At 35.6% G+C, this 57,671-nt stretch carries 61 protein-coding genes, 1 other RNA gene and 1 other annotated feature (2 of these 63 only partly in view); of the genes, 27 read left to right on the top strand and 35 right to left on the bottom strand.

Annotated elements, in window-relative coordinates; genetic code table 11:
• On the top strand, window positions 1-159 hold the 3' portion of the coding sequence (locus C9J31_RS02050) for a response regulator (protein WP_107948424.1). Its footprint begins 969 nt before the window's first position; 159 of the gene's 1,128 nt are visible here — the last part of the coding sequence; its start codon lies beyond the left edge, outside the window; its stop codon occupies window positions 157-159.
• 47 nt (window positions 160-206) lie between these two features.
• On the opposite strand, the gene C9J31_RS02045 is transcribed toward C9J31_RS02050, so the two are convergent.
• Window positions 207-1,244 carry a GGDEF domain-containing protein gene (locus tag C9J31_RS02045; RefSeq protein WP_107948426.1) on the bottom strand — a complete coding sequence of 346 codons (1,038 nt, stop codon included), beginning with the start codon at window positions 1,242-1,244 and terminating at the stop codon, window positions 207-209.
• A gap of 272 nt (window positions 1,245-1,516) precedes the next feature.
• Here C9J31_RS02045 and C9J31_RS02040 point away from each other — a divergent pair, with 272 nt between their 5' ends.
• The 5 genes from C9J31_RS02040 to C9J31_RS02020 all read left to right on the top strand — a co-directional run bounded on the left by C9J31_RS02040 (window position 1,517) and on the right by C9J31_RS02020 (window position 9,149).
• Window positions 1,517-4,564 carry a hybrid sensor histidine kinase/response regulator gene (locus tag C9J31_RS02040; protein ID WP_107948428.1) on the top strand — a complete coding sequence of 1,016 codons (3,048 nt, stop codon included), beginning with the start codon at window positions 1,517-1,519 and terminating at the stop codon, window positions 4,562-4,564.
• A gap of 203 nt (window positions 4,565-4,767) precedes the next feature.
• A complete protein-coding gene (locus C9J31_RS02035) occupies window positions 4,768-5,412 on the top strand; it encodes a response regulator transcription factor (RefSeq protein ID WP_107948429.1) in 645 nt (214 codons plus the stop codon).
• Window positions 5,413-5,453: 41 nt separating this feature from the next.
• Window positions 5,454-6,446, top strand: coding sequence for a sensor histidine kinase (locus tag C9J31_RS02030; protein ID WP_107948431.1), 993 nt, complete (start codon window positions 5,454-5,456; stop codon window positions 6,444-6,446).
• Window positions 6,447-6,559: 113 nt separating this feature from the next.
• Entirely contained in the window at window positions 6,560-7,321 is a 762-nt protein-coding gene (locus C9J31_RS02025; RefSeq protein ID WP_107948433.1) for an ABC transporter ATP-binding protein, read from the top strand.
• Window positions 7,311-9,149: an FtsX-like permease family protein gene (locus C9J31_RS02020; RefSeq protein ID WP_107948435.1), complete on the top strand. Its 1,839-nt coding sequence runs from the start codon at window positions 7,311-7,313 to the stop codon at window positions 9,147-9,149. Before C9J31_RS02025 ends, C9J31_RS02020 begins: the two co-directional genes overlap by 11 nt.
• 164 nt (window positions 9,150-9,313) lie before the next feature.
• Here the strand turns inward: C9J31_RS02020 and C9J31_RS02015 are convergent, their stop codons facing one another.
• From C9J31_RS02015 to C9J31_RS01985, 8 genes are all read right to left on the bottom strand, one after another.
• Entirely contained in the window at window positions 9,314-9,754 is a 441-nt protein-coding gene (locus tag C9J31_RS02015; protein WP_107948437.1) for a hypothetical protein, read from the bottom strand.
• A 233-nt stretch (window positions 9,755-9,987) separates the two neighbouring features.
• Window positions 9,988-11,799, bottom strand: a complete 1,812-nt coding sequence (locus tag C9J31_RS02010) for an ABC transporter ATP-binding protein (protein WP_107948439.1) — start codon at window positions 11,797-11,799, stop codon at window positions 9,988-9,990.
• 77 nt (window positions 11,800-11,876) lie between these two features.
• Window positions 11,877-12,035, bottom strand: coding sequence for a hypothetical protein (locus C9J31_RS02005; protein WP_158497911.1), 159 nt, complete (start codon window positions 12,033-12,035; stop codon window positions 11,877-11,879).
• Between the two features lie 40 nt (window positions 12,036-12,075).
• Complete coding sequence (locus tag C9J31_RS02000) at window positions 12,076-12,468, bottom strand: hypothetical protein (RefSeq protein WP_107948441.1); 393 nt, start codon at window positions 12,466-12,468, stop codon at window positions 12,076-12,078.
• Window positions 12,459-12,938 carry a hypothetical protein gene (locus C9J31_RS01995; RefSeq protein ID WP_107948442.1) on the bottom strand — a complete coding sequence of 160 codons (480 nt, stop codon included), beginning with the start codon at window positions 12,936-12,938 and terminating at the stop codon, window positions 12,459-12,461. Before C9J31_RS01995 ends, C9J31_RS02000 begins: the two co-directional genes overlap by 10 nt.
• On the bottom strand, window positions 12,935-13,435 hold the full coding sequence (locus C9J31_RS24185) for a MauE/DoxX family redox-associated membrane protein (protein ID WP_354471936.1): 501 nt from the start codon (window positions 13,433-13,435) through the stop codon (window positions 12,935-12,937). The genes C9J31_RS01995 and C9J31_RS24185 overlap by 4 nt, the downstream gene beginning before the upstream one ends.
• A gap of 21 nt (window positions 13,436-13,456) precedes the next feature.
• Window positions 13,457-13,876, bottom strand: coding sequence for a peroxiredoxin family protein (locus tag C9J31_RS01990; protein WP_107948445.1), 420 nt, complete (start codon window positions 13,874-13,876; stop codon window positions 13,457-13,459).
• A 2-nt stretch (window positions 13,877-13,878) separates the two neighbouring features.
• Window positions 13,879-14,343: a peroxiredoxin family protein gene (locus tag C9J31_RS01985; protein WP_107948447.1), complete on the bottom strand. Its 465-nt coding sequence runs from the start codon at window positions 14,341-14,343 to the stop codon at window positions 13,879-13,881.
• 793 nt (window positions 14,344-15,136) lie between these two features.
• Between C9J31_RS01985 and C9J31_RS01980 the strand changes: the two genes are divergently transcribed.
• The gene (locus C9J31_RS01980; protein WP_107948449.1) at window positions 15,137-15,778 is read left to right on the top strand and encodes a YfbR-like 5'-deoxynucleotidase; all 642 of its coding nucleotides are present in this window, start codon (window positions 15,137-15,139) and stop codon (window positions 15,776-15,778) included.
• Window positions 15,779-15,877: 99 nt separating this feature from the next.
• A complete protein-coding gene (locus C9J31_RS01975) occupies window positions 15,878-16,399 on the top strand; it encodes a zf-HC2 domain-containing protein (RefSeq protein ID WP_107948451.1) in 522 nt (173 codons plus the stop codon).
• Window positions 16,400-16,738: 339 nt separating this feature from the next.
• Here C9J31_RS01975 and C9J31_RS01970 read toward each other — a convergent pair whose 3' ends face one another.
• On the bottom strand, window positions 16,739-17,077 hold the full coding sequence (locus C9J31_RS01970) for a zinc ribbon domain-containing protein YjdM (RefSeq protein WP_107925016.1): 339 nt from the start codon (window positions 17,075-17,077) through the stop codon (window positions 16,739-16,741).
• Between the two features lie 246 nt (window positions 17,078-17,323).
• Between C9J31_RS01970 and ssrS the strand changes: the two genes are divergently transcribed.
• Window positions 17,324-17,516, top strand: a non-coding RNA gene (ssrS, locus tag C9J31_RS01965) — 6S RNA.
• Window positions 17,517-17,683: 167 nt separating this feature from the next.
• On the opposite strand, the gene C9J31_RS01960 is transcribed toward ssrS, so the two are convergent.
• Window positions 17,684-18,115, bottom strand: coding sequence for a DUF1259 domain-containing protein (locus tag C9J31_RS01960; RefSeq protein WP_238602062.1), 432 nt, complete (start codon window positions 18,113-18,115; stop codon window positions 17,684-17,686).
• Between the two features lie 324 nt (window positions 18,116-18,439).
• On the opposite strand from C9J31_RS01960, the gene C9J31_RS01955 reads away from it, so the two are divergent.
• From C9J31_RS01955 to C9J31_RS01945, 3 genes are all read left to right on the top strand, one after another.
• A complete protein-coding gene (locus tag C9J31_RS01955; RefSeq protein WP_238602055.1) occupies window positions 18,440-19,072 on the top strand; it encodes an exosporium glycoprotein BclB-related protein in 633 nt (210 codons plus the stop codon).
• Window positions 19,073-19,392: 320 nt separating this feature from the next.
• On the top strand, window positions 19,393-20,589 hold the full coding sequence (locus C9J31_RS01950) for a Ger(x)C family spore germination protein (RefSeq protein ID WP_238602054.1): 1,197 nt from the start codon (window positions 19,393-19,395) through the stop codon (window positions 20,587-20,589).
• Between the two features lie 317 nt (window positions 20,590-20,906).
• Window positions 20,907-21,362 (top strand): hypothetical protein, encoded by a 456-nt coding sequence (locus C9J31_RS01945; RefSeq protein WP_107925012.1) that lies wholly within the window; start codon window positions 20,907-20,909, stop codon window positions 21,360-21,362.
• A 133-nt stretch (window positions 21,363-21,495) separates the two neighbouring features.
• On the opposite strand, the gene ytxJ is transcribed toward C9J31_RS01945, so the two are convergent.
• The 7 genes from ytxJ to C9J31_RS01910 form a co-directional block, all read right to left on the bottom strand.
• A complete protein-coding gene (ytxJ, locus tag C9J31_RS01940) occupies window positions 21,496-21,825 on the bottom strand; it encodes a bacillithiol system redox-active protein YtxJ (RefSeq protein WP_054767946.1) in 330 nt (109 codons plus the stop codon).
• A gap of 111 nt (window positions 21,826-21,936) precedes the next feature.
• The gene (locus C9J31_RS01935; RefSeq protein ID WP_107948456.1) at window positions 21,937-22,350 is read right to left on the bottom strand and encodes a VOC family protein; all 414 of its coding nucleotides are present in this window, start codon (window positions 22,348-22,350) and stop codon (window positions 21,937-21,939) included.
• A 151-nt stretch (window positions 22,351-22,501) separates the two neighbouring features.
• Window positions 22,502-23,128, bottom strand: coding sequence for a kinase (locus C9J31_RS01930; RefSeq protein WP_107948458.1), 627 nt, complete (start codon window positions 23,126-23,128; stop codon window positions 22,502-22,504).
• Between the two features lie 86 nt (window positions 23,129-23,214).
• Complete coding sequence (locus C9J31_RS01925; protein WP_107948460.1) at window positions 23,215-24,465, bottom strand: MFS transporter; 1,251 nt, start codon at window positions 24,463-24,465, stop codon at window positions 23,215-23,217.
• A gap of 70 nt (window positions 24,466-24,535) precedes the next feature.
• Window positions 24,536-24,784 (bottom strand) — a binding site (T-box leader).
• 191 nt (window positions 24,785-24,975) lie between these two features.
• Window positions 24,976-25,617 carry a 3-oxoacid CoA-transferase subunit B gene (locus C9J31_RS01920; protein WP_193767023.1) on the bottom strand — a complete coding sequence of 214 codons (642 nt, stop codon included), beginning with the start codon at window positions 25,615-25,617 and terminating at the stop codon, window positions 24,976-24,978.
• Complete coding sequence (locus C9J31_RS01915) at window positions 25,617-26,324, bottom strand: CoA transferase subunit A (RefSeq protein WP_107948462.1); 708 nt, start codon at window positions 26,322-26,324, stop codon at window positions 25,617-25,619. Before C9J31_RS01915 ends, C9J31_RS01920 begins: the two co-directional genes overlap by 1 nt.
• 118 nt (window positions 26,325-26,442) lie before the next feature.
• The gene (locus tag C9J31_RS01910) at window positions 26,443-27,324 is read right to left on the bottom strand and encodes a LysR family transcriptional regulator (protein ID WP_107948463.1); all 882 of its coding nucleotides are present in this window, start codon (window positions 27,322-27,324) and stop codon (window positions 26,443-26,445) included.
• A gap of 306 nt (window positions 27,325-27,630) precedes the next feature.
• Here C9J31_RS01910 and C9J31_RS01905 point away from each other — a divergent pair, with 306 nt between their 5' ends.
• A complete protein-coding gene (locus C9J31_RS01905) occupies window positions 27,631-28,944 on the top strand; it encodes a short-chain fatty acid transporter (RefSeq protein ID WP_107948465.1) in 1,314 nt (437 codons plus the stop codon).
• A gap of 437 nt (window positions 28,945-29,381) precedes the next feature.
• Here the strand turns inward: C9J31_RS01905 and C9J31_RS01900 are convergent, their stop codons facing one another.
• A complete protein-coding gene (locus C9J31_RS01900; RefSeq protein ID WP_107948467.1) occupies window positions 29,382-30,020 on the bottom strand; it encodes a LysE family translocator in 639 nt (212 codons plus the stop codon).
• Window positions 30,021-30,199: 179 nt separating this feature from the next.
• Between C9J31_RS01900 and C9J31_RS01895 the strand changes: the two genes are divergently transcribed.
• Window positions 30,200-30,625, top strand: coding sequence for an SRPBCC family protein (locus C9J31_RS01895; protein WP_107948468.1), 426 nt, complete (start codon window positions 30,200-30,202; stop codon window positions 30,623-30,625).
• Window positions 30,622-30,942: an ArsR/SmtB family transcription factor gene (locus C9J31_RS01890; protein ID WP_107925002.1), complete on the top strand. Its 321-nt coding sequence runs from the start codon at window positions 30,622-30,624 to the stop codon at window positions 30,940-30,942. Before C9J31_RS01895 ends, C9J31_RS01890 begins: the two co-directional genes overlap by 4 nt.
• Before the next feature lie 45 nt (window positions 30,943-30,987).
• On the opposite strand, the gene C9J31_RS01885 is transcribed toward C9J31_RS01890, so the two are convergent.
• The 7 genes from C9J31_RS01885 to C9J31_RS01855 all read right to left on the bottom strand — a co-directional run bounded on the left by C9J31_RS01885 (window position 30,988) and on the right by C9J31_RS01855 (window position 38,636).
• The gene (locus tag C9J31_RS01885) at window positions 30,988-31,767 is read right to left on the bottom strand and encodes a YqhG family protein (RefSeq protein WP_107948470.1); all 780 of its coding nucleotides are present in this window, start codon (window positions 31,765-31,767) and stop codon (window positions 30,988-30,990) included.
• A gap of 19 nt (window positions 31,768-31,786) precedes the next feature.
• A complete protein-coding gene (locus C9J31_RS01880) occupies window positions 31,787-33,298 on the bottom strand; it encodes a DEAD/DEAH box helicase (RefSeq protein WP_107948472.1) in 1,512 nt (503 codons plus the stop codon).
• Between the two features lie 465 nt (window positions 33,299-33,763).
• A complete protein-coding gene (locus tag C9J31_RS01875; protein ID WP_107948474.1) occupies window positions 33,764-34,444 on the bottom strand; it encodes a cyclase family protein in 681 nt (226 codons plus the stop codon).
• Window positions 34,445-35,509 carry a zinc-dependent alcohol dehydrogenase gene (locus C9J31_RS01870; protein ID WP_193767022.1) on the bottom strand — a complete coding sequence of 355 codons (1,065 nt, stop codon included), beginning with the start codon at window positions 35,507-35,509 and terminating at the stop codon, window positions 34,445-34,447.
• Between the two features lie 54 nt (window positions 35,510-35,563).
• The gene (locus C9J31_RS01865; RefSeq protein WP_167395972.1) at window positions 35,564-36,427 is read right to left on the bottom strand and encodes a 3-hydroxyacyl-CoA dehydrogenase NAD-binding domain-containing protein; all 864 of its coding nucleotides are present in this window, start codon (window positions 36,425-36,427) and stop codon (window positions 35,564-35,566) included.
• 16 nt (window positions 36,428-36,443) lie between these two features.
• Entirely contained in the window at window positions 36,444-37,073 is a 630-nt protein-coding gene (locus C9J31_RS01860) for a carboxymuconolactone decarboxylase family protein (RefSeq protein WP_107948478.1), read from the bottom strand.
• A 231-nt stretch (window positions 37,074-37,304) separates the two neighbouring features.
• Window positions 37,305-38,636 (bottom strand): short-chain fatty acid transporter, encoded by a 1,332-nt coding sequence (locus C9J31_RS01855; protein WP_107948479.1) that lies wholly within the window; start codon window positions 38,634-38,636, stop codon window positions 37,305-37,307.
• Window positions 38,637-38,745: 109 nt separating this feature from the next.
• On the opposite strand from C9J31_RS01855, the gene C9J31_RS01850 reads away from it, so the two are divergent.
• The gene (locus C9J31_RS01850) at window positions 38,746-39,072 is read left to right on the top strand and encodes a DUF3870 domain-containing protein (protein ID WP_107924990.1); all 327 of its coding nucleotides are present in this window, start codon (window positions 38,746-38,748) and stop codon (window positions 39,070-39,072) included.
• A 35-nt stretch (window positions 39,073-39,107) separates the two neighbouring features.
• Here C9J31_RS01850 and C9J31_RS01845 read toward each other — a convergent pair whose 3' ends face one another.
• The 5 genes from C9J31_RS01845 to C9J31_RS01825 all read right to left on the bottom strand — a co-directional run bounded on the left by C9J31_RS01845 (window position 39,108) and on the right by C9J31_RS01825 (window position 43,396).
• Entirely contained in the window at window positions 39,108-40,301 is a 1,194-nt protein-coding gene (locus C9J31_RS01845; protein ID WP_107948481.1) for a thiolase family protein, read from the bottom strand.
• 12 nt (window positions 40,302-40,313) lie between these two features.
• Entirely contained in the window at window positions 40,314-40,949 is a 636-nt protein-coding gene (locus C9J31_RS01840) for a 3-oxoacid CoA-transferase subunit B (RefSeq protein ID WP_107924988.1), read from the bottom strand.
• A complete protein-coding gene (locus C9J31_RS01835) occupies window positions 40,942-41,628 on the bottom strand; it encodes a CoA transferase subunit A (protein WP_107948483.1) in 687 nt (228 codons plus the stop codon). The genes C9J31_RS01840 and C9J31_RS01835 overlap by 8 nt, the downstream gene beginning before the upstream one ends.
• A 13-nt stretch (window positions 41,629-41,641) precedes the next feature.
• Window positions 41,642-42,358, bottom strand: a complete 717-nt coding sequence (locus tag C9J31_RS01830) for a carboxymuconolactone decarboxylase family protein (RefSeq protein ID WP_107948484.1) — start codon at window positions 42,356-42,358, stop codon at window positions 41,642-41,644.
• A 204-nt stretch (window positions 42,359-42,562) separates the two neighbouring features.
• On the bottom strand, window positions 42,563-43,396 hold the full coding sequence (locus C9J31_RS01825; RefSeq protein ID WP_107924983.1) for an alpha/beta fold hydrolase: 834 nt from the start codon (window positions 43,394-43,396) through the stop codon (window positions 42,563-42,565).
• Window positions 43,397-43,879: 483 nt separating this feature from the next.
• On the opposite strand from C9J31_RS01825, the gene C9J31_RS01820 reads away from it, so the two are divergent.
• From C9J31_RS01820 to C9J31_RS01805, 4 genes are all read left to right on the top strand, one after another.
• A complete protein-coding gene (locus C9J31_RS01820) occupies window positions 43,880-44,452 on the top strand; it encodes a dienelactone hydrolase family protein (RefSeq protein ID WP_107948486.1) in 573 nt (190 codons plus the stop codon).
• 27 nt (window positions 44,453-44,479) lie between these two features.
• Entirely contained in the window at window positions 44,480-45,436 is a 957-nt protein-coding gene (locus C9J31_RS01815; RefSeq protein WP_107948488.1) for a LytTR family transcriptional regulator DNA-binding domain-containing protein, read from the top strand.
• Window positions 45,437-45,581: 145 nt separating this feature from the next.
• Window positions 45,582-46,430 (top strand): ABC transporter ATP-binding protein, encoded by an 849-nt coding sequence (locus tag C9J31_RS01810; protein ID WP_107948490.1) that lies wholly within the window; start codon window positions 45,582-45,584, stop codon window positions 46,428-46,430.
• Window positions 46,427-47,134, top strand: coding sequence for an ABC transporter permease (locus tag C9J31_RS01805; protein ID WP_107948492.1), 708 nt, complete (start codon window positions 46,427-46,429; stop codon window positions 47,132-47,134). The genes C9J31_RS01810 and C9J31_RS01805 overlap by 4 nt, the downstream gene beginning before the upstream one ends.
• A 14-nt stretch (window positions 47,135-47,148) precedes the next feature.
• Here C9J31_RS01805 and ldmS read toward each other — a convergent pair whose 3' ends face one another.
• Complete coding sequence (gene ldmS, locus C9J31_RS01800; protein WP_107948581.1) at window positions 47,149-48,306, bottom strand: L-aspartate--L-methionine ligase LdmS; 1,158 nt, start codon at window positions 48,304-48,306, stop codon at window positions 47,149-47,151.
• 130 nt (window positions 48,307-48,436) lie between these two features.
• Complete coding sequence (locus C9J31_RS01795) at window positions 48,437-49,018, bottom strand: GNAT family N-acetyltransferase (protein WP_054767933.1); 582 nt, start codon at window positions 49,016-49,018, stop codon at window positions 48,437-48,439.
• Between the two features lie 95 nt (window positions 49,019-49,113).
• On the opposite strand from C9J31_RS01795, the gene pdxR reads away from it, so the two are divergent.
• From pdxR to C9J31_RS01780, 3 genes are all read left to right on the top strand, one after another.
• Window positions 49,114-50,475 carry a MocR-like pyridoxine biosynthesis transcription factor PdxR gene (gene pdxR, locus C9J31_RS01790; protein WP_107948494.1) on the top strand — a complete coding sequence of 454 codons (1,362 nt, stop codon included), beginning with the start codon at window positions 49,114-49,116 and terminating at the stop codon, window positions 50,473-50,475.
• Window positions 50,476-50,627: 152 nt separating this feature from the next.
• Entirely contained in the window at window positions 50,628-51,437 is an 810-nt protein-coding gene (locus C9J31_RS01785; protein ID WP_107948496.1) for an EcsC family protein, read from the top strand.
• 119 nt (window positions 51,438-51,556) lie between these two features.
• Window positions 51,557-52,831, top strand: a complete 1,275-nt coding sequence (locus C9J31_RS01780) for a hypothetical protein (RefSeq protein WP_107948498.1) — start codon at window positions 51,557-51,559, stop codon at window positions 52,829-52,831.
• A gap of 322 nt (window positions 52,832-53,153) precedes the next feature.
• Here C9J31_RS01780 and C9J31_RS23485 read toward each other — a convergent pair whose 3' ends face one another.
• Entirely contained in the window at window positions 53,154-53,309 is a 156-nt protein-coding gene (locus C9J31_RS23485; protein WP_235616315.1) for a zinc-binding dehydrogenase, read from the bottom strand.
• 76 nt (window positions 53,310-53,385) lie between these two features.
• Window positions 53,386-53,706, bottom strand: coding sequence for an alcohol dehydrogenase catalytic domain-containing protein (locus tag C9J31_RS23480; RefSeq protein ID WP_238602052.1), 321 nt, complete (start codon window positions 53,704-53,706; stop codon window positions 53,386-53,388).
• Window positions 53,707-53,794: 88 nt separating this feature from the next.
• On the opposite strand from C9J31_RS23480, the gene C9J31_RS01770 reads away from it, so the two are divergent.
• From C9J31_RS01770 to C9J31_RS01755, 4 genes are all read left to right on the top strand, one after another.
• Window positions 53,795-54,415, top strand: coding sequence for a hypothetical protein (locus C9J31_RS01770; protein WP_107948500.1), 621 nt, complete (start codon window positions 53,795-53,797; stop codon window positions 54,413-54,415).
• Between the two features lie 180 nt (window positions 54,416-54,595).
• Window positions 54,596-55,588: a LacI family DNA-binding transcriptional regulator gene (locus C9J31_RS01765; protein ID WP_107924971.1), complete on the top strand. Its 993-nt coding sequence runs from the start codon at window positions 54,596-54,598 to the stop codon at window positions 55,586-55,588.
• Window positions 55,589-55,811: 223 nt separating this feature from the next.
• Window positions 55,812-57,194, top strand: a complete 1,383-nt coding sequence (locus tag C9J31_RS01760; protein ID WP_107948502.1) for a hypothetical protein — start codon at window positions 55,812-55,814, stop codon at window positions 57,192-57,194.
• Window positions 57,195-57,212: 18 nt separating this feature from the next.
• A protein-coding gene (locus C9J31_RS01755) for an aldehyde dehydrogenase family protein (protein ID WP_107948504.1) crosses the window boundary here: on the top strand, window positions 57,213-57,671 show its beginning. The gene runs 963 nt beyond the window's last position; 459 of the gene's 1,422 nt are visible here — the first part of the coding sequence; it begins with the start codon at window positions 57,213-57,215; its stop codon lies off the right edge, out of view.

Here is a 57,671-nt window from a genome sequence, read left to right as displayed (position 1 = left end):
ATCATTCAACAGCTTATTCAGCATTATATAGAAGTAGATAATCGCGCAAATGCAATAACAATATACAATACTTTTAGAAACAACTTGTTAACAGAACTCGGCATTCTCCCTAACCTAGATACCATTGAACTATTTAATACTATTTCGAAAAATAAATAATAAGAAGTAGCTGTCTTTTAAATGGTGTTATCCATAGACAGCTACTGCTAAGGTTGTCTTCTTGCAATTGTCGCACCTGAAAATTCCTCAACCACACAAATACAATTCCGGCCAGATTTTTTAGCCTCATATAAAGCCTGATCAGCTATAGCAATCAACTGCTTAGGGGTTTTTATGGCAGTTGAAAATGCAGTAATTCCCGCTGACAAGGTAACTGGATGCCCAAAAAGATTCTCTGCCAAAGCTTGTTTAACACGTAAATTCTCTGCTACCTCCACCGCTTCCTCTATCGTAGTAGATGGTAAAATAATCATAAACTCTTCTCCACCATAGCGAAAACAAACTCCATGTTGATTGACGCTCTCTTGCATGATCTTTGCAAAAGCTTTTAATACTTCATCACCCGCTGTATGACCATATGTATCGTTTACATTTTTAAAATTATCTAAATCTATCAGAACAATCGCATGCGGTACTTTATTTGTAAATAATTCATTTAACACTTGATCCATACTCCTGCGATTTGGAATACCTGTTAATGAATCTAGCCTTAATTGCTTAGTTAAATCAGCTATCCTATTTCTCGACTCTGTTAACGTATTCAATACTGCATTTTTTAAGTGATACGCTTCCAAATACCAGCCATCAATTTCCTCTAAATTTTGTATTCCCCCCCCTCCCTCTATACCCGTTGCAAGACCTTTTAGAGGTCGAATAATTTTTACAGCGATCCATAATGTTAATACAAACAACACTAATAAAGTTAGCGCTAAAGGAAATATTATTTTTTTAAAAAGGGCATTAAATGGCACGGTATTTTCTTCGAGAAAACGGTTAGCCGCTTGCTCAAATGCCGCATGTGATGCTATACCATTATCGGAATCTTGCATTTCCAGTTGCCCATAATCATTGGTTATATTGGAAATTTCCTTTCTATACACCTCTTTCAAATCACGTTTATTTTCTATAAGTATTTCGTTAAAACTTTGATAGCTGCCCCAAATACTTATAGTAGATGTAGCGAGTATGCTAACCATCACAATACTAACGATTAAAAAAGATAATTTGAATTTGAATTTACACACAATAGATCTATTCTCCCATTGAGACGATTTTTTTGCGAAACCCTTTATACTTGTTTCAACTCATATATAATTTTATATATACAATACAACATCATACGCTATAGCTCTTAAAAAAAACTTAACAAGTGATAGAATTACCTCTTTTCAATAAAGTATAACTAGATCGAAAAGAACTACAGACTCACAGTAAATCAGCCAAAATAGTATTTTTAGAGTATTTTTTAAGAAAATTCTTATTTTCTTTTTTTATCAATTATTTTCAGGAGGCTTTTATGTTAGCGCTAAAAGAAACAACAAAACGACACCTACTTATTATTGTCTTGATTTTTATCGTCCTTTCTACCCTCCGAATACTTTGGCTAGCCTATTTCTTACCTTCTAATGATCAGCCATCTGCTAAGGATGGCATTTTCGATATGCAAAATCAAATGTGGTCAGATGACAATGTCTTCTATTTAAACGGCGAGTGGCTCTATTACCCTGGATTATTATTAGCTACAACCAATAGCAATCATAGCATGGCCACTTTCCCGTTAGAAAAAAGCGTCCTATCGATTCCACAGCGTGATAGCAAAGCAAAGACACAACAATTTGGCACATACCGCTTAAAAATCTTACTGGACGATAATGATTCATCAGATAATCAGTATGCTATCCGGATACCTGCTATTCCTACTGCTTCAGAGCTATACGTCAATGGCAAACTTGTAGGAAAATCTGGGACAGTAGCCACAGACGCTAACATACATAAAGGACAAGCCGCACCTTATACCGTCTACTTTACGGAAAAGGAGTCTGAAATCGACATACTTTTACAGGTATCCAATTTCGATACCCCAGCTAATACTGTTATTAACAAAAGAATTTCCTTTACTTCCGCATCTGCCATGACACATTACCAGACGATTACTGAGCTATCCCTAGCTACTATCTCGGTGATCATCATTATGTATGCACTTTTTAGCATTCTAGTTTATCTATTTATTTACCGCAAAAAGATTGTTTTACTGTTCACAGTTGGCTTTCTTTTGCCTTTAACAGATGAATTAATAACTTATGATCGTTCGTTCCTGGATTGGCTACATCTCGATTATGTTTGGTCTTTAAAATTGTCCAATATTATTTATCTCGGTGCTTCTTTTTTCTTTGTACAATTTATGCGTGTTTTACTTGTCAAATACCAACATGCTAAGTGCTTTCGGTGGTTCTCTACTTTATATGCTCTAGGAACTCTGTTAATCGTTTTGTTACCTATTCAATGGTTGTATGCAGTAAATATTTTATTCTTTATTCTTTATATTGTTTCTTTTTTATATGTTGTCGTACTAGCTTTAAGGGAGTACGTTGCAAACCAAACGACTTCCGCCTTTCTTGCATTCACAGCCCTCGCTACAACAAACGGAATTATTTGGGGGCTTATAAAAACAACCTACGTTTTAGATATTCCCTTTTATCCTTTTGACTATTTAATGATTGTTCTTGGATTTACGGGGTATTGGTTTAAACGTTTTTATATCAATACACAGCAAATCAACAGGCTAGTAGCTGATTTACAAAAAGATGATGAACAAAAAGATGAATTTTTAGCTAGCAGCGCACAAAAGTTATGGAGTCCGATGAATAAAATGATTACCCTTGGACAATCCATTTATGAAAATCCAAACAATTTGCTTATCAGTGAAGATAAACATAATTTAAAATATTTAATTGATATTGGTAGGAGTATGTCTTTTACACTTAATGACATTCTTGATTTTACTCGGCTAAAAGAAGGAACTCTATATCTGCATACAAAAAATGTGAATATCCTAGGGACTGTTTCAGGGGTATTTGATATGCTTCGATTTATTACGGAGGGAAAACAAATACAGATGACTTCAAGTATTTCCAGGTCCTTCCCTCATGTAGTAGCTGATGAAAACCGTCTGATTCAAATTTTATTTAATCTTTTACATAATGCTATTAAATATACGGGTGCTGGCTTTATAGAAATTAGTGCACGCACAGAAAAAAATATGGCTATTATTCATATACGCGATACTGGTTTAGGTATGGATGGTGATTTGCAAAATCGTCTATTCTCTCCTTACGAGCAAGGAAATGTGGCTGATGAGGGTATTGGTATCGGTTTATTCGTCTGTAAACAACTAATTGAGTTACATGGTGGGACATTGCAAATTCAATCTATCCCACACAAAGGATCAGACGTGATGTTCACCTTACCTCTTGCTGAAGAAAGTACTGTTGCAGACGAAGCTCTGTGTGCTTATCAAGCAGCTGATTCATTACCATCTGAAAGTTTGCATGCAGAAGTACCTTCTACAGCCCATCACTTTAAAATTTTAATGGTCGATGATGATCCCGTTAATTTGCGAATTATGAGAAGTTTATTTGTCTCTACAGAATACGATGTCACTACTGTTACAACCAGTGAAAAAGCGATGGAATTACTACCGCGGCATAATTGGGATTTGATTATTATTGATGCAATGCTACCGTATATATCAGGTTATGCCTTAATTGAGTTCATCCGAGAGCATTATTCAGTACTTGAATTACCCATTTTATTATTAACTGCTCGTAATTATCCTGAAGATGTTTATACAGGCTTTGCTCATGGGGCAAATGATTATGTATCAAAACCCATCAATTCACTGGAATTAAAAGTTCGAGCAAGAGCTTTAATTGATTTAAAGTATAGTATTCATCAACGCTTACAGTTAGAAACTGCATGGCTTCAAGCCCAAATACAGCCACATTTTTTGTTTAATACACTCAATACAATCGCATCTTTAAGTACGATTGACACAGATCGAATGATTGACTTAATGCATCACTTTGGGGAATATTTACGCGCGAGTTTTGATGTCAAGAATCTTCAGCGAGTTGTTCCACTTCAAGATGAACTAGAGCTTGTCCGCTCCTATCTTTTTATTAAACAACAGCGCTTTGAGGGACTTTTAAAAATCGAATGGGACATTGACGACAATATTCACATTAAAATCCCCCCTATCTCTTTACAAACTTTAGTAGAAAATGCTATTCGCCACGGTATTTTAAAACAAGAAGGTGGTGGAACTGTGTGCATCCATATTAAAGATTTTCCGGATTACGTAGCCATCAGTGTGATAGACGATGGGGTTGGTATAGATCCAAGTACATTAGCTGATTTGCAATCTGGTAACAATCCTACAACTTTTGGTGTTGGGATACGGAATACAGATCTTCGTCTTAAAAGGATTTATGGTCAAAGATTGCAAATTAAAAGTATACCGAATGAAGGAACGACTATTACTTTCCATATACCAAAAAATGATTGACACGAGAACTTATTATTTTTTCAACATTTTTAACATCTTACTGTAACTTGAAGAGCCATTAACTTCTCGATGAGTAGGTAATGGCTCTTTTTTATAAATTCACAGTAAAATGCTTACTATAAGTAAAATAAATATTTTAATGGAATACAAAAAATTAGGGTACATTAATTATAAATGTACGTAAAAAAGAAAGGTCGATTGATGTGTACAAAATATACATAATAGAAGACGATGCAAATATTTCAAAGCTTATTGTAGAACATTTATCGAAATATCAATATGCATGCCATACGGTACAACAATTTAATCACATTGTAGAAGAATTCCAAGAAATTCAACCTCACCTTGTTGTTATGGATATTAATCTACCAACCTATGATGGTTACTTTTGGTCGCGGAAAATCCGCCAATTATCAAAATGTCCCATTATTATTGTATCGGCGCGCGTCAATGATATTGATCAAGTGTACGGTATTGAAAATGGTGCGGACGATTTTATAACAAAGCCATTCTCTCTAGATGTATTTATGGCAAAAGTGAACGGCCTCATACGTCGAACATATGGTGAGTATGCTTCCACAGATTCACATACACTAAAGATTAAAAATACTACATTAAACCCTGATACAGTTCGACTTCACACAGAGGAGCACGAAAGCTTGTTAACATTAAAAGAGATGCAACTTAGTAAATTACTATTTGAAGCTTATCCGAATGTTGTTCCTCGTCAAAAACTGCTAAGTGCCATTTGGGATGACGAAGACTTTGTAGAAGAAAATACTTTATCTGTTAATATTGGCCGACTCCGCAAAAAATTCGAATCCATACAATCTCAATTAGAAATCTAAACGATACGTGGGCTCGGCTACCAACTAGTGGAGGCTCCAAAATGAAACTCTTCTTTCGCGATCACGCAAGTGTCATCATTCTATACGGCATAAGTTTTTTATTGTTACCTTGGTTATTCCAATCACTTGATGATTTATCTACGCATTATGATTATTTTATATTTCTCGTTAGTTTCTTTTTTATGATTTGGCTTATTGGTCGTTATTATCGACGAAGAAAGTTCTATGCTCATTTACAACAGGCCACATTGACTAAAAACGATTTACATTTATATGAACCACAAGCAATGATAGAAAAAGCCTATAGCCACAAACTCAGACAAATGCAGTACCTTTATTTGTCACAGCAGCAACTACTTGAAGAACAAGCGGAAGAAAAGCAACTGGTATTATCACATTTCGCCCATCAAATGAAAACGCCATTATCTGTTATTCAACTAATTATTCAATCTAGAACATGTGAAACAACTGGGCAATCAGATGACTGGCAAACAATTCATAATGAATGCGAGAAATTAACTTTTACGCTGAATCAACTACTAACTTATGAGCGTACATCTAACCTAGTAGCTGATTTAAAAATAGAGCCTATTGTAATCAAAGGACTCGTTCAAGAGGTCATCAATGATTTAAAAGATTATTTTATCGCAAAAGAAGTATTTCCGAAATTGACTGTTGCTGAAAGTGATGTAATTTATTCCGATCGAAAATGGTTAAAGATTGTTTTTTATCAAATCATCAATAACGCGATTAAATATAGTGAGTCTGAAACTTCGATACAAATAACTTATGATCATGCTTCCGTACAAATTATAAACAGTGGCAATACCATTTTAGATAGTGAAATTTCACGTGTCTTTGACCTATTTTATACAGGGGTAAAAGGAAGAACAAACGGCGAAGCATCAGGTATTGGCTTGTATCTAGTTAAAAAGATTTTGACAACATTAGAGCATCCCTTTTCTCTACAATCACAGAACCAAGTAACTACCTTTGCTATCGACTTTTCAAATAGTGCGAAAGCATATTCGTAAATAACCTTCTCAAATGACAACTTTGTCATGTTCATGTCATATAGCGAAATAGGTAAAAATCGGCTCCTTTTTTATACTTAAACTATTCAATAGATGTAAGGGAGTTGTTCGAGATGAAAAATTCAATATTGCAAGTGACGAATCTACACAAAGAATATATCGGAGAAATTACGTATAAAGCTTTAAACGGAATAGATTTCCACCTTGGGAATCATGAATTTGTAGCAGTGATGGGGCCATCGGGTAGCGGCAAAACAACATTTTTAAATAGTGTATCAACAATCGATCGACCAACAGCGGGAGAAATTTTTATTAATGACAGAAACCCTTATGCACTAGATGACGAAGAACTCGCAAAATTTCGTCGCTCAGAATTAGGTTTTGTATTCCAGGATTTTAATCTTGTACACACTTTAACGGTAAAAGAAAACATTTTACTGCCACTAACTTTAGATAGCCTTCCTGCCCCAAAAATGCGTCAACGTTTAAAAAACGTTTCACAATTTTTAGGTATTGAGGATCTTCTAGCAAAGCGTATCTATGAGATTTCAGGCGGACAAAAGCAGCGCGTGGCAATTGCTCGTGCCGTCATTCATGAGCCTAGTTTATTGTTAGCGGATGAACCAACTGGTAACCTTGATTCGAAGGCAGTTAATGATGTCATGAGTTTATTTAGTTCTATTAATACCGACTTAAAAACGGCGATTTTAATGGTGACGCATGATCCGTATGTCGCAAGTTTCGCTAACCGAATTATTTTCATGAAAGATGGTAAATTATATAACGAAATTCATCGAGGGCATAATCGTAAGCAATTTTATCAAGAGATTATGGATACATTGGCGTTTTTAGGTGGTGGCCAACATGAGCTTTAATCATATCGTATTGCAAAATATTTTACGTGACAAATGGACATATGTATCTTATTTCCTAAGCAGCATGTTCTCGATACTCATTTTTTTCTTATTTACAGTGATTGTGTTTCATCCAAGCCTAAAAAGCTTAGATCCTGACTCAACACTTGGTATTACATTATTATTAGCAAGCATGCTCGTATACTTATTCTCATTTATCTATATTACTTATTCTATAATGGCTTTTTTAAAGAAGAAAACAAGGACTTTAGGTATTTTCATGATTACGGGTGCTTCCATGAAGCAAATTCGTACTTTAGTATTCCGTGAGAATATTCTTATTGGCATAGTGGCGATTATAGCAACCATTATCTTCGGTCTTGTCATCACACCCCTTTTCTTAATGGCTACGAAGGTGGTGTTAAAAGCCGAAACTTTCGGTATGTATATACCCGTTAAAGCAATAGTAATAACGGTTGGTTTATTTCTATTATTATTTATAGTTATTTCAAAAATAGTAACACGATTTATTAATAAGGAAGCTTCCATTCAGTTATTAAAAAGTGACGCAGTTATTGAAAAGCCTATCAAGTCACATTTACTATCCCTTCTTAGCAGTGTCCTTATTTCCATTACGTTGACATATTTATTAAAAATAGATCATGGAATCGTAGGAAGCCTTGGCCTATTTTATTACACATTATTTTTTATAAGCATTTTATTGTCCATGTATCTAATGATTTCCCAAGGTATGCGTGTTCTGCTAGAAGTCTTCGAGAAATCACCCACATATATTAGAAAAACAAATATGTTACTGATCTCCAATATGAATGCGAAAATGAAATCTCATGCAAATATGCTTTTTTTAATCACAATTTTATTGAGTGGCGTATTTTTATGTACAAGCATTTTATTTAGCTCCTATTACAATGTTGCCAATGACAGTGAAGCGAATTATCCATACAGTTTTCAATACATCGCTGACCCTAAAGCTGATGACAGTATGGTAAAAGCAGACATTGCATTTTTAGAAAAACAATTGGCTTCGGTTGATTCAAAAAAATATGCTGTAGCCTTTAAATCAGATAAAGCATCTCGTATTGGCTACATGTCAGCATCTGATTATAATTTGTTACAAAAACAAGAGATTAATCTAGACAAAAATGACTTTATTGCTGTTGCAGGAAATCGAGGTATACCGCCAATAACGAATATAGCAGATGAAAATCTAAATCATTTAAACCTGGCATATACTAATGAACAAAACTTATTAACAACAGGATTCCAATATACGTATTTCATTGTTTCTGACACTATTTATAGTAGTATGGACTATCCTGTCTACAAAACCTATTTATTTGAGCTAGAACATTGGACACACCATATAGACCTAGCCCATAAAATTACTAAAAGTCTTCCAACAATCATAGACAAACGGTATGTAGCATCAAAAATCACCTTGTATGATTCGGAAATGTTTGTTAAAAGTGTGATGTTCTTCATCGGCTTTATGTTAAGTTTAATATTCTTAAGTGCCGCCATGAGTATACTTTATTTCTATCTACAAACGACACTCATTCAAGAAAAAGAAAAATATATAGGAATACGTAAGCTTGGCTTATCCAAAAAAGAATTATCGACCGTCGTATCGAAAGAATTAGCCATTCTCATATTTGTACCATTTTCAATAGCAACTGTCATGTTGTTTACGACACTATTTATTATGCGAACAATGCTCTCAATAGCATTTTTACAAGTTTCAATGGTTAGTTCTCTATGCTTCTTTGCTCTTTTCTTAGTTAGTTACCTATTTATTCGCAATAGCTATATTAAACGTCTGCTAGTTTAAAAAATAAAGTTGGTTAGTTAGCTTTAGCATTAAAAAAATCCCGCTCACTCCTGCCGGAATAGCATGGCCTCACAGATGCTCAGGCATCCTCGAAGTCTCGCTTATTTCGCCTTCCTACAGGAGTGTCGGAATTTTTTTATAGTGAAGATAGACTGTCGTGGTCTTTACCAAAGTATTGGCTTTGCGACCATTAACCACAGCATAATAAGCAATAATACAATATACATCCATGCCTTTCGATGTAACAACGACGCAAATTGTTGCTGATTGTATGACGGTGTATTAAATGTTCTAATAGTTGGTTTAAATGCGCGTGCCAAAAACACTATTGAGCCCAGCATCACAAGAAATGTTAACACTACCCATGAAGTTGTCCACGGATAACCGCCTCGCCACAGTAACAAAATGCCAGATGCAACTAGCACATGTCCCGCGTGTTTGACAATAGTAATGGCAGCTTGAAATGTCTCAATATACGGTGGCATTTCTATATGCTGTGCTTGACGCATCCTTTTGACAATTGCTAAAACAACAAACAATGGCCCAATCGAAAGTATGGCACTTAAAATATGTATATAGAGAAGAAGTGAATAAATCGATAACATGGTGCATACTCCCCCTTTTATGACTCATCTTAATTATAGCATCCGATCTTACACGTTCTAAAAATATTTGTGAATCCTTTGTAAACGCAAAGTTTTGTTAAATTGTTTGAAATGAGCCCAAAAAAGAAGCACCAACAAAAAGGTAGTTTACCTGTCTGTTAGTGCCTCCGGTATAATTGATTATTTTATCAAAATCTATAATTTTTCGTATTTATATCAATAGTTATAATTAATTAGTTAAATTCATATTCTTTTTGTTTGTACCATTTAGCTTGCATATTAAATAGTTCTGTATATTCGCCATTTAATAATATTAATTCATCATGCGTTCCTTGCTCAACGAGTTCGCCATCTTTCATTACTAGAATGACGTCCGCGTTTATACAACTTCCCAAACGATGTGTAACGAAAATTGAAGTTTTCCCTATTGAGATATCTAAAAATTCTTCAATAATCTTTGCTTCACTAACTGGATCTAAAGCTGCAGTTGGTTCATCCAGTATAATAATTGGACTATCTTTAAACAACGCCCTACCTAATGCGATTTTTTGCCATTCTCCTCCTGAGAGCTCTCTCCCATACAAAGTGGCACCGACATTATCTGATATTCCTAAATCATATTTTCTTAATAAATCGGATGTTCCAGTTCTTTGAATAACTTGGTTAAATCTATCCTTAATATCTTCGTTTAGTTCACTATTTAACGTTATATTCTCCAATAATGACATCTCATACTTTAAAAAATCTTGGAAAACTGTACTGAAATACCTCTCTCTATCTTCTTTACAAATAATTCCTCCATTTAAAAGAACTTTACCATTATTAGTTGTATATAGGCCTGTTAAACATTTCACCAATGTACTTTTACCGGAACCATTTCTACCGACGATGGCCACTTTCTTCCCAGGAGTTATATCAAATGAGATATTTTTTAAAATAAGATGTTCGTGATTAGGATAAGAGAAAGAAATATTATTTACACTGAGATACTTAAACTCACTATTAAAGCTTTCATTTTCTATATTTGACTTCTCAATCGGGACATCTTTTATGAAATCATAATAATCATTAATAGTAAGAGATTCCCTATAAATTCTTCCAATTGATGATGCAAGTTGATAGCTAATACCTAATGAGCTCGAAAGCATTTGTGATAACGCCACAAATTTAGCGATTGTAATTTTCTTTGTTAAAACATAAAACGCTAGTAAACTTAAAAAGAGAAGATTTAAAGAAAATTGTAAATAGCTTACATATAACAGTTTCCTATTATTTTTTTTCTCTAAACTATATTTTTCGTTGCCAACTATCCAATATAGTTCCTTCCACTTTCTTATGAAGTATGATTCCTGTTTAAATATACGAAATTCCTTAGCTACCTCTTTAGATTTGAATAATTCCTCTAAATATTCAATGTTTCTATTTTGTAATATTTGACTTAAAAATTGATCATAATCTGATTTTGATGTATAGAAATTGATACCAATTAAAAGTATAACTATAAAAAATAGTAAAAGTGCGATAGACCAGTGAATTAAATAAAGGCTAACAACAAATCCTGTGAAAGTTATACATGATTGGATACAGGTAAGTACCTGCTGTAAATATGTACAGGATGTCCCTCCAACATCTAATGTAGCTCTTTGCAATGAATTATAGTAATTTAAATCATCGTAATAAATTAACGGGATACTTGCACACATAGTGAAAATTTCGTTATTAAAATAATACTCCATTTTTTGCTTTAATCTGAATTCTATAATTTTACTTAAATAATTTATGTATTCCATTAAAACAAAATATCCAAACTGTAATAAAATGAACAGAAATGGTGTACTAGTAATAGTTGAATCCTCCAGATCATTAATCAAAGAACTAACTGTTCTTTCAGTCAAAAAAATATATATTAAAGGTGAGATCCCTTTTAATACAACTATACATAAGTTACTTAAAAGGTATAGTGGAGAAACTTTATAAATAGTTGAAATTGTTTTCATTGTTACAAAAGTTATTAACTTACTATTGTATATTATCTTCTTTAACATACCTTCCCTCCTTTTTCATTTGAAAGTTCTACACAAAAAAATCTTCTCCAAATAACTTAGAGAAGATTTTTTTAAAATTAGCAACAACCTTGGTACTCATCACCATAACAATCAGTTCCATTTGTATAAACGTATCTATAGTTTTGCCATCTAAGTTTCTTAGTTCCACATGCACCTGAGCAGAATGATGAACCTTGAATTACTTTATAAGATACTTTACTTTGATCACACGACATAATTTTTCACCTCCTTTAAAGATTTTGATGTATAAATAGTTTATTGTTTGTCTATATATAACGGATATTTGCAAATTTCTTCATTATTTGCACAAATGACGTATTTGTAATTTCCACTAATAGTAACAGGGAATCTTATTTCAACCATCCCATCAATTCCTGGTAGCATTTCTTTACTTCTAAAATTTTTCAACTCAGGTAACATAGCTTCATATACTATTTCATCTAAAGGGTCTAAAACCTTTACACTACAGACATATGAATTTAATTCAAACTCTTCATTAAAAAGGTATTTAAAGTAAACATTTGTTATAGCTACTGTTGGAAATGTTGGAAGTGACATTCTATTTAATACCTTAAAAATCGTATGTTGTTTACCAATTGGATCAAATTCAATATTTTCAGCCACTAATATCTGACAATTTATATCCATACTTTCTTTCCCTTCAAGTTTTCATTATTCACTGCTAAAGCTTCCATACACTCAAGAGTATTTAAAAAATTCGAGTGTTTTGAGAAACTACTATTCATAGGATCATAGATTATTAACTCATACATATGTTCAAACAAAATTTCTTCTGTATGAATCAAATTATGATTTTTCCATTTCTCTATTTTTGTTTTAAATAACCAAGTAGGAGAATTTAGAAATACATGAAATTTTACTTCACTAGAACTCAGAAAATCATCCATTCTTTTGAAATCTGAAGACTCATAATTAATAAATACAAGTTTAATCTCATTTGAGTCATCTATTTTTAAATTATTATTTTTTAGGAAGTTTTTTAGTATTTTTATATCGTTGGAATGGATTTTTTTATTGATAGAATAAACACCTTTTAAACTCAACAATAAAAATAACATCAGTAATAATATTAGCAATATTATGAAATTATCAATCATATGTAATTAGCCTTCAACTTTTTAATTTGTAAAATTAAATCATAAAAAATGATTACTATTACGATAAGTAAAAATAAAGTGACTTCCAATTTAAAGTCTAACTGATAAGTTGGTAAGAAAAGCTGAATTAATAAGAGCCCCAATAAAATGCAATTTCTAAATAAAGGATATTTATTCATAAACTCCATGTCTCCAAAACAACTGCAGCTACTAGCTTTTATATCTTTCTCTTTTTTTCTCTTATTTAATAGAATTAAACAAAAGAATATTAATAAGAGCCCACAGAAAACAATTTTTATGGAACCAAATAAATTAAAAGCAAAACATATAGCTATCAATAATTCTGTGATTAGAAGAAAATAACTAGAAATATTAATAAGCTGGCGATTTTTTATAATTTTGTAAGAATAAATTTCGCATTTTGTACTGGGAAATGACTTTGCCTTCATATAGAATGACGCAATGAATGTACTTGATATCAGCAAACTTATAATCATAGAAAAGTAATTCAATAGCAATTACCTACTTTCTTCTACAAAACTAATAATCTCTCCGATTTCATCAATCTCTTTGAGTTTTTGGATAATTCCATCAGTATCAATGAGTATCACACTTGGTGTCATAGCTACTAAATCATGAAATGAATCATACTGGAGTGACATCACCGGGAATGAATATTCAAATTCTTTAATTATTTCTTCATTATCTGATTCCGTTCCGTCAGTTATTAAGATAAAATCCTGATTAAATTTACTTAATCCAGGTAATAAATCAATACAAATTTTACAATATAGAGATGCAAAGCAAACAACTGTATTTCTAGATAGTTCATAATTCTCCAGGGATAACGGGAAAACATTACCTATCTTTAATATGTCCATTTCTTCGCGTATATCTCTATGGTTCATAAACATTTGTTTTAAACTCTTAATACTCATAATTACACCCCTATTTCAGATACTATGCTCATTAATAATTTTTCTATCTGGTAAAAGGTCTTCCCATTATGTCCCATTTCAGTAAACAATATTTGCCCTACCCTGTTTAGTAAAAAAGTACTAGGTGTAGCAGAAACATTAAATACTTTTTCCATGTCTCTATGCTTCATTTGATAAACAGTAGTTTTATAACTATAATACTCCTTCAAAAACTCTACATTTTCTGTAGGACTATCAAATAAAACGAGGGTGTTTGCATTAGGATATTTATCGATAAAATCTTTAAGCTCTTCAATAACTGGTAAACATCCATTACATGCCGTACTAAAGAAGAAAACTAGTAAATAATCATCTAGGTAATCATATAATTTCACATCATTAATAGAATCGATAGTATCATTTTTAAGAAAATCGCCTATTTGTAACGGCTCTAAACGTTTTAGAAAACGTAAATTATCATCAATCATAATTCACCTCTTAATCCGACTTATTGTTACCAATTATAACAATAAAAACCAATAAATTACAATACTTTTTTTAAAAAATATATTTCAACATTATTCTTATGTTTAAACACATATTTTTGAAGGTTTTTTCATATTATAACCATATATTACATAATATTACATAACATAGCAACATATTTTTTCTTTCATTCCCTTTATTATCTAATTAAGTTTAACAAAACCATGTAAATATTTTCAATAATAATTTACTATTTATTCCATGGTTGGTCTTATCTTTGAAACTACTTCTTAAATGTATAAAATCTAGCTTTTTAATTATGTCTCTTACTGTTCTTTTATTTTTTTCACTACTTCTACACGCTTTTGCTTGCTCTCGCTTACCTCAAATACTTTGCCATGCTACCGTTGGATTCAATCAAGCCCCTTATTCCCTATTAAAAGGGGCACCAACAAAACAGGTGACTTGCCTGTCTGTTAGTGCCTCCATTTTTTCCGTAAGTCGCTAAAAGCTAAAGCTAAAATACAGAATGTTTTTTATCACCATAATTTATTAATTGCTTCATTTGGTACACCTACAGCATTTAATTATTCGTGATTAGCTGCATTATTTTCAACAAGAATATAACATCTTCTCCATCGTTTTGTTCGAGTACCTCCATTAAACAAATATTCAGTGTTTGTGGCACTTTTTCGGGAACCAATTCTAAAAATTGCCCTCAATTCCGTTGTAAATGTTTAACCCTAGACATAATGAAACATATTATAGTAACATGCACTTATAACACAAAAAGGAGTGATTATTATAGGAATTCATCAATTTTTTACAAGTCTGAATGATCTAGAGCGCATTATTCGTTGTCCTGGACGCTTCAAATTTGAGGAACATAATGTAGCAGCCCATTCGTGGAAGGTTTCTCAATATGCCATGTTTTTTGCAACACTTGAAGAGATGAATGGAGCCACGGTAAATTGGAAATCGTTATATGAAAAAACCATCAATCATGATTTTGCTGAAGTATTTATCGGTGATATTAAGACACCTGTAAAACATGCAAGTCCAGAGCTAAAACAAATGCTTGCCCATGTTGAAGAAAAGATGATGGAAAAATTTATTATCAATGAGATTCCTCAAGAGTTTCAGGCTATCTTTTTTGAGCGTATGAAGGAAGGCAAGGATGAAACATTAGAAGGCCGCTTGCTCGAATTTGCCGACAAATTAGATCAATTTTATGAAGCCTTCGCTGAATTAAAACGTGGTAACACAGATTTAGAGTTCGTCATTATGTATCAAACGGCACTCTCCAAACTTTTAGCCATTCCCCTAAAAGCAACAGTTCACTATTTCCGAACTGAAATATTGAAGGATGCGGTCCAAGAGAAAACGCATATTGATATTCAAACATTAACAAATGAAGTCTTAGATACAAAAAAATAATTGCATGTACAAGTTTTCCGAAAGAATTGACTCACGGAAGGCTTTTTTTATTTCCTGAAAAAAGTCGTATAATAGAAGTGATTGATTGGAGGGAAGCTTTTGTCACAGGAATGTTCAACTGTAGAAGATTTATTACCTTTATATAAAAACGAGGCACTACAAGCAAATACCGTAAAATTTATTGAGCAGCATATAGCGTGCTGCGAGCATTGTCAACAGCTCGCCTATTCACAGCCAGCGCCAAAGCCTTCTATACCTTTTAAACAAACACTATCCTTCTTCCATGTGATATTCATTGTACTCTCCTTTATGTTCGCATTGAATTCTTCACTTCTTGGAAATCATCTTGGCTTTGTTGTGTCCTATGCACTTTTTGGTTGCCTTACTTATTTGTTCTATAAAAATAGCTGGATTGTTTTTACTATAAGCTTTATCCCTGTCTTTGTATGGGCCATCATCGATAATGTGATGAATCCACTTTACATTGCAAAGACTTCCTTATCCGATATCGGTACATTGCTACTTGGTGCGACCTTTATCGCTATTTTACATACAATCTTTGCCCTACTCGGCTCCGCTATCGCAATCATTTTACGCAAATTTTTTAGAAAAAAAAACTGATGTTAAAGATCGCTTCGCTTTCCAACGCAATGTAAGTAAGCCACTGGGTTTACATGGGTTTTTACCTGTATATTAAAAATAGTATGCAATAAGTACTCCTGCATACTATTTTGACTTTCGGAACAGCTCTTATCCAATCCAGCTTTGCTTAACGACATCCTTTACTCATTAGTAAACCTCCTGTTTGGTTAAATGTTACAGTGATTGCTCAAATTTTTTAAACAAAAATAAAAAGCTGAGCATTGAACGCTCAACGTCTATTTACACATAGTGCTTCTGTAAGTATTATAAAAAATTAAATAAAAAAGAGTCGGTTTCCCGACTCTGTTCTAACGGTTGTTATAATTTTTTCACGAATTCTGATTTTAATTTCATTGCGCCGAAGCCATCAATTTTGCAATCGATATTATGATCTCCTTCAACAAGACGAATACTCTTTACTTTTGTACCAATTTTTAATGTCGACGAACTGCCCTTCACTTTTAAGTCCTTAATGACTGTTACTGAATCGCCATCTGCTAATAGATTGCCATTGGCATCCTTCACAATGAATGCATCTGACTCCTGCTCTGTTGAATTAGTATTCCACTCATGCGCACACTCCGGGCACACAAAGTTTGATCCATCCTCATATGTATATTGTGAATTGCATTTCGGACAATTTGGATAAGCTGTCATTTCCGCTTCCTCCCTTTTCTTTTTTGCTAGGTAAATTCTATATATGCTCCTATCTTTACATACTTAGTACTTTTACGCAAAGGTCGTTCGTATTTTTTGTTCGTATTTGTGAAATATATATGAAGCAAATTAAGTAATCACTACGTTTTACATTCAAATTTCCTATCATTTCTAGTGCTCACCCATTGACTTTTTTGTAAAAACCATCTTACTTGCAAGATCGTTTATCATGCCGTATTATATCCTTAAAGGCTGCATTGTTCGTATAATATTAAGTTTTAACCTTTAAGCTGTAAAAGGGAGTTTTATTATTGGAGTTGGAATGACGGGCCTCACACCAAGGTGCATGAGGATAAGCAGGAAAACTTCTGCGAACACCCACTTTGAGGAGTGGTGGTTTAAAACTTTCTATAAGACATACGGCATACGCGGCTTTTTATACTAACTATTTACATCAAGGTTTATATAGCATCTTAACCAAATTGGTTAAGGTGCTTTTTTCATCCCTAAACAGGCTATAGGATTAAATTGGAGGTAAACTTGTTTGCAATGAATGCTAAATACTAAAAGACCACTAGCACGAGTGGTCTTGTTTATCTCTATTTCCTATCTTTGCTTGCCTTTTTTAAATAAACCTGCTGCGACTGCAGCCTCAAAGCTGTTTCTAGCAAATTGAACTGGATTCCCGACATTCTCCCAGTGCATGTACATTAATCGAGGATTATCAAAAAGCCAATGGTTATGCACTGCTGTAACAATAAGTCCTCTCTTGCGAAGTTCCGTCATAAATGGATTAATTTCTTCCTGAAGTACTACAGATTCACCGAGGTTTAGTGTATTAGCCCCAATCCCTTCAAAAGAAAGGGCAAACGGAAGTGCGAGCGGAGATCGAGTAGTCCGTCCAAGAATGGTAGCTTTAATATCACGAAGACGCTGTACAACACAAACCGGTGTTGAAGTAATAACTTCCCCACCGATGATATTAGCAAGTTCTTGACATTTTTTCGAATCTACACAACCACAGAAGTTTTCTGGCAGATTGCGATCAAGGGAATGATTATCACGTTCCAATCTAGTCACCCCCTTTAATTTTCCTACTAACCAATATATTCTCAAGTGTTTGATAATACTGGGAACTTGTATCATTGGAACCTTTTAATCAAAATTATTTTCTATCCATACCTATTGCCTTCCAACCATTCCAATTAATTTTCTATATTAGATTTTATTTATGTACGACTATCATACTCTTTGGCTTTAAAACGGCTTTGAACTACATCACATGAATGATAAATTATCGAGTTAATTGCCCTTCTCACTAACTTTTTTCTACATATCCTAAAAATGAAAGGAGGGAAAATTGTGTACGTAAATAAAGATAGTTGTAATTGTTTATCAACACAAAGAGAATGCAATCATTTAGGACCTTTTGTGGCTATAGATATAAACTGTATAAACACACCTATTGACGGCGGCGATGGTACTAATGACAATGGTTCAATAATCCCGTTTTCCTCTGGCATTACTACATCAGTAGTTGGTATTGCTGAAGGCGCTACATTGGTAGCAAGCCTTATAGGATTCGGTAGTGCTATTAACGGTATCACTTTATTAGGCGATAATACGATAGACTTAACTGGGATTCTAAGCGAAGCCTTTTCAGTTCCACGCAATGGTAATATTACTGGGATTTCCGCGACATTTAATTCATTTATAGACCTTAATCTAACTGGTACTCATACGATTACGGCTCAAATTTATCGTGCTCCTGCCGGAACTAACATCTACTCCCCGACAAATGCACGTGTTGATTTAGCACCACCGATTACAGGACCGTTTCCAGCGATAACTTTTGGAACAGGAGATATCGAGCCTGTACCTGTATCAGTAGGCGATCGTTTATTGATGGTATTTTATATTTCAACAACTATAAATCCTCCAGCTCTCAACTTCTCAATTTCAGGTAGTGCGAGTGCAGGTATTACTATTGTATAAATTTTTTTCTCAATCTTGTCGTTATAATCTAACGATAAATAAGCGTTTGATTTAAATAGATATGATTGAGCCATACGCTAATTTATTGTTTTCGATTATCACGTGCATTAAGCCAGTTATAGAACGGTACTGGTCGCTCAATTCGTAAAATGAAGTCACTCACCTTGTAGTAAATCCCAAAAGCTGGTTAAAGTTCGAACTCTTGGGGTTCACTCACACTACACCTGAGTGGCTTTTTTATATGTTACTTGATTAGTGCCTCTTTAATTTGCTTATCCTTGTAAGTGAAATGGTATAACGTACCCGAAGTTAAGTTGGAGGTGGCGGAGATAAAAAAGTCTTCAACATTTTTATTACTACTTTTCATTAGCCTAATATTAAGTGGTTGCTGGAGCAAAAAAGAATTAAATGAACTTGCTATTGTAGTAGCTGCTGGTGTGGATAAAATAGATGATGAATACGAAGTTTCTGTGCAAGTAGTTGCTCCTGATGAAATATCTTCAAATAAACCCTCTAGTGGACGATCACCGGTTGTAACATACCATGCTAAAGGGAAATCTGTATTTGAAGCAATACGGAGACTGACAACAGTTACACCTAGAAAAGCTTATTTTGCACATCTTCAAGTTGTTGTCATCGGAGAGAAATTAGCTACAGAGGGTATCGATCAGACAGTAGATTTATTAGCAAGAGATCCTGAAACTAGAAATGATTTTGATGTCATCGTATCTTACCAGTCTTCTGCAAAAGAGGTATTAAATGTTTTAACACCCATAGAAAAAATACCTGCCAATAAAATGATAAATTCATTAGGTGGAACAGAAAAAGCTTGGGGATCCACAGTGTCAGTCAATATAGAAGACTTAGTAACTATCCTTGGGAATAAAGAAAAAAGCGCCGTGCTCTCTGTCATTGAAATACAGGGAGATACACAATTAGGTATGGATAAAGTCAATGTAGAAAGAATTAAAACGCCTACGTTATTGAAGTATGCGGGTTTAGCCATATTCAAACAAGATAAATTAATAGGATTATTAACAGAAGAAGAAAGTAGAAGCTTTAATTTTTTAAATGATAATATAAAAAGTACTGTTGAAGTTATTTCTTGTCCTAAAGAAGGTAAGTTAACCACAGAAATTACAAAATCAACCACTAAAATTAAAGGGAAATTTAAAAATAATACACCTAAAATTAATGTTCAAATTGATATAGATCAAAATGTGGGCGAAGTTGAATGTGCTATAGATTTAACCGAAAACAAATCTATTGCGTACATTAATAAAAAAACTGCAGAATTAATAAAGGTTCAAATTGAAGAAGCGCTTATGACCATTCAAAAAAATTATCAAGCCGATATTGTAGGGTTTGGGGAAGTGCTTTACCGTGAAGATTACAAAGCATGGAAAAACATTAAAGATGATTGGTCATCGATATTTCCCGAGTTAGAGATAAAAGTTGAAGTCAATGTAAATACTAGTGGATTGGGTACTATGACAAACTTGAAATTAAAGGAGTAATTACAGTCATGAAAGAAAAACACCAGTATTCATTTAAATTGTAATACCTACTCTTTCCCATGTATTCATTTGCTTCAAAAGTCCTGAATAGTTACTGTTGTTGTTTTATCGAGCGCAAATATGCACATTCCTAACAGCACAATCTTTTAAGTGGTCTATCATTAAAACTTTCTTTCCAGCGATGAAGATGTTTCTTTATTTATAACAACGCTACATTTTCCGTTTTTTATAATACTTTGTAATGAGGAATTATAGCTCCCCTTGTATAATTCATACGCAATTTGAACATATATGGAGTAACAAGGGAGGTAATTAACATGAAAAAACTATTGTACATCTTGCTGCTATTCACACTATTATTATCAGCTTGTGGAAAAGATGCCGAACCAAAGAAAGTAGCAGTCGACAAAGACACATCTGTTAAGGATATAGTTGGCGCAATCGTAAAAAATAAATATACTGTCGAAGAAGACAAAGGTATCGTCACAATTTCAATACAAGATACCGATGTACGTGAAGGCTTAAAAAGTCAAATGTTAAAGGATTCCACAAGAATATTTGCAGAAATTTCAAAATTAAAAAGTGTAAAAACTCCGACAATTATCTGGTCTGCCCCGTTAGCTGAGCCTAATGGTCAGGAAGAAATGGCGGAGGTATTAAGTATTTATTTTAATGAACAAGATTTTAAAGAAGTAAATTGGACCACTTACGAACAATTGAATATTGAGTCAATTGCCACTCAGTATACAGAAAATGATGCCCTAGAAGATTAATAACATGCTTTTACACCCATTCTTCATGTGTGGTTAGCTCTTGCAAGTTCAACTTCATTTTTCTGCATTAAAATACCCATCTTCGCATTTTACAAAGATGGGTATTTTATATTGGACATACGTAAACACCGTGTTATTTAACATATGTATGTATGGCCTCAGTTAGTAGCGTACGCTTTATTTTATAATGGGTTGCTTGCCAAATACCTTTCTCATTCAGCAAGATTAAAAACTGTGGTGATTCATGTTTAACGCCAAGATCGTTTTCAATGAAGTTCGAGACGTCTCTTTCCAGTTGTACAATAACTAAGTATTTAGGCAAATCTGTGTTCAGTGCTTTAAATTCTTTTAATGCCGAAATACTACTTATACAAGTCATACTGAACTTTAGTAGAAGGATGGGCTGTTCTTTCGACTGCTTTAAAATTTTCCCCCAGTCTTCGTTTGTTTTAATGCGTTGCACAATGTATCACCTCCAATACAATCGCTTAAAAGATACCATTATTATATACCACCCTAGGTATTTTAGAAGCTATTAGTATTCGAGAACATAAATTTGTTCCAACTAAATTATTTATATACCTGCTGTGTTCATCAACACAAGACGCCAACCATCAGGGTCTTCAATTGTAATGCCCTTTTCCGCCCAATAGGGATTTTCTGGTTCGGCTTCTTGGTATCCCATGTGCGCCAAGCGTTTGGCGATACGCTGAATAATTTCGTGCTGCGGCATATAGAGCACGAGGAGATTGTCTTTTGATGGCGCTGGGCATGGGCTACCCTCAATATGCTCCGTAAACTCCAAATGATAGCTGGCGTTTGGAAGTCCAATCATCACACCTTTATAACCTTGATGTCCAGTGAAAGAGCCTACCTTTTCTAACCCTAGCCCTTCACAATAAAACTTTTCAATCTCGTTTAATTTATCAGTCGGTCTTGCAACACGTACTTGTGCTACCTGTAATTCTGTTGACCATTGTTCACTCATATTTATCCCCTTTTCGATCATTATAGTATTGAAATGCAAGAAGGGAGAACAGTCAAAGGTCTGAATATTATTTTGTTTCCGCCTCGCTGTCATCCTGAAATGTGGAAATCATCGAAATACTAGCGAAACATTCCGCAATCTTAGAGAGCCATTACTCACTGACATGATAAATTTTATCTGCCTGTTGTAGTGGATTTTCTTTTTTCATATAATACGCCTCTGCTTGCCAGTATCTACTTTTGTACTTATCCATTCGTGCATGTAAATCACCCATATAGGAATCACGACTTAATACTCTTTCTTCCCTTATTGTTCTCGAACATTGTAAAAACAAAGTATAATCATAAAATTTTCTCCACTCGTGTCTTTGTAGAAATATCCCTTCAATTAAAAGAATGCTGTCTGTTGCTACTACCATTTTTCTATTTGTCATTAAATTAGTTGTACAATCGTAAAAGGGTAGTAAAATCTCTGTCTTGTTACAATGAAGTTTCTTTAAGATATCCTTCTTTATTAACTCAATATTCCATTGTAAGTAGTAATATTCATACCATTCTGCAAATCCGGTATTGTAACGTTTGTTACTTTCCACTATATGGTCATCAATATGAATGACATTGACCAAACAATTACGCTTTAGCCGATCCTCAAGCTTTTTTACAAAAGTTGTTTTTCCTGCACCACCTAATCCGTCTATTGCCACAATTAAAGCCCGATTTTTATTACAGCGTCGTTCAAATTTATGGATTATTGCATTTATCACTTCTTGCGTGCACATGAATGGCCCCACACTCCTATAAATCAATTTTACGAAGGGATTAACCGGTGTTTCTTAACGCAGCCTTATATAATCTCTCTATTATCCTATTGAAATGTATCTTTAAGCTCAGAAGTGTTAGCATAAAATTTATGTTTAGAACGTTGAATATTACAAATAAACAATACAGTGGCTACTAGTAACATTATCAAAGAGCCTGAAACGACAACAACTCTGATAGATAGTACTTCGGAAGCAAATCCAAAGATAGCAGTGACGATAATAATAAGAAAAGCTTCCACAAGACCATAAATACTCCCTATTCTCCCCATAACATGCACAGGAATATTATTTTGATAAAAAGTATTAAAACCTGTATTGGCAAAGGCCGTTGCAAATGACAAAATAAAGCACCCGATGGATGCTAGTAGAAATGTATATGAAAATGCGAACATTATATAACCACTTGCAGTTATCAACGAACCCAATCCAATAAGCCAAGAAGTAGGTATTTTCTCAACAATTAGCGTATTCGTTAATGAACCGATTAATACCCCTGCACCAGCAATGCTCACTAAAACTCCATATTGCCCTTCAGATAACGAAAGCACCTGAGTAGCAAATGCCGCCTCTAAAGAATCCGTAGCTGTCATCATGACGATCATGGCACTATATAAAAGGTAGATGGTCATGATATATGCATATTTTCTACTAAATCTTAGAACAAGCTTCCAATCTTCTATTAATATCTTTATTGATAATTTATTTTCTGCTTTCTCAACAAATAGTCTAGATGCTTCAACATTGGGCATTGCCAACGTCATTAATGCAGATAGAAATAATGCAGTAGCATTGATATAAATAGCCATGTTAGGTGTACCTATTGTAAACATTAATCCTGCTATCGCTGGACCTGTCAAAAAGGCACCTGAATCTAATAAACTGCGCAAAGCGTTAAATCGCTTTCTTTGTTCAATCGGTATTAACTTCGTAATAAAGGTCATTGATGTTGGATGATATATTGAACTGAAGATAGTAATTAAAAAAACCATACAATATATAAAACCCAAAGAAGATACAAAAGGTAATACTGTAATGAATAAAGCTTGCAACATATTCAGTACAATCATGAGATATTTCTTATTCAAACGATCAATTACACTACCTGACCAAATATTCGTACAAACTGTCGATAAAGCTCTAATAATATATAAGGCAGAAACAGCAAGAGCTGATTCCGTTTTGTTCAAGACAATGAGGTTTAAAGCTATAAAATATATCCAACTACCCACACTTGACACACCAATACTACATAATAAAATAATCGGGTACCGCCAATTTTTAATATTCAATTCCATTCCTCCTTAATATTTTCATCACAATCTATTTTCAGCAAAATAAAAAATCTCATCTCCAAGACTTTAACGTCTTGGGGACGAGATTTTTTATCGCGGTACCACCCCTGTTTATTAATATGTCACCATATTAACCTTATCAGGTACAACAAACTATACCCTAGCTCTATAACAGGAGCTCCTGTCACACTATCCCCCTATATTCGGGTTCCAATGCGCTACTCAGAGGCTTGCTTCAATAAAATTTTCCTCGCTCCCTTTCAGCTACCGGAGTTCTCTGTAAAGAAATAATTTTATATACTCTTCTCTTCATTGCATATGTAACATATTAAATTTTTCATAAATCTAGTTTCAATATAATTCTTAATAATATATACGACAACATTATTAATTGTCAATAGTTGGAACTATAGATGTTTTACGCTCCTATTCACATGTAGTAATGAACTTTTCTTTGTGGTCTTACTTACATATAAAAACCAGTTCACTTTAATAGTGACTGGTTTTAATAAATTACTCTGCTAGCTCGACTGTAAATGACGCAGAGGTTTTCGCCTTCACTTCCTCTAGTGTTACACCTTCCGTTAGTTCAATCAGCTTCATGCCCTCATCCATAAAATCAAAGACCGCTAAATCTGTTATTAATCTATGCACAACACCTTTTCCTGTCAAAGGTAACTCACATTCCTTTTTAATCTTCGATTCGCCATTTTTATTGACATGCTCCATAACGACAATCACTCTTTTTGCACCAACAACAAGATCCATGGCACCACCCATGCCTTTCACCATTTTCCCTGGAATCATCCAGTTAGCAAGATCTCCTGTTTCTGAGACTTCCATGCCGCCTAAAATAGCAAGATCAATATGACCACCACGTATCATGGCAAAGGAATCAGCACTGTCAAAAAAAGATGCACCAGGCACAACTGTAACAGTTTCCTTACCTGCATTAATCAAATCAGCATCCACCACATCCTCTTCTGGGTATGGACCAATGCCAAGTAGACCATTTTCGGATTGTAAAAGAACATCATAATCAGCAGGGATTGCATTCGCCACAAGCGTTGGGATACCGATACCTAAATTGACGTTCATGCCATTTTCTATTTCTTGTACAGCTCTGTCTACAATTCTTTGTCTTGTATCAATCATCACGCTTCCCCCTTTTTCACAGTAAGACGCTCTATACGTTTTTCATAATTTTCGCCTAATAACACACGTTGTACAAAAACGCCCGGCGTATGAATATGGTCCGGATCCAGTTCACCAACTTCAACAATTTCTTCCACTTCCGCAATAGTAATTTTTCCTGCCATTGCAGCTAATGGATTAAAATTACGTGATGTTTTACGATAAACTAGATTTCCAAGCTTGTCTGCTTTCCAAGCTTTCACAAGGGCAAAGTCTCCGACAATGCCCTTCTCTAATATATATTCCTTGCCACCAAAAACTTTTACTTCTTTGCCTTCAGCAATCGGCGTTCCAACACCTGTAGCCGTGTAAAAACCAGGAATACCTGCTCCCCCAGCACGTATACGCTCCGCCAGTGTGCCTTGTGGCGTTAATTCAACTTCAAGTTCTCCACTTAAAAATTGCTGCTCAAAAATTTTATTTTCACCTACATAGGATGCAATCATTTTTTTTATTTGTTTATTGGCTAATAATAACCCTAATCCCCAATTATCTACACCACAGTTATTACTAACAACTGTTAAATCTTTTGTGCCCTGTTGTTCTAATGCTGAAATTGCTTTTTCAGGAATACCACATAAGCCAAATCCGCCTACAACTAATGTGTCTCCATCTTTAATATCTGCAATGGCTTCCTCGAACGAATTCCACACTTTCCCGATCCCCATCATCGAAACCCCCTAATATAGCTCGTTTATTAAGGAAAATTCTACATCAATACCATTTTATAAGTAAAGGAATTAATTTGAATACTACTTATTCCAAAAGGGCATAAATCTATTTTTCCTACTCTTCTTCCGAACGGATGGTCTTTAACAACTGCTTTAACGCATAGGATTGATATGTATTTTTCTTGGTAATAACCCCTAAACGCCAAGGCATATCAAAATTCAGCAAGGGGATAATTTTCACATTTTGGTTGGTTTGCTTAGCGGCAATCGAGTAAGGTAAAAGTGTTACGCCTAAGTTTGATGAGACAAGCTCCACTATCAAATCCCATTGAGAGCTCTTATAGCCAATAATTGGGTTAAAACCAGCTCTTTTACAGGATTTAATGACATAATCATGTAATGTAAATTCTTCTGTTAAAGTAATGAATGATTCATTTTTTAAATCTTGCAGAAGTATATAATCTTGCATTGCTAAGGGATGTTGCTCATTAATAAAAACAAAAAATTGATCCTCTACAAATGATTGAACCAAGAATTTTCGCTCATCTGTTGGTAAAACGACAATACCCATATCAACTTCACCGTTGTCCACTAAAGTGCCAATCATTTTAGCTCCTCTTTCCACCAACTCTAAGTGAACTTCTGGATATTGTTTATGAAATTTCCGAGCAATCTCTGGGAAAAATAATGTGCCAATTAATGGCGGTATTCCTAATTTAATAGACCCTGTTTTAATGTTAAGCAAATCATCCAGTAATATATGTAAATCATGAACAGATCGCATTATTTTCAGTCCTTGTTTATAGACGATGTTCCCTGCATCGGTTAAATCAACATTTCGAGTTGATCGGTTTAATAATTCTACATGAAGTGTGTCTTCTAACTTTTTAATACTTTTGCTTAAAGATGGCTGTGACACGAAAGATTCACTTGCCGCTTTGGTAAAACTTCCATGTTCAACAACAGCCATAAATGCTTTTAAATCTCTTAACTCCATCTAAAAACCCCTTATTTATTCTAATTTGTTATAAAAATATTTTTAAAAGTCTTATTTAGTAATAAATTCTCTGCCATTTTTTTTAATCCTTCTTCTAAAACTGATATAAGGTAAATACAATAGCGATAAGGTTTTCTATATCTAAAATAATATTTAATTATGTTATTTCTGTGAACGCAACTTTAAACGGCAATTCTATTTAAAGTTTCATTTACTGTCCTTCGCTCCATTTTTCTCTTTATTTACATATTTCTCTATGTAATATTATGAATAAGGGATGGTAGAGAAAGAAAGGGGATTTTTTAAATGAAAACATTAACTAAAATTTCGAATACTATAATGGAAAAATATTTGCCTGACCCATACATATTTGTCACTATACTCACGGTGCTAGTCTTATTATTAGGAGTCACATTAACAGACTCTTCCCCACTTGATATGGTCACATACTGGGGAGATGGTTTTTGGGGACTGTTATCCTTTACGATGCAAATGGTGATTGTTCTAGCCGCTGGGCACATTTTAGCAAATAGTCCGGTATTTAAAAAAGTGTTATCCACACTTGCAAGCAACATAAAAACGCCAAGTATGGCGATTATTGTTGTTACATTTGTTTCACTAATCGCTTGCTGGATTAACTGGGGATTTGGTCTGGTTATTGGAGCGCTTTTCGCAAAAGAAATTGCACGTCATGTACAAAAAGTAGATTACCGCTTACTCATCGCTAGTGCCTATTCGGGATTTGTTATTTGGCATGGTGGTTTAGCGGGCTCAGTACCACTTTCCATTGCGACAGAAGGCCACACTTTTGCGGATATTATGGGTGTTGTCCCGACAAAAGTTACATTATTTTCAACATATAACTTGTTTATTGTTATCGTTATTATGTTAACATTGCCCTTCTTTAACAGATGGATGATGCCTAAGGAAAAAGATGTAGTAGAAGTCGACCCTTCTTTATTAGCGGAAGAGAAAATTGCACTTCCCCCAGTAGAAAATAACTTTGCAAGTCGTTCTGAGCGCAGTTACATTTTAACAATTTTAATTGGAGCTATTGGGCTCGGGTATTTAATGCATCATTTTATAACGAAAGGTTTTGTATTAGATTTAAATGTCGTAAATACCATTTTCATTGTGCTAGGTATTATCTTCCATGGTACACCACAACGTTTTCTTGCTGCTGCACAAGATGCAATTAAAACAACAACAGGGATTGTTTTCCAATTTCCGTTTTATGCAGGTATCATGGGGATGATGACGGCTTCTGGTTTAGCAGCTGTATTTTCTGGATGGTTTGTTAACATTTCAAATGAGCATACTTTCTATTTATTCACATTTTTCTCCGCGGGACTTGTTAATTTCTTTGTGCCATCAGGCGGTGGTCAATGGGCTGTGCAAGCTCCGATTATGTTAGATGCAGCGACTAAATTAGGTGCAGATTATGCCAAAACTGCTATGGCTATCGCTTGGGGGGATGCTTGGACAAATATGATTCAACCATTTTGGGCTTTGCCAGCACTAGCGATTGCTGGTTTAAAAGCAAAAGACATCATGGGCTTCTGCTTATTCATCCTTTTCTATACAGGCATTATCATTAGCATTGGCTTCCTGTTTTTCTAACAAACATAGTCCTTTTTAACTTCACGGGAACTCTCCGTGAAGTTTTTTTGCTAGATTTAAGCAATTAGTGTATATTAATTCAATTGCAAATAGTTTAATGTTAAACTATTTACCGTGAAGAAATAAGAGAGCCATCAATACTCAGTTTATCGTTTATTTTAGGGGGATTTAAACTTTAATATCGATGGCGCAAAAACACAAGCTCAAGCTTTAGCGAAGTATCAGCAATTTTGACACCCTGGCCATCATCTTAATCATTTTAGACGTACACTAGTTGGATTGGAGCGCAGGCGGCGACTTCTGCGGGAATAGCATGAGTTGAAGGACCCGCAGGAGTGTAACGACGAGGAGATTGAAGCCATGCCCGCGAAAAGTGTCCGCCGTAGTGGAAATTAACGGGTTCTTTTAGAGTTTGACTACAATTTGAAAGCCCATGTTTAATGGGCCTTTTCTAAGGCAAGCTTAATGCCAAATCCAATTAAAATTGTACCTGTTAGTCCCTCAATAACTGTTTTAGTTGTGGGCTTCTTCATAAATGCACCAATTCTATCTAGCAAGTATACATAGAACACAAACCAGAGGGCTGTTATAGCAGTATAAATAAGCCCCATGAATAGAAATGGCACAAACGTGGCGCTTGAGACATCTACGAACTGCGGTAAAAACGTTAAGAAAAAAACTGCAACTTTAGGATTCATAATATTTGTCAAAAACCCTTGCTTAAAGCAAGATTGATGTGCGTATTTATGATCTACTTGCGTCTCATCTTGTAACACAGGAGGCAGCGAGCGTATTGTTTTTAATGTCCATAATGTCTTCACACCCAAATAACATAAATATACCGCGCCGACGTATTTTAAAACTGCAAATACATATGCTGACTTTACAATAATTGCTGAAAGGCCAATCACTGCAGCAAACGTATGAATTAGTAAACCACAGCATGAGCCAAGTATCGTCTGTATACCTCCCTTTTTACTAGCTGTAAGCGTATTTTTTGTCGCAATGGCTGTATCTGGACCAGGTAAAATAATCAGCAACACACACATTAGTAGAAAAACGGATACGTTTACCACTTTTAACCCCCCCTTAATATCTGAAAATTATAAAAATATTCTACCATATGTACAGACATACCAAAAGACACTTAAAGATAAAAAAATATCTTAAACTGTTCTGATTGACATGCAACCATAAGGTATTATAAAATCATAACACCTTATGGTTATATTTTTAAAAATAAAGGAGACTTAGTATGTCAGAAAAAATACAAAATATCATTAAAACAGTTACACTAAATGCATCTATTGATAAGGTCTGGGACTCTGTCACAGATGCCGAAAAACTTGGTACTTGGTTTATGCCAAATGATTTTCAACCTATTGTTGGACATGAATTTACGTTACAATCCCCCTTCGGACCTTCTCCATGTAAGGTTGAACAAGTGGATGCACCATATTTCGTGCGGTTCACTTGGGATACGGATGGATGGTTTGTAACATTTGAGCTTGAACAAGTTGGTGAACAAACGACATTTACCTTAACACATGGTGGCTGGAAAGAGGCGTCTCATATTATTCCGAAAGCTCAAATGCCAGCACAAGCTGTGCGTGAAAAAATGGACGGTGGCTGGACAATGATTATCGATAAAAGATTAAAAGAGGTTGTTGAAACAAAATGACACAGCTTGCTGAAAAGTATGATGTTTTTCAAGCAATTGCTGATCCTACGAGACGTCATGTTCTACAGCTTCTTGCAGCGAGTGACAAACCAATCACTCATATTTCTGAGCATTTTGCCATTAGCCGAACTGCTGTCGTTAAACATTTAAAAATATTAGAGCAAGCCGAGCTAGTATCTGCCAAAAAAAAGGGTAGAGAAAAGATTTATACATTACATGTAGAGCGTTTGAAAGAGATTGAAGATTGGTTACAGTATTTTGATCTATTTTGGGATAATAAACTGGCTCAATTACAAAACTTTGTTGAAAAAGAGTAAATAAAAATAAGAGCTGTTCAAAAAGTCATTCGAACAGCTCTTTATTCAACGCATATAAAATAATCCACCATTAATAATTTCAATTTTAATTTTTGCATCGTATTGTTCTTGTAAAGCTTTCTTTTCAATCTCATAGCATTCTGGCTTTTGCTCTACATCTTCATAAAAAAAATCTAATACGCGCTGATCTCGTTGCCACCTTTTTTTCGCTTGCACCGCCCATTCATGGTTATCCTGTTCGATAATCGCTTCGATTGTAGCATCTAATCTTTTAAGTGCACGGATGGGTTTAATAATATATTGCACATGGAAAACGTTCTCAGACTGAATAGCATCAAACTCAACTTTACTCAATACCTCATGAAAATCCTCTAAAATCATACCTGTCATTAAATTTAAGCCAAAGGAATACAGCATCTCTTTTGTTCGGTCGCAACAATATGAAACCTTATAATTCACACCTAGCCAGGGTGTAAGCATGATCTGTTCTCTCGATGCTTCAACTTTCTCAAACATTTGAACAAATGTCCCAAGCTCTCTCGTTGCTTGGAATAGCTGATTGAGCCTTGGTGAACCGAAATTTACTATCTCTCCGCGAACATTACTAGCTAGTGCCGTATGATCTGTAATAAATGTTACTTGTGCTGGATTTGGTTCGCCATTCGTAGCTTCTACATATTGCCAATAGAAGGGACGATTCATAATTCTTTTATCAATATCAATGGTTAATTGTACTGTGAGATAACAGGCGTCCTCCCCTAAAATATTGCAATCATTTTCCATGAAAAATTGTTTTAAATAACTGTGAACCTGCTGTGGAAACATGGCACTCCCCCCTCACATGTCAAACGGATTTTTTGAAATTTGTTAAGATAGCATCTAAGTCTCCGACTACCTTCTCAAATACATCAATTTTCGTATGGAGCAATGCCAAAATATCTTTTTCAATTGTGTTTTCTATAGCCAAATTATAAATATGAACATCGTGTTCTTGTCCTAACCGATGCACACGACCAATACGTTGCTCAAGCTTCATTGGATTCCAAGGCAAATCGTAGTTAATGACATGGTGGCAGAATTGCAGGTTAATACCTTCTCCTCCTGCTTCAGTTGCTATAAGCACCTGCGCTTTTTCCTTAAAAAGATGCTTCATATAGTCACGCTTGTTTTTATTGTACTTACCATTAAAAAGAACGCTCGTAATGCCTTTTGAATGTAAGTACCACTGCAAGTAGATTTGAGTTGCCCGATACTCCGTAAAAATAATGACTTTATCATCCGCTTGCTTAATAATTTCTAGTGTCTTTTCAGCTTTGGAGTTCACTTCTAAAGCCATTAATTTGACAAGTATCCCTTCAATCTCTTTGGTTTCCTTACTGTCTTCGAGCATTTTTGATAAAGTTAAAGCCGTCGCTTCTTTGCTACTGCACATTTCCTTTTGCAAGGTAATTAATGAAAATGAGCCGCTAGAAAGCGTCCCAAGTAGATCATAGATTTCTTTTTCCTCAGTGGTAAATTGTATGGGGATGATTTGAACGTGACGTTTTGTCCACTCGACGCCCGTGTCTTCTCTTCTATTTCGCACCATCACCTGATTTACTAATTCTTTCAAATAATCGTCATGCTCTAAATCATGCTTGCTAGCTGAAAATGCCGATTGGAATGTTTCATAATTTCCGAGATGACCTGGTTTGAGTAAAGAAATTAAATAATATAATTCAAATACATCATTTTGAATGGGTGTGGCGGTTAATAATAAACAAAACTTTTTCTTTAAGCCTTGTACAAATTCGTAAATCAATGTTTTATGATTTTTAAGTTTATGGGCTTCATCAATAATAATCATGTCATAATTCTGTGCATAAATTAGCTCTTTATGTGGGCTCTTTTTTGCCGTATCCATGCTCATTATCACGATATCATAGCGATCAATGGGACAATTTTTTTTATACGCTATTGCTGGAATATGGAATTTTTGATTCAATTCTTCAATCCATTGATTAATAAGAGAAGCCGGTGCTAAAATCAACGCTTTTTTTACGAGTCCACGAATCAGATATTCCTTAAGGATTAGGCCCGCTTCAATGGTTTTACCAAGCCCCACTTCATCAGCAAGTATCGCTTTTCCGTTCATGCGTTCAATAACCGTTTCAGCCACTTCTAGTTGATGGGTGAGCGGCGTTAAATTGGGTAAATATTTCGTCGCTTGTAAACCCGTGAATTCGGGAATTAAATTCATTTTTACAATATCATAGCTCATCTTGTACAATGTCCAGCTATCCCATTTCTCAAGATTATCTAATCTATTTATAAAACCTTCTTCCCATTCGGACGACCTTTCTACTATCATGATCATCACCTCATGCATTTATTTCTTAGTTAGGTTGTCCAAAAAAGTAAAAGCTATGTTAGATTTTGCTCTTGTAAAAATATACATATTTTAAGTGACATTCAAATGATTCCTTGCTGTTCAAATCATTTAATCTTCGAATTAATGTTGAGGTATTGTACTTTATTCTATTCGATTAAAATTGAAAAAATGTAGGTGCGTTAGCTAGTTATTCTAAGCTTGGTTTCTTTTTTCGATACCCTCCAAGTAAGAGTGCTATAACATCTGGAAGTGGTTATATGGCTACATTCAGTAGGACACTTTCTGCATGGGTTGAGTAAATTCTAAGCTCACCCGGTTGGTGATCTTTTTAGTAATTACCATAGCTTTGAACTACGAGAAAAGAGAAGGCTTTTATGCCCTCCCTCCTATTATCGAATAACTTACAAATTAAGAATTGAATAAAAGTATATTTCACATTGAATTTACAGCTTATTTGACATAAGCGACAGCTCTTACTGGAGATGCAGTTGAGTTTTTCAATTTAAGTGGCAGTGCCATAAAAGTAAAACGGTCATTTAAAGGTAATTGTTCAAGATTAACTAGATTTTCTACTATATAAATAGGGACACTTAACAGCTTTAAATGCACCTCACGTTTCATATTGTCATGGACATCAATATTCGCTAAATCTAGACCAATACATTTTACTTGCTTCTCGAATAACCAATCACCTGCACAAGTCGCAAAAGCATGCTCTAAGAAAAAGTCTCCTTGTCCCCACTTTGCAGTTCGTGTTCGTACTAACACAATATCATCTCGTTGTATAGTTATCCCTTGTCTATGCTCAGCCTGTGAAAGCATCTCTGCTGTAACAGGTTCGAACGGATCTTTGAAAGAGGAAACATCAAGTAAGACAGCCTCTCCATAAGTTTTTGTTAAATCCATTTCAGCCGTAGATTCCCCACCTCTGATAAAGTGAAGAGGTGCGTCAATATGTGTCCCACTATGATCAGACATACGTAAAAAGCGAGATTCAAACCCTTCACATGGTGCTATATATCGATGACCGGAGTTATCAAAAGTAGATTCTTCTTGTATAACGATTGGTGGATGCGATGTATAGGAAACTAAGCCATCATAAATTTCTAATGTTAAATCAATAATTTTCATTTATATTTCCTCCTTAAAATGAATCACAACTTTTCCATTTACTTTGTTTAGCGCACTTTCAAATCCATCAAGACTATCTTTAAATGAAACCGTATGTGCGACTAACTTATTGAATGGATACTTTGAATCCGCAGCCATTTGTAAAACTGCTTGAAAATTTGCTTGTGTAATACCGTAACTGCCTTTAATCATTATTTCGCCACGTACAATTTGATCCATTGGCACAGAAAACTCAGCAGAATTAATGCCGACTAATACAAGCTGGCCACCACGTTTAAGTAAACGAATAGCTTCTTTCGGAATGGCTGGATGACCCGAGCAGTCAATGATGGCATCATAGCCTGAAAACTTATCGTGAAATAGTTCCTCCATAGCAACAAACGTTGCTTGTACACCGATTTCTTTTGCTAACTGCAAACGACTTTGATCTTGCGGCACTCCAAGCATATGTGTTTGTTCATTACCCGCGCCCACTAATATCGCTGCTACCCCTAATCCTATAGGTCCAGGTCCAACTACTAAAATGGACTTTTTCTTGTAATCGGTTACTTTTAAAACTGCGGTATAACTAACTGCTAAGGCTTCTGAAATAGCTGCCACTTCATCACATACAGTGTCATCAATGACAATAATATTATTAATATCTGCTACCATATATTGTCCCATACCGCCAGCCTCGCGGAATCCATATCGAAGAGCTTCAGTTGGTGTTTTTATAAATTTATAGTCGTTGAAATCACAGCAATTCGTTTCGCCTCGTTGACAATAATCACAAACACCACAGCTTTTATAGGGGTTTATTACCACTCTCTTATTTAAAAGTGTTTTATCGCCAGCCGCCCCCATTGCTATAACAGTTCCCGTAACTTCATGACCGAGCACAAGTGGGTAAGTGACCCAATCATAGCCACCATGTCCATCATACATATGCAAATCACTCCCACAAATACCAACAGCACTTACCTTTAGTAAGCATTCATTACGATCTAACTCCGGGACAGTATAGGTTTTAAACTGAACATCCTTTTTCTTTGTTGAACACTTTACTAATGCTTGATATTTCATCGCCATATCTACTCCTGCTCTAATTCATAATTGTCGTCATGCATAGAAGCACCTCTACTGAACCAACTTAATAATATCTAGTAGTGTCTTTTCTTTTTGTGCCAAATATTGTTGCTTATCGATGGATGACCAGTCGTAAAATCCCTGATTGGATTTCATGCCATATTGTTTTGCGTCTATTTTTGCATGATGGATTTCAAGTGGTTTCGTGCCATTCTCTAAAGTTGGGTATACATAGTCTGCAATGGCATAATGCGTATCTAAACCATTTATATCTCGTTGCTCAAGTGGCCCTGTATTGGCTAACCGTACGCCTAGGCTCATTTTAGCAATAAAGTCTAACTCTTCAGCCGTTACAATCCCCTTCTCAACCAAAGACATCGCTTCTCTAGCAAGTGCACTTTGTAATCTATTTGCTACAAAGCCCTCAATTTCCCGTTTCAATAAGATAGGCTTTTTACACATACTCTGTAAAAATAGCATAGTAGCATTTGCTCGTTCCTGTGATGTATAAGCGCTAGGAACTACTTCTATTAAAGGGGTAATATGTGCGGGCGAAAAGAAATGTGTCCCAATTAAGCGTTCTTTATAGATCATTTTTTCTGCAATATCGCTAATTAGATAACTCGAAGTATTAGTACAAAATGTAATTTCTTTTCCGTAGTATGAATCTAGCTGTTCAAATAAAGTTTGTTTGACTTGTAAATTTTCAACAATAGCTTCAAAAACAAATGTTAAACCTTCAATACGCTCTAGTTTCGATAAAAAGGTGATTTTCTGTAAATCTGATTGTTGCTGTAATTGCTGTAATCTTTCTATATTTGGCTCATATAAATACACAGTCACATTATATTGCAGGAAATATTTTGCGATAGCAGAGCCCATAAAGCCTCCGCCTATTATCAGTATTTTTTGCATTGTTGGGTCTCCCTCTTTAAGCTTTATCTTGCTCATCATTCCAAATTACTTGTATACCTACCGCATAAATACATAGCGCTTTGACCTCTTCTAAAACGGCGGCACTCCCACCTAACGAAAGCGCATTTGCTTTATGAATCAGAATGCCTTTTTCATAGGCCTCACAAACATTAATGGCATACAATAATAATTCCTTCAATAATCGGGAAACTACGTCATCACGTAAAGAAGTCATGCGTAGATTGCTATACTTTAATAAAACATCTGGAGCGTAATCTACTAAATATTGAATCCATTTAGGTAATACATCAAACTCTTCTTGATAGTAGTCAATACATTCCTGCTGTGAGGAAAAAGTAGCTACCTCTCCCCCTTCTTCAACAATCTGGATGTCTCCTGAAAGTTGCTTTGCATATGAAATCGCTTCTACCCCAGATAACCAAGTTGGAATACCTCTCGAAATAATGGCTGATGCAATCAGCTCTGCAACTTCTGCGACAGTATTGCCCGCTTCAACTGCTTGCTTTACGAAATAAAGCATTTGTTTTTCCTCACGTCGTGCTGCAAATAAACCTACAAGTAACAATGTTTTTTCTCTTTTTGTTAAAATACCTTCTGTTAGGAGTGCTTGATACATCCTCGACATTTATAAATCCCCCTCATATAAAAAAGGCTGATTAAACATTACATTTAGATTTTTGATGCAAAAAATTCGCTCTCTTCCCGCGGACGAACCACAGGCCTCGCAAGTGCTAAAGCATATGCGGAGGCTAGCTTGGCTCGCTTTTCCACAGAAGTTTAGCGAATTTTTTGCTGAAATCCTATAATACTATTACTCGTCAAATTGGCGCCTATAGCCATTTGGAACAGTCTACTACTAAAGTAAATAAGACCAAGCTAACGTTGCTATGATGTAAATAATCCCCACGAAGAACATAATCATAACAAGGAAGCCCATAATATCTTTTAACTTTAAACGAGAAAGTGCCAGCGCTGGTAAAATCCAAAATGGTTGTACTAAATCGTTCCAGGCATTTCCTAACATTACGGACATTGATGTTTCAGATAAAGATGCGCCTAACTCTTTTGCTGCATCAATCATGAATGGCCCTTGTACTGCCCAGTGTCCTCCAGCTGAAGGTGCAAAGAAATTAATAAAGAATGAACTTATTAATCCCCAAAACGGTAGCGTATGCTCGTTGGATAAGTCAACGAATACTTTCGCAATGGTGTCCACTAAACCCGAAGCAGCCATAATGGCCATAATACCCGCGTAAAATGGAAATTGCAGCACAATCCCTGAAATTGTTTTAATCCCATCTGCTAAATGCTCAGCATAACGAGCAGGCGTCCCTAGTAAAATAATTCCTATGAATAAAATGATAAAATTTAAAATATTTAAGTTTAATGAATTACCGTTTGTGAAATATATAACAATATAAATCAGCCCTAACGCACCAATCGTGTACGCTAAAATGCGACTATTATTCAATTTATTTGCTATCGTATTATCGACTAATAGATTTAATTTTACTTTTGGTTGATCTGCATATAATGCTGGATCAATCTCCACAACGTTTTTTGGATCTTTTGGATGCAACATTGCATTAAATAAAGGCAATGTAATTAACAGCACAACTGTTGTGATAATCATAGGTAAGCTAAAAATTGTTTCTGATAATGTAACTAAGCCCATTGCATCTTCCAAGAAGTGACCTGGAGTTGAAATTAAAATAGGGATAGAAGCCGATAGACCTAGTCCATAGAAAGTAAATCCAGAATAAGCGGCTGCGATAATCAGCGGGTAATGAACCCCCTTAACTTTTAAAGCTAGTTTTTTTGCAATAATCCCCCCAATTACTAAACCAAATCCCCAGTTTAAGTAGCTACCGATCCCCCCAACAAGCGTTGCAACGATAATTGCCGTTTTTGGCGTATGCACCATACTTGCAATTTTGTTTAACAATTTATCTGTTATAGGTGCTGTAGCTAGTACATATCCCATTGCAAGAATAACAGCCATTTGTGTAGTAAATGCTAATAAATCCCAAAACCCTCCACCCCAAGCAGTTGTTAAATCCACAAAGCTAATATCCTCAATTAATAGAGCCAGTACAAACGTTAATAATGTAAGTCCAATTGCAAATACAAATGGATCTGGTAAATACTTCTTCATGATATCTGTGAAAAAATTTGTCAACTTTTCCATACTAATTCCCCCTTGATGTGTTGAACTAATTAATTTTTGGAAGTACCTCTTTATTGCGTAAAACATGATAGAATTAACTTACAATCTATACATGTTGGAGGTCATTTCCTTGCAAAAATTAACTAGTATTTTAGTGACCGCTTATGCAAAAGCACCCCAGGGCACGTCCATGTACGAGATGTACAAGCATGCCGGTATTGTGTTAGAAATTGATCAAGAAACCCATAAAATTATTGATGCAGAATTTACTTTCATTACTAATCTTGCACAAGATTTCTTTAAACGTATGTTGATTGGCTTTGATATTACAGCCAATATTGATGAATTAATTGCTCGTGTAGATGAGCACTATTATGCACCCTCAAGTGGTTCAGTCGTAGTAGCTCTAAAATCTGCACAAAAGAGATACCTTGAAAAAATTCAAAAAGATAGCTAAGTAGCTTCACCGAGTCATGTACTCGGTGTTATTTTTTATGCTTGGCAGTTTTCAACGATTGTTGAAACACCAAGCCCACCTGCAATGCATAATGTCACTAAGCCATAACGCTTACCAGTTCGTTCAAGCTCATGAATAAGTTTCGTCATTAAAATAGCACCTGTTGCCCCAATGGGATGTCCCATAGCAATTGCACCACCATTTGGATTCACTCGATTTATATCTAACCCAAGTTCATTGATTACTGCGATAGATTGTGCAGCAAAAGCTTCATTTAACTCAATGATATCTATATCTTGAATCGATAAGTTTGCCTGCTTTAATGCTTTTAATGTAGCTGGAACTGGGCCGATTCCCATAATAGATGGGTCTACACCTGCGGCTGCTTGAGCAAGTATTTTAACCTTGGGCTTGTAACCTAGTTCTAGCGCTTTTTCGTTCGACATTATTAATAATGCTGCTGCACCATCATTACGCCCACTACTATTGCCTGCCGTTACTGACCCACCTTTACGAAATACAGGCTTTAGCGTACTTAACTTCTCTTGACTCGTTAAAAATGGATGCTCATCTTTTTCAAAAATTTCTACTGATTTTCGTTTTTTCACTTCGTAAGGTACAATTTGTTTGTCAAAATAACCTGCTCGTATGGCCTGTGCTGTACGTTCTTGACTACGATGTGCAAATGCATCTTGCTCTTCTCGAGAAATCGAGTATTTTTCGGCTAAATTTTCTGCTGTTTCACCCATCGTTGTAATACCATAAACTTCAAACGGTTGAGAGCCTGGTTGACTTTCTGTATTCGGATCTAACATGACAGCATTACCAACACCATAACCATAGCGAGCATTTCGTAAGTAATATGGCGCTGTACTCATGGATTCTGTTCCTCCTGCAATAATAATATCGCTGTAGCCAAGAGCAATTTGCTGTGCCGCATTATTAATGGATTGCAGGCCAGAACCACATTGGCGATGTACAGTATAACCTGGAACGCTAATTGGTAATTCAGCACGTAAAGAGGCAAGCCGCGCAACATTGGATTGATCGGCACTCTGTTTTGCTTGTCCCAAAATCACTTCCTCAATTAGAGAGGGGTCTAGCTGTGTCCGATTTAAGAGTTCACGAATAACTATTGAACCAAGAATATCTGCTGCCTCATTGATTAATGAACCACCTAACTTACCTATAGCTGTCCGAATGCCTTCTACAATAACTACTTCTTTCATGCTACTTCCCTCCTATTTCAGTGCATTGACAAAACTTGCTTCGGTGCTTGCCTCTACTTGTTGTAATGTAACTTCAGGCATTAATTCAACCAAATGTAACTGTCCATCTACATAGTTAAAAACAGCCATTTCAGTAATAATCGTATCAACGCTACGTGTTGACGTGATTGGATAAGTGCAATTCTTTAAAATCTTACTTTTCCCATCTTTTGATGTATGTGTCATCGTGACAATCACCTTTTGTGCTCCGATTAGTAAATCCATCGCACCACCAACACCAATAATATTTTTCCCTGGTACTGCCCAGTTGGCGATGCGTGCTTGCTCATCTACCTGTAGTACGCCTAAAATGGCTACATCCACATGCCCTCCTCGAATCATGCCAAATGACTCTGCACTATTAAAAAAGGATGATCCAATCGCTTCTCCAACTGGCATTTTTCCGGCATTCACTACATTCGGATCAATATCCTCCTCATCCACACCTACTACACCGAGCATGCCATTCTCTGTATGAAAGTGAACATTGTCATTTTCTACATACTTTGCAACAAGTGTAGGAATACCAATCCCTAAATTAATAATCTGTCCATCTGCAACTTCCTTAGCAGCTCTTTTTGCTATTAGCTCCTGAATAGGATTAGCCATGTTCCACGACACCTTCCTTCGTTAAAATCTTTTGCGCTACAACTATTCGATCAATGAATAAATGCGGGGTAATGATTTCATCACTGCTTAGTTCGCCCGCTTCTACAATTTCATCTACCTCAACAACGACTGTCTTTGCCGCAGTTGCCATAATCGGATTAAAATTCCGTGCGGTTTTGTAATACACTAAATTCCCAAGCCTGTCCGCCTTATGTGCACGAATAATTGCAACATCCGCCTTTAACGCTTCCTCAAATACATATTCTTCACCATTGATTACTTTGGTTTCTTTGCCTTTCGCCAGATCCGTTCCAACTGACGTCTTTGTATAATAACCACCAATTCCTGCACCACCAGCTCGAATCGACTCCGCTAATGTACCCTGGGGTAATAAATCAATTTCTAGTGCTCCACGTTGAAATGCTTCACCAACATCTCGATTCCCAGTGAAGTAAGAGCCAATTGCCTTTTTTACTTTCTTTTGCTCCAGCAGTTTACCAAGGCCCTTTCCTTTTTCCCCTAAATTATTACTAATAATTGTTAAATCGTTTACATCTAACTCCACTAAGGCATCGATTAAAGTGAGCGGACCACCTACTAAACCAAATCCACCAACCATTATCGTTTGGCCGCTTTCTACACAAGATAAAGCCTGTTCTACGGATTCATAAATTTTCATTGTATTCACTCCATTACTTTTGGATAAGCGCATCACTAATTTCAAACCATGAAGGAATGCCAGCTGTTAATAGGCAAATATAGCCAAGCTCTGCCAATTCTGCTTCCTCTACACCTATTTCACGTGATTGTCGCGCCCAATAATCTGTTTCCGCATTTTTCAATACGGTTGTGTAAATTCCTGTCATTAAGATATATTTCATCTGTGTTGATACAACATTGCCATTAAGTAATGCATCCTTTAAAGCGTTTTCATCTCCCGCAACAAAGAAACGCAATAATTGCTCAAAATACGTCTTACTTTTATCTTTCGAAGCAAACGTACTGTAGTAGCGCACAATATCACTTGCTGAGGCTTCATGCGAAATTTTGTCTGCATTCGTGTTCGTTAGCTCTAAAGCATAGTCAAATGACTGCAAGCCGATTTGTAATGCTTTTTCCCCACCATAGTTATAAGCTACAAGTAAGTACTCGATTAATTCTTCGAGTGTGGCGCCACCATCAATGGCACCTTTCGTGTGATACACCATACTACGAGCATAATGTCTTGCAGCGTTCATCCCGACTAACAAAATGTCCTTTTCCTTCACAGATAGAACACCCTGCGCCATTGCTGCTCCACGAAGTGCTGTATAATGGTCTAACATCGCTGGATTATAATCGTGCATTTTTTGTACCCATCCAGGTACAACATCATAAACTTTTTTGAAATACTCTAATCCTGTTGTCATCTGTTAACTCCCCTTTTTGGAAATTTTGAATAAAAAAAGGCCACACTTCCCCAAAAGTACGGTATTTGCCGTACGTTCAGAGAAATGTAGCCAACAGTCAAGCAGGGAAAGTAGAAAAAGGTCTTTTTTCTAAAGCTGCTCGATAGGCATTAATAATTGTTATTTAATTATTCGCATAAAATTTAAAAAACTGCAACTCTTTTTTTATAAACTCTCTAAAAAACGCAGTATTACTGGGTTAACATCTTTTCTCTCTTCAAAAACCAATGTGTAATGATTACTATTAGATGTGAATTTCCAAATGTTTTTTGCATATTTGAGCGTTTCTGCATAAGATTCAGCTAAAAATAATGCAGGCATTGCTCCAATACTACCCGTCGAATGAATTAAAAGTATGGGGCATGCCACATTTTCAAAAACTTTTACAGGGTTGTAATCATAAAAACTTTGGAAATCTAAACGAATTTTATCTTCGTTAGACTTATTCTCCCAATGTCCATCTTTTTCTGCAATTTCATAATGGCCAACACTCGCTAAATGATCTGTCCATTCCACACCTAGGCGACCATAAATTGCTTTTATTTCCTCAACATATGCGTCTGCTGTGTCATACGGCTTGCTAATTCGCCCCAGTGAGGGCTCAACTATTTGACGTTGATGATCTGTACAAGTAGCAGCTCCATCAAGCAAAATGACCCCTTTTACATCTTGTCGTTTACTAGCAACATTTGCCATTATAAATGCACCCATTGAATAACCCATTAATATCGGGCGTTCAATGTTTAGTGCATCAAGCAAAGCTAATATATCTTGTGTATGTAACTCAATACCTGTATCCGCAGGTGCTGGTGCACTATTACCACGTCCTTTTAAATCAATCGAAATAAAACGATACTCGCCTTTTAAAAGTTCAGCATAATAATGCATTTGCATATGGTTCCCGGTTAAACCATGTACAGCTATAATTGTACCTTTCTCACCTGGATAGTCTGCAAAGTATAATGCACTACCATTCACATCAATTGATTGGTATTCCATTTCCATCATCCTCCTCGTAAAATTCATACGGCGTTTAGAAGTCCATTTGTAAGAGTACACTCTCACTCATCACCTTGCCGAGAAAAGCCTTTCGGCATAGCAAAACATTCACCGAATGAAGATAAAGATATTTTTACATTGTTTTTTCGAAAAAGTCAAAAAATTTTTCTCAAAGTAATTTATGATTTACGTGTTTTTTTAAAAGGTATTTATTTACATTAATCGACCATTATATTATTTTGATATAGTTAAAGAAATGTATTAATTACTATTTATGCATTTAATAACCTACTAAAAAATCGCCACCTCGCTAATTTCCAACCTTTAAAAATGAAATGGTCTCTTCTATATTTTACATAGAAATAATTTATTGACTTCTATTAGTAAGAAGAAAAGTCCACCATAAATTTACTTTTAAAGGATAAAATATACGGTGCGATTACTTTTTGTTACACTATTTGAAAAAGAAAAAAAGGAGTCTCAATGAATAGAAAAAATAGCAAAGTATTTATTTTACACGAAATTTATGGCGTAAATAATTTTATTCGACAACAGGCCCTTGCATTTATGGATGAGCATACGGATGTTGAATGTATCCATCTTTACTCCGATAAGAAAAGTTTCTCATACGCCCAAGAAAAAGAAGCTTATCTGTATTTCACAAATGAAATTGGCTTCGACGCTCCTTTAGAGATACTTGTCAAAAAACTAAGAGCTGCCCTCCAACAATATGAAAAAGTTATTGTAATCGGTTTTAGTGTAGGTGCAACAATTGCTTGGCGACTTTCTACACTGCCGTTGTATCGCGTTGTATGTGTTTACGGCTCCCGTATTCGGCAATTTCTTGACCTACAACCAAAGTGTCCGACACTGATTCTTTTACCTAGTCAGGAAGAAAGTTTCAATATTCAAGACTTGAGACATGCACTGAACCACAAACAATTTGTACAAACTATTCAATTTCCAGGTAAACATGGATTTATGGATCGTCATAACACATCATTTCATCACGAAAGTGCTATGCAGGCACAGACGTATATAAAAAATTTTTTATAAATCTATTATCTGGTGGAGGCTATCGCTTTGAATCAACAACTACTTTTAGAAATCGACCCTTATACTGAATCAGGAAATGTCATTTATCCAAGCTTTCAACTTCCTTTGCATGCCGGAGCTATTATAGGCATCTATACAGATGTGACGAAAATTAATACGTTAATGCAATGGTTTTCAAGACAACAAAAGACATATACGCATGTACGTGAGAACGCATTATACGAACGACTTACTGTTGGTGAGTATATACATTTTTCTATCAAGCTATTTACTGCACCTCAGTACAATAAAGAAGATATATTAAAGCTGTTTTCATTATCTGAACAAAAAAATAATAAGATTCATACGCTCCAACATGGCGAAAAACAACGTTTAAAATTGCTGTATACATATCTAAGTTCAGCACCCACTCAAATTATTGAGGAGCCCTTTCAAAACTTAGATGAATATTCAAAGCAAAATGTTCTCAAGCTCTTGATAGCCCTTCAAAAGCAAGAAAAAACAATTGTTTTACTTTCAAACAATTTGGAAGAGCTTATTATTTCGAGTACCGAAATATATAGGTTAGATGCATTTGGTTTACATGCACTTGATGTAAAGGAAGATGAAATTGAAAAAGTTCCTACACCTATCGAAAGTGCACCTATAAGACTTGATAAAATCCCTACTAAAAAAAATGACAAAATCATTTTATTTAATCCGCCAGAAATAGACTACATTGAGAGTGTGGAAGGTGTTGTGTGTGTTTATGTTGCGAATGAAGCCTATCCATGTACTTTATCTCTTAATGATCTAGAACAAAAATTGACACCATTCGGCTTTTTTAGAAGTCATCGTTCTTATATCGTTAACCTACAAAAAGTACGTGAGATAATCACTTGGACCCGTAATAGCTACAGCCTTGCTTTAAATAGTAACGAAAAAACGGTTGTACCTCTGTCGAAAAACAAACTAGCAGACTTAAAAGAAATACTCGGAATATAGGAGATTTCCCAGGAAATAAACGACTCCTGTCACATTGCTATTTCTCCACTGAAGGGCATTTTTCTGCCTTTCACCTGTGATTGAATGTCTTATTTAACTGTATCCTTTAAAGTGAAGACATCAACAACACATAGGAGGTTTGAACATGGAGACAGTAATTGATGTTCAGCATTTGAAAAAAACATTTAATAAAGAAGTAGCCTTACAGGATGTTTCATTCTCAATTCAAAAAGGAGAAATTTTTGGGTTCCTTGGTCCAAGTGGTTCGGGAAAAACAACCACCATTAAAATTTTGACAGCACAAACTGAAAGTAGCGCAGGAAATGTTTTTTTATTTGGTCACCCTGCTAATGCAATGAAACAAAGTCATAACAGAAAGCGATTTGGTATTTTAACAGATAACAGCGGGCTTTATACGAGACTTTCAATTGAAGAAAACTTATTACTATATAGTAATTTATATCAACTCCCTCGTTCGGCTGTAAAAGAAGCATTAGATTTTGTCAATTTGTATTCTGAACGAAAAAAGAAAATCAGTCAGCTATCTAAAGGAATGATCCAGCGTGTTACGCTTGCCCGTGCGATTATGCATAAACCAGAGTTATTATTTTTAGATGAACCAACTTCAGCACTAGATCCTGTGAATACTCAACATATTTATAATGGTTTACGAAAATTAAACGCAATGGGTACTACAATCTTTTTAACAACTCATGATATGGGTGAGGCTGAGATACTTTGTGATCGTGTAGCCTTTTTACATCAAGGGAAAATTCGTGCTATTGGTTCACCAAAACAATTAAAAAAAGAATTTGGGGATGATTCTATTACAGTAGAATTACAAAATGGTGAGTGTACGACGATTCAAAATGGCGCACAAGATGCACAGAAATTATATTCTTGGATGAAATCGGAAGAAGTTGTGCGCATTTATACAAACGAGCCAACATTAGGTGATATTTTTATGCAGATAACAGGGAGTGATTTAGTATGAATATTTCAATGACACGTATTCAAGCGATTTTTATGAAGGATTACAAGGAATTTTCGCGTAATTATGCAGTATCGACAATGGTATTATTACCACTTATTCTCGCCTTTGTTTACAATAAAAGCGGAGTAAATAGTATAAATTCTTATTTTTTACCAATAAATTCAGCGTTTGCTGTTGTGACTGCTTATGTACAATGTTGCTTAATTGCTGAAGAGAAAGAGAAAAATACGCTAAGAAGTTTAATGCTCTCTCCTGCCTCACTTGCAGATATTTTAATAGGAAAAAGCTTATTTGTCTTTATCATTTCACTTTTTGTCGTAGCATTGACTATTTTCCTTCTTGGTTATAATCCTGCTAACATTGGCATTTTAACAATTGCTCTAGTACTTTCTACAGTTTTTTATATTGCTTTAGGAACATTATGTGGATTATTTGCAAAAACAATTATGGAAGCATCCATTATCGTGTTACCCGTTATGTTTATTTTCTCATTCGGACCGCTTGCTTTATCGTTATCTGCTGCTTATCCAATCTTAGAAGTTGCCGAGTGGCTACCAAGTTCTCAACTGGTCATTCTAGCAGAAGCATTGGAAAGCAACTTTGCAACAATGGATGTCCTAATTCCAGTGGCTACAATCGTAATATGGTCACTTTTAACTTGGGTTGTCACTGGATTTATCTATAAAAAAAGAATGGTCGATTAATGACCATTCTTTTTCTACGATAATAGGAATTGTTGTTCAAGTTGCTCTATTTCTTCTAGCGTATCTGCGTACCAAATACCAACGAATCTTGATTCAACTGGCTTGGCAAAAAAATCGCCATCATAATAAGATAACGGAAACAAAATACCCTGTTTGACTAAGTTCTCTATTTTTTGAAAGAATGCTTCATTTTCTTTAACATCTTTTGCAGCATAAGAAGTGAATTTATTGACCGGCTTACCAAGAGCATCATGGAACATCAGCATGGAAGTAGAGCCATTTTGCCGAAAATTCAAATCAATGGCTTGCACATCCCCAGCCTCTGTTACAATCAAATCAAAGCCCGCTACACCAACAAAGCCCTCTGCAACACCCTGTTCCATAATATGACGGCCTACTTCAATCACTTTTTCTGGTACTTCATCCACAATGACATTTCCTTCATAAATGCCATTATCATCTGTCATTTGTTGAGAAGCTCCTAAATATTGAACACCGAGCGCCTCTGAATAGGTAAACTGACAGCTATAATTATCCTTTGCCTGTAATAGCTCTTCAATAATAATACTGTCTGTACCTGTCATACGAAATTGCCGTAACCCCTCTGTTAGTTCTTCTTTATTTTGACAAATTATTACCCCATATCCACCGGAAGTCGGAGAATCATCTCCAGGTTTAAGCACGACAGGAGGCTGCCAATTTTTTATAGCATCTGAAAGTTTGTAAAGTTCTACATTTAAACGACTCGGCACAAATTTGCTATCAATTAAATGGTCAATGTAGGCCTTTGTATTTAACTCATTAAACTTTTCAGCATCCATCCAATAACAATCGCGGGTCATATGCTCAGTTTCATGCAAATATTGACAGACAATTGTCTTCCCTTCATCACACCAAGATTGGATTTGGGCTAAGTATTCTTCTTGTGTTTCATAAGTATAAGGTTGCTCCACCCAAGGTAGACCTGCCAAATCATGAAGTCTTTGTGCTTTTTCACTCTGTGTTGCTCGATGGACTAATACTGGAATATCGGCAATGGCCACTTCCCTTGAGGTCAATGCATCTAGTTTATGGGGATCATCTATCATCCACGGATTATCACTATACGGTGTACGTGGTGTATAAACAGCATCATCACCATAAATTTGTCGTAATGTTAATTTTGGTTTCATGTAGATTACCTCTCTTTCAAGCTTATAAATAGTTTTCAAATAATCTACCCCTAAATTTTAATACTCACACTTTAATTGACAAAAAATAGTTTTATTTTTTAGTTTTTCACCCTCTACAATTATTTTTCAGCTAATATTTTTTTATTAAATTTTCCAATTGCCTCTTAACGACAGGCCATTGTTCTAATATGATGCTATACATTACTGTATGACGAGGTGTACCATCTTTGCGTATCATATGATTGCGCAAGACCCCCTCTTTTATTGCTCCAATACGTTCTATCGCCTTTTGAGAGCGTATATTTTCTTGATCTGTCTTTATTTGTACACGCTGTAACCCAAGCACTTCAAAGCAATATTGTAATAATAAATACTTGCAGTTTGTATTGATAGCTGTGCGCCAAAATGCGGGTGTAATCCATGTATGTCCAATCTCGAGTCGTTTGTGATTGTCGTCAATATCCATAAAACGCGTTGAACCTATAATTTCCCCCGAGATTTTATCCACAATAGCATATGGGAATTCTTTTTGCTGCGACTTTGCAAATAAAGCTTTGTTCACAAAGTTATGCACATCACTTTCCTGTTCAATGTTTGTGGATAAATATGGCCAAATCTCTGGATAACTACCAGCAGCTAACATCTCTGAAACATCTTCTTTTGTTATTGGCCTTAATAATACAATGTCATTTTCTAATGCTGTAAAGTGCAATTTCTACCACTCCTTTTTCATCTATTTAACTTGAATTTTGATATGATGAATATAACCAATTTCATAAATCAACACCATACCAGGAGGTTATTAAAATGGAACTTTCTATACTATTCTCTGGAAACTCCCCAAAATATGTGCAAATTTACGAGGAGATTAAACAAGCAATACTCATGAAAAAACTATCCGCTCATGAACAATTACCTTCCAAACGCATGCTTGCCAATACGCTTAATGTCAGTGTTCATACTATTAAAGAAGCCTATGAGCAGTTACTTGCAGAAGGGTATATTTATAGTAAAGAGCGTTCAGGCTACTTTATTGCTTCCTTTCAATTTGAGTGGCTACAACTACCGCAAAAAGATAAGCAAGCTCCCATTCAACCCTTAACGAATACGATTAAATTTGATTTTCACAACGGACATGTAGACAAAGATGCCTTTCCATTTTCAACATGGCATAAGTTGATGAAAAAACACTTCAATGCACATAATTTATCAACCAGTCCCTGGCAAGGTGAAGCTACTTTACGTCAGGATATTGCTCACTATGTTGAACGTTCAAGAGGCGTTATGTGTGATGCATCACAAGTGTTTGTCTATAGTGGTACACAAACACAGCTACAAGCGCTTTGTCACTTTTTTGGTCAACTAACACAAGTTGGATTAGAGGAACCTGGGTTTAAAAGGGTACATGCTACTTTGCTTCAATGTGGTCTACCGATTCATGCTATTCCTGTTGATAACTCAGGTATTACGGTACCGCAAACAGAAGTCCACATGTTATACACAACACCGGCACACCAATTTCCACTCGGTATGGTGATGTCAATGGAAAGACGTGCTCAGCTCTTACAATGGGCGACATCGAATAAGGCATTTATAATAGAAGATGATTATGATTCAGAATTTCGCTATAAAGGTCTACCAATCCCCTCACTTGCGAAACTGGATCAGCTACAGCGAGTCATTTATTTTGGCACATTCTCAAAAATTCTTATTTCTTCATTGCGCATTAGTTATATGATTTTACCGCAATCACTTGTCGAAGCATTCACTGTCTTCAATCAAGAGCAAAAATCTACTGTCTCTAAGGTGGATCAGCTCATACTTGCTGATTTCATCGAACAAGGATTATTTGAAAAACACCTTGCTAAAATGCGCACCATTTATCGCAAAAAGCAGCTAGCTTTACTAGCTGCCATTAGCACGCATTTCTCCGACGACTTTCAAGTAATCGGAGAAAAATCAGGTCTACACATTATTTTAAAGTTACCGCAATGGCTATCTGAAGATGAAGGGCTTCGACGTGCACAGGTAGCTGGCATTAACGTATATCCCTGTTCTACCTCCTTTTTACACCCTTCTAAAAATAACATGGTTATTATTGGTTATGGCGGTTTAAGCATAGCGCAAATTGAAGAAGGAATTGCTTTACTGGCTACAGTATGGCAATAATTTATGTCCGTAAAATTACGTAATTTAATGTAAACACCACAAACAATGTTGAGAAAACGAAACCTTTTGAATTATTTATCGTATTCTATTTAAAGTGAGCTTCTTTTAATGGGGAATGTAGGATAAATGCACAGATAAGGGGAATCGCTGCAATGGAGAATAAAGAAGAATTAGAAATACAATTACAGACCATACAAGCATGGGAGAAGGATCAAAACGGTTTATGGTTTTGGGAGAAGCTAGGACGGATACCTTTTAAGCTATTAGATAAAATGACACCGGCTTTCATTCAAAATAAAATAGCTGTATTGGTTGATGAATTAGGAAGCTATATTCAATCAGGTGGAAAATATTTAATCAATGAACAAGCCATGCTTAAGCGCATACGCAATGCCTCATCTTATAAAAATATTATTACCATCTCTGATGTTGGTAACATCCCCTTGGAAGATATGATTATTCTGAGTGACAAGCTTCAAAGCGAGCGCGCCAAGCTTGCAACAATACAAGGTGCCTCTACCGGCATCGGTGGCATCTTTACGATGGCAATCGATATTCCCATGATTTTAGGCATGTCGTTAAAAACACTGCAAGAGATTGCCATTATTCATGGATATGATCCAAACGATAAATTGGAGCGCATTTTCATTGTCAAATGTCTACAATTCTCTTCTGCCGATATTGTTGGAAAAGAAGCGATATTAGAAGAGCTCTCTACTATGCACAAAGATAAAAATGTATCTGAAAATATGATTTCACAGCTCCAAGGTTGGCAGGAAGTATTTTTTACGTATCGTGACCAAATGGGTTGGAAAAAGTTATTTCAAATGATTCCCATTGCGGGCATACTCTTCGGCGCATTTGCTAATAAAGGAATGATCCAAGATGTTGCTGAGGCAGGTACTATGCTATATCGAAAAAGACGAATCTATGAAAAATTAAATGAACTAGATAATCTTTAAAACAATTTGACAAGTAATCTTTGCATAAGTTATCCAACACGAAAAATAGATAGCCGAAACAGGAAAAAGTATAAGACCGTAATCTAGATAAATATTAAATACTATCGAGGAGTGATTGTATGGCAACACAAGCTACCCTAACTGAAGCTACCCGATTTTTTAATGAACATTTTCCCGAAGGCAGTGCCTATGATTCAAGATACTCTCAAGTTTCTACCATCCGTTCTGGCAGCAATGGACAAGATGTGAATCTACGCTTTCAAAGATTGGGCAACCAATTACAATTCTTGGCAAGTTTACATGACAAATTACCATCTTCGTCTTCCATTAAAGAAAGCGTTAAAACGGCGATTCTTGCAACATTTACTTCCATAGAAGAATTAAAAAATAGTGCTGGTCAATCATTACTGTTAAGCAATGCAAATTTAGGTGGTTCCCCTGCTGGCGGCATTGTTTTAGCCGGCTTAGTCATAACTCGTACAGGTGTTTATCATGATTTAGATCAAACAAATCGAAATCGAATAGCATTCGCTACAGATTCTTTGGCAAATCAAATTGCCTCTTGGATGGATAGTTCTTCTAATCCAAGTTACAACGCTTTAGAGGATTCAATTAGTTGCTGGAGAAATCAAAGATTCGCCAACTTTGCTGTGAATGGCCCTATTCTTCACGTAGGGGGACTTGGGTTATATTTAGATCTGATAGCGACGTACAGTTCAGCCTCTCAATTCCCAAAATATCAAACACTCTATAAATATGGAACTTATGTTATGGATAAGTGGGCAACTTTAGATACTTCGCAAACAAAAGCTTCACTTGCAATTGGTGGCTTACTTACAATAAATTCTGGCCGTAAGTTCTTCCCTTCATCAGGGTATAATGCATATGTAGGCATGGGGTTAGCTTGGCTAGCCCACGGAATGATGTATACAGGTAACCTTGGTATTATTCCAGACGCTCGTTTAATCTGTGATGCCAAAAAAATAAACAATTTTTATCAAGATGTTTTTCATGCTCAATCTAACATGAAGGCTTATGAAATCAGCGAACCTGCAGATTTCACTGGTGAAAAATTAAAAGAAGATACCATACTTGCAGTTGTAGAATTAGGCTATAGTAGAACTGAAATTGATCAATTACTTACTAGCCATCTCGATAGTTCAACGGGTTATTTATACACACTTGCCTGGAACGGTGATGCTGCTTTTTTAACAGCCCTAGACAAGGCTGTTCGAACTGCAGGTGAAACTGTATTTTTAGACTCGGAAGCGACTGACGGCTCTTCCATCATTATTGCTTATTCTCGCACAGGTGAAGCAGCAGCACATCGAGCGATGGCTGGATTTGCTGGTATGCTTCAACGCGGAATCCTAACAGTATCTGATGGTATATAAATCCGTTGATTTCCGCTACGATGAATGCTTTTTTGAGGGCATAGCTTGCGTAACGATTAAACGTATATTTGCATGCGAAAGAAAAGCACGTAGAGGATTCTTACTTTTTCTGCCAAATTCGAAGAAGCTAACTAATTAAACATGGCAAAGTTCAAAAATAACTGGAAATAGTTGCTCATAGAGTCCTACTGTCGTTTCTAGGAACTATTTGGAACGAATATAAATTTCAAAAGGTATTCGCAATGTGATCATTGCGAATACTTTTTGTCAACAATCTGCGATAACTTCGGTACTCCGTATCCTACATAAAAAGTGGAACTTCCTATATTTTAATTAGGATTTTCCCTGCATATTGGCGGCTTCCCATTAGTTCATGGGCTTTCTGCATGTCCTCTAATGCAAAAATGTTAGCAATAGGTACTTGGAAATGTGCATCACTTACTAAAGAAAAAATATCCTGTGCAACGTGTTGCAGCATTTCTGGCCTTAATGAGCGAGTCGTCCCTAAGCTAAAGCCTTTGACATTGCGACAGCTATTATGTAAATCAGTTGTTTTAATGTGGCCCGCTGTACCATACTATTTCCAAATTGTATTGGGCATACGCTCCGTTTTTCGGAAATGCGAAAACACAATCCTTTTTAAACTTACTACTATCATCAAAAACTTCTTCTATCTCACTAGCAACATCTAAACCAAGAACCATTGGGAAATTTGCCTTAGCTTTATTCCCTGTTCGATTTTTAATATCGGCAAAATTGACACTTGTGTACATTGTACGAATTAACACTTCCCCTATTGAAATAGCAGGCTTTGGACATTCAACATACGTTAAAACAGACGCTGGTCCAAACTCATTAATAATCACAGCATTCATAATCTCACTCCTCCCTGATATAGTTAAAATATAAGATCGTAACAAAAAAAGGGATACATTTACATATTGATATAGTGGGGGAATTCCAGTGAAAATAAAGCCTAAAAAAGATGTATATAAGGGCCAAACTTACAACTATTTTGAATTAGGTAATGATAAAATCTGTTTCATGTTTTCTGGTACGGGTTACACGTATGATAAACTTCTTATGTATTATTCCACGACATTCATGCTGGAACTTGGGTATGATGTAGTGCAAATCTGTTATTCTTTTGAACAGCAACAATTTGAACAAGAGCCAACAGCCATTTCAGAAATGGTCTATAGTGCCACAAATCCTATTGTGACTTACATGTTAGACAGCAAACCATATCAAGAAGTTGTGTACCTAGGTAAATCGTTAGGGACTCTACCAATTATAGATTTTTATATGCAACGGCATACATCTTTTCCTTCTCGCTATGTCCTATTTACACCACTTCTGTCATTCGAACATACCCTACATAATTTGCAGGACAAGCATGCCTTTTTGGCAATTGGTACAGCAGATCCACATTTCTCACAAGAAAAATTGGACCAGCTGAATTGTCATCATCTTGCAATTGTAGAAAGCGCTAATCATTCTCTAGAATTAGTAAATGATACGCTAACTTCCATTACGCTTTGTCAGACACTGTTAAAAGAATTACAATTATTTATTCAAAAATAATACAGCACAACGTACATCAACAACAGCAAAAATCTACCGCACCCTCTTCATCGCTGTTGGTGTTGGCTTTAAGTAGTACTGTTCACTGCTAAAATACTTATACTTCTCTCAACTAGTCACCCTGTGAAATTAGCTGTATATTAGATGTATACATAGTCATTATATGAAGGAGGAATTTTTTTGGTATCATCGAAAGATGTAGCAAAATATGCAGGTGTATCACAAACAACCGTTTCTCGTGTGTTAAACACGCCTGAGTTAGTGAAAAAACCAACGCTCGATAAAGTAATGAAAGCCATTCAAGAGCTGAATTATTTCCCTAATGCACATGCGCGTTCACTTGTTCAAAATAAAACGGGTACCATTGTCCTTCTATCTGGGCCATTGCACAATCCATTTTTCGTCGACACAACTACTGCGATTGTAAATTTTGCGAATGATATGGGCTATCGTGTGAATGTACAGTTTGTCAATGATAAAAAACTTTCTGAAGCCTATGCTACAGCAATTGAACATAAGGTAGACGGTATAATTTTATCCTGCATATTAATTGACGATCCATTTTTTGAGCAATTGAAGCGAATGAATATTCCATTTATTACTTATAACCGGAAGCATAGAAATAACGAACATTTTGTAGAGATTGACAATTTTGAAGCAGGCTATTTAGCGGCAAAACATGTCATTGACTTAGGGCATAAGCGAATTGCTTGGGTAGGTGGACCATTAACTGTTAGTACTTTTAACAATCGTTATCTTGGTTTTTTACAAGGCTTGCGGGATGCTGCTATCGACATAGCAGCATCATATATTTTTAATACAGATACCTCAAAGCTAGATATTTCTCATGCTTTTCAAACGTTAATGGCATATCCGCACCCCCCTACTGCCATTTGTACAGGTGCTGATTCACTTGCACTAAATCTATTAGATGATGCGATGCGGGACAATATTGACGTTCCTAACGATCTGAGCATTATTGGAATAGATAACGTGGACTTGAGTCAACATGGAGCTATTCAGCTAACGACAGTGGGGAGTATTTCAGAACAAAACTTAGGATTTATGGCCATTGAGAAATTAATTGAAATAATTGAAAATAAAAAAAATAGTTGCGTAAAAATTACGGAATCTGTTAAAGTGTTTGAAAGAAGCACTACTCGAAAAATATAAAAACAAACTTTCAAAAAGGTTTGTTTTATATTTTATGGTTAAATGAATACGTAACCATATCCTTTTTTTAATATTCTTTGGTTACGTATTCATATATTTATATACCAGTAGTAGGGCATCGTTATTTCAAAATGGTTACGTATTCATTGCAAGGGGGCATGTTTTATTAAAAGCGTTCATTTAGTAAAGGGGGCATTTTCACATTTAGGAGGAGAAATGTTTTATGAAATGGAAAAATCGTAAGTACGGCGAAGAGTCGCCTTATATTCCAGCGGGTCCTTTTAAAATCCGCTTACCTTTTATTCACTATCGTTTTGAATGGCCAGATTATGTACAAGGTTTGTTAATGTGCGCAGTTGATTTGTCTGCAATTCCATTGTTAACAACTTTACTCGGTATGCCGTTTGAGGTAGCTTTAGCAATTATAGTATTAAATGGTTTGTTTTATTTAACGCATCATTTATTAGGTGATCCAGCAGTGCCAGGGTGGATTACACCAGCAATTCCACTAATCACATTGTATTGTCAGCAGTTCCCTGAAGGTCCTGAACGTGTTCATGCGCTCATAGCCTTTCAGATGACACTCGGTTTGTTATCCATCTTCTTAGGTGCTACTGGATTAGCCCAACGAGTAGTACGACTAATCCCACCAGCAATGAAATCAGGCATTATTCTCGGTGCTGGACTTGCCGCTGTTATTTCTGTATTCCAAGTTGGTGGTCGTTTTGAAACATTTCCGTGGACAATCTCTATAGCCATCGGAATAGGATTTTACTTATTATTTTCTAAACATTTCGCGGTTTTCCATAAACGAAACGCATTGTGGGCAACTATTGCCAAACTAGGAATTTTCCCTGTTATTCTGATTGCAGTAATCATTGCTCCCCTATTCGGAGAGGCACCTTGGCCGACTATTCAATTTGGGTTTTCAGCGCCCGATTTCATAACACTTTGGAATGACTACACCGTATTCGGTTTAGGCTTACCTCCTTTGATGATGTTTGTTACAGGACTACCTACTGTATTAGCAACTTATATCGTACTATTTGGTGATGTTTTACAAAATAAGGTATTGGTAGAGGATGGTGCAGCAGCTCGACCAGATGAAAAGCTTGAGTATAGTCCAAGTCGAGCACATTTAATCTTTGGTATCCGTAATTCATTTATGAGTGTCTTAGGTCCTGATGTGACGATGTGTGGACCAACCTGGTCAGCTATGCAAGTTGTTATGATTGAGCGCTACAAAAAAGGGCGTAAGGCAATGGATTCCTTCTTCGGTGGTATCGGTTCCTTCCGATGGGGTACAAATACAGGTTTGCTGCTATTGCCGATTGTCAGTCTAGTTGAACCAATTTTAGGTGTAGCACTAGCATTAACCCTATTAATTCAAGGTTATGTCAGTGTAAAAGTTGGGATTTTAGAGGCTCGAAGTCAAACTGACTTAGGGATTGCGGGTATTATTGCAGCTGTACTTTGCATTAAAGGTGCAGCATGGGCATTCGCTGTTGGTATTATTTTATGTTTATTAATTTATGGTAAAGACTTCTTTAAAGGTGAAGTCGACAAAACATTTACAAAAGACCAATTGACGCAAGATAAAGCTTAATGATGAAAGGATGATTAGATGAAAAAACAATATTATGTAAATGGTGAATGGAAAACTGCAAATCATTTCGCAGAGCTTCACTCCCCTTATTCTAAAGAGGTTATTGCCGAAATTTCTCAAGCTACACGTGAAGATGTGGAAGAAGCAATTCAGTGTGCCTACCAGGCAAATTCAGCTATGGCAGCATTAACAGCTTACGAGCGTGCAGCTATACTTGAACATATCACACAGCTCTTTACTGAAAATCGCGTGAAAGCAGCTGAAATAATTGCCCTTGAAGCAGCTAAACCTTTGAAATATGCATTAGGGGAAATCGATCGCACAATTGAAACCTACAAATTTGCTGCTGAAGAAGCTAAACGGCTTACGGGTGAAATGATTCCAATGGATGCAGCCAAAGGTGGCGCTGGGCGTTTTGCCTATACGATTGAACAGCCTTTAGGTGTTATTGGTGCTATTACTCCCTTTAATTTCCCA

Source organism: Lysinibacillus parviboronicapiens (assembly GCF_003049605.2).
Classification (GTDB): domain Bacteria; phylum Bacillota; class Bacilli; order Bacillales_A; family Planococcaceae; genus Lysinibacillus; species Lysinibacillus parviboronicapiens.
This window is presented reverse-complemented; position numbering and strand designations above follow the sequence as displayed.

What these genes read in the sequence shown, in the direction of transcription:
- C9J31_RS02010 (WP_107948439.1), bottom strand. Translation starts at nt 11,799, where the DNA reads ATGTTAAAGAAGATAATATACAATAGTAAGTTAATAACTTTTGTAACA.
- C9J31_RS01970 (WP_107925016.1), bottom strand. Translation starts at nt 17,077, where the DNA reads ATGACAGCTTATCCAAATTGTCCGAAATGCAATTCACAATATACATAT.
- C9J31_RS01920 (WP_193767023.1), bottom strand. Translation starts at nt 25,617, where the DNA reads ATGATTGATACAAGACAAAGAATTGTAGACAGAGCTGTACAAGAAATA.
- C9J31_RS01935 (WP_107948456.1), bottom strand. Translation starts at nt 22,350, where the DNA reads ATGAGTGAACAATGGTCAACAGAATTACAGGTAGCACAAGTACGTGTT.
- C9J31_RS01945 (WP_107925012.1), top strand. Translation starts at nt 20,907, where the DNA reads ATGAAAAAACTATTGTACATCTTGCTGCTATTCACACTATTATTATCA.
- C9J31_RS01890 (WP_107925002.1), top strand. Translation starts at nt 30,622, where the DNA reads ATGACACAGCTTGCTGAAAAGTATGATGTTTTTCAAGCAATTGCTGAT.
- C9J31_RS01915 (WP_107948462.1), bottom strand. Translation starts at nt 26,324, where the DNA reads ATGGGGATCGGGAAAGTGTGGAATTCGTTCGAGGAAGCCATTGCAGAT.
- C9J31_RS01845 (WP_107948481.1), bottom strand. Translation starts at nt 40,301, where the DNA reads ATGAAAGAAGTAGTTATTGTAGAAGGCATTCGGACAGCTATAGGTAAG.
- C9J31_RS01840 (WP_107924988.1), bottom strand. Translation starts at nt 40,949, where the DNA reads ATGGCTAATCCTATTCAGGAGCTAATAGCAAAAAGAGCTGCTAAGGAA.
- C9J31_RS01990 (WP_107948445.1), bottom strand. Translation starts at nt 13,876, where the DNA reads ATGAGTATTAAGAGTTTAAAACAAATGTTTATGAACCATAGAGATATA.
- C9J31_RS01895 (WP_107948468.1), top strand. Translation starts at nt 30,200, where the DNA reads ATGTCAGAAAAAATACAAAATATCATTAAAACAGTTACACTAAATGCA.
- C9J31_RS01995 (WP_107948442.1), bottom strand. Translation starts at nt 12,938, where the DNA reads ATGATTGATAATTTCATAATATTGCTAATATTATTACTGATGTTATTT.
- ldmS (WP_107948581.1), bottom strand. Translation starts at nt 48,306, where the DNA reads ATGAAACCAAAATTAACATTACGACAAATTTATGGTGATGATGCTGTT.
- C9J31_RS01820 (WP_107948486.1), top strand. Translation starts at nt 43,880, where the DNA reads ATGAATAGAAAAAATAGCAAAGTATTTATTTTACACGAAATTTATGGC.
- C9J31_RS02040 (WP_107948428.1), top strand. Translation starts at nt 1,517, where the DNA reads ATGTTAGCGCTAAAAGAAACAACAAAACGACACCTACTTATTATTGTC.
- C9J31_RS01805 (WP_107948492.1), top strand. Translation starts at nt 46,427, where the DNA reads ATGAATATTTCAATGACACGTATTCAAGCGATTTTTATGAAGGATTAC.
- C9J31_RS01910 (WP_107948463.1), bottom strand. Translation starts at nt 27,324, where the DNA reads ATGGAGTTAAGAGATTTAAAAGCATTTATGGCTGTTGTTGAACATGGA.
- C9J31_RS01880 (WP_107948472.1), bottom strand. Translation starts at nt 33,298, where the DNA reads ATGATCATGATAGTAGAAAGGTCGTCCGAATGGGAAGAAGGTTTTATA.
- C9J31_RS01985 (WP_107948447.1), bottom strand. Translation starts at nt 14,343, where the DNA reads ATGATTGATGATAATTTACGTTTTCTAAAACGTTTAGAGCCGTTACAA.
- C9J31_RS01875 (WP_107948474.1), bottom strand. Translation starts at nt 34,444, where the DNA reads ATGAAAATTATTGATTTAACATTAGAAATTTATGATGGCTTAGTTTCC.
- C9J31_RS02025 (WP_107948433.1), top strand. Translation starts at nt 6,560, where the DNA reads ATGAAAAATTCAATATTGCAAGTGACGAATCTACACAAAGAATATATC.
- pdxR (WP_107948494.1), top strand. Translation starts at nt 49,114, where the DNA reads ATGGAACTTTCTATACTATTCTCTGGAAACTCCCCAAAATATGTGCAA.
- C9J31_RS01930 (WP_107948458.1), bottom strand. Translation starts at nt 23,128, where the DNA reads ATGTGCACGCAAGAAGTGATAAATGCAATAATCCATAAATTTGAACGA.
- C9J31_RS01885 (WP_107948470.1), bottom strand. Translation starts at nt 31,767, where the DNA reads ATGTTTCCACAGCAGGTTCACAGTTATTTAAAACAATTTTTCATGGAA.
- C9J31_RS01925 (WP_107948460.1), bottom strand. Translation starts at nt 24,465, where the DNA reads ATGGAATTGAATATTAAAAATTGGCGGTACCCGATTATTTTATTATGT.
- C9J31_RS01865 (WP_167395972.1), bottom strand. Translation starts at nt 36,427, where the DNA reads ATGCAAAAAATACTGATAATAGGCGGAGGCTTTATGGGCTCTGCTATC.
- C9J31_RS01905 (WP_107948465.1), top strand. Translation starts at nt 27,631, where the DNA reads ATGAAAACATTAACTAAAATTTCGAATACTATAATGGAAAAATATTTG.
- C9J31_RS23485 (WP_235616315.1), bottom strand. Translation starts at nt 53,309, where the DNA reads ATGCTGCAACACGTTGCACAGGATATTTTTTCTTTAGTAAGTGATGCA.
- C9J31_RS02020 (WP_107948435.1), top strand. Translation starts at nt 7,311, where the DNA reads ATGAGCTTTAATCATATCGTATTGCAAAATATTTTACGTGACAAATGG.
- C9J31_RS01830 (WP_107948484.1), bottom strand. Translation starts at nt 42,358, where the DNA reads ATGACAACAGGATTAGAGTATTTCAAAAAAGTTTATGATGTTGTACCT.
- C9J31_RS01860 (WP_107948478.1), bottom strand. Translation starts at nt 37,073, where the DNA reads ATGTCGAGGATGTATCAAGCACTCCTAACAGAAGGTATTTTAACAAAA.
- C9J31_RS01835 (WP_107948483.1), bottom strand. Translation starts at nt 41,628, where the DNA reads ATGAAAATTTATGAATCCGTAGAACAGGCTTTATCTTGTGTAGAAAGC.
- C9J31_RS23480 (WP_238602052.1), bottom strand. Translation starts at nt 53,706, where the DNA reads ATGAATGCTGTGATTATTAATGAGTTTGGACCAGCGTCTGTTTTAACG.
- C9J31_RS02015 (WP_107948437.1), bottom strand. Translation starts at nt 9,754, where the DNA reads ATGTTATCGATTTATTCACTTCTTCTCTATATACATATTTTAAGTGCC.
- C9J31_RS01825 (WP_107924983.1), bottom strand. Translation starts at nt 43,396, where the DNA reads ATGGAATACCAATCAATTGATGTGAATGGTAGTGCATTATACTTTGCA.
- C9J31_RS01760 (WP_107948502.1), top strand. Translation starts at nt 55,812, where the DNA reads ATGAAATGGAAAAATCGTAAGTACGGCGAAGAGTCGCCTTATATTCCA.
- C9J31_RS24185 (WP_354471936.1), bottom strand. Translation starts at nt 13,435, where the DNA reads ATGATTATAAGTTTGCTGATATCAAGTACATTCATTGCGTCATTCTAT.
- C9J31_RS01855 (WP_107948479.1), bottom strand. Translation starts at nt 38,636, where the DNA reads ATGGAAAAGTTGACAAATTTTTTCACAGATATCATGAAGAAGTATTTA.
- C9J31_RS02000 (WP_107948441.1), bottom strand. Translation starts at nt 12,468, where the DNA reads ATGGATATAAATTGTCAGATATTAGTGGCTGAAAATATTGAATTTGAT.
- C9J31_RS02030 (WP_107948431.1), top strand. Translation starts at nt 5,454, where the DNA reads ATGAAACTCTTCTTTCGCGATCACGCAAGTGTCATCATTCTATACGGC.
- C9J31_RS01785 (WP_107948496.1), top strand. Translation starts at nt 50,628, where the DNA reads ATGGAGAATAAAGAAGAATTAGAAATACAATTACAGACCATACAAGCA.
- C9J31_RS01780 (WP_107948498.1), top strand. Translation starts at nt 51,557, where the DNA reads ATGGCAACACAAGCTACCCTAACTGAAGCTACCCGATTTTTTAATGAA.
- C9J31_RS01810 (WP_107948490.1), top strand. Translation starts at nt 45,582, where the DNA reads ATGGAGACAGTAATTGATGTTCAGCATTTGAAAAAAACATTTAATAAA.
- C9J31_RS02005 (WP_158497911.1), bottom strand. Translation starts at nt 12,035, where the DNA reads ATGTCGTGTGATCAAAGTAAAGTATCTTATAAAGTAATTCAAGGTTCA.
- C9J31_RS01870 (WP_193767022.1), bottom strand. Translation starts at nt 35,509, where the DNA reads ATGAAATATCAAGCATTAGTAAAGTGTTCAACAAAGAAAAAGGATGTT.